The sequence below is a fragment of the Aeromonas sp. ASNIH4 genome, from assembly GCF_002934425.1.
In the GTDB taxonomy this organism is placed as follows: domain Bacteria; phylum Pseudomonadota; class Gammaproteobacteria; order Enterobacterales; family Aeromonadaceae; genus Aeromonas; species Aeromonas hydrophila.
The window spans coordinates 57672-115342 of sequence record NZ_CP026221.1; the positions used below are offsets into that span (position 1 = coordinate 57672).

At 50.1% G+C, this 57671-nt stretch carries 57 protein-coding genes (2 of these 57 cut by a window edge); 44 read left to right on the plus strand and 13 right to left on the minus strand.

Annotated features, from left to right (window positions below; genetic code table 11):
• From C2U40_RS25425 to C2U40_RS25435, 3 genes are all read left to right on the plus strand, one after another.
• A protein-coding gene (locus tag C2U40_RS25425; RefSeq protein WP_103829032.1) for a ParA family protein crosses the window boundary here: on the plus strand, positions 1–627 show its 3' portion. Its footprint begins 603 nt before the window's first position; 627 of the gene's 1230 nt are visible here — the last part of the coding sequence; the start codon falls outside the window, past its left edge; it ends in the stop codon at positions 625–627.
• Entirely contained in the window at positions 627–1625 is a 999-nt protein-coding gene (locus C2U40_RS25430) for a ParB N-terminal domain-containing protein (protein WP_103829031.1), read from the plus strand. The genes C2U40_RS25425 and C2U40_RS25430 overlap by 1 nt, the downstream gene beginning before the upstream one ends.
• Before the next feature lie 135 nt (positions 1626–1760).
• Positions 1761–3115, plus strand: a protein-coding gene (locus C2U40_RS25435; RefSeq protein WP_442778425.1) for an IS3 family transposase whose coding sequence is annotated in 2 segments (ribosomal slippage) — positions 1761–2258 and positions 2261–3115 — 1353 coding nt in all. Because the reading frame shifts where the segments join, the coding sequence is not laid out codon by codon here.
• A gap of 64 nt (positions 3116–3179) precedes the next feature.
• On the opposite strand, the gene C2U40_RS25440 is transcribed toward C2U40_RS25435, so the two are convergent.
• The 8 genes from C2U40_RS25440 to C2U40_RS25470 form a co-directional block, all read right to left on the minus strand.
• Positions 3180–3929 carry a PRTRC system ThiF family protein gene (locus C2U40_RS25440; protein ID WP_103829029.1) on the minus strand — a complete coding sequence of 250 codons (750 nt, stop codon included), beginning with the start codon at positions 3927–3929 and terminating at the stop codon, positions 3180–3182.
• Between the two features lie 46 nt (positions 3930–3975).
• A complete protein-coding gene (locus C2U40_RS25445) occupies positions 3976–4722 on the minus strand; it encodes a hypothetical protein (protein ID WP_103829028.1) in 747 nt (248 codons plus the stop codon).
• A complete protein-coding gene (locus C2U40_RS25450) occupies positions 4703–6076 on the minus strand; it encodes a hypothetical protein (protein WP_233768861.1) in 1374 nt (457 codons plus the stop codon). Before C2U40_RS25450 ends, C2U40_RS25445 begins: the two co-directional genes overlap by 20 nt.
• A complete protein-coding gene (locus tag C2U40_RS26345) occupies positions 6055–6255 on the minus strand; it encodes a hypothetical protein (protein ID WP_128343913.1) in 201 nt (66 codons plus the stop codon). The genes C2U40_RS25450 and C2U40_RS26345 overlap by 22 nt, the downstream gene beginning before the upstream one ends.
• Before the next feature lie 513 nt (positions 6256–6768).
• Positions 6769–7287: a hypothetical protein gene (locus C2U40_RS25455; RefSeq protein ID WP_104467506.1), complete on the minus strand. Its 519-nt coding sequence runs from the start codon at positions 7285–7287 to the stop codon at positions 6769–6771.
• Positions 7288–7412: 125 nt separating this feature from the next.
• Positions 7413–8567 carry a DNA polymerase III subunit beta gene (locus C2U40_RS25460; protein ID WP_103829025.1) on the minus strand — a complete coding sequence of 385 codons (1155 nt, stop codon included), beginning with the start codon at positions 8565–8567 and terminating at the stop codon, positions 7413–7415.
• A 289-nt stretch (positions 8568–8856) separates the two neighbouring features.
• A complete protein-coding gene (locus C2U40_RS25465; protein WP_103829024.1) occupies positions 8857–10617 on the minus strand; it encodes a PRTRC system ParB family protein in 1761 nt (586 codons plus the stop codon).
• A 158-nt stretch (positions 10618–10775) separates the two neighbouring features.
• Positions 10776–14768, minus strand: a complete 3993-nt coding sequence (locus tag C2U40_RS25470) for a helicase-related protein (protein WP_158656469.1) — start codon at positions 14766–14768, stop codon at positions 10776–10778.
• 26 nt (positions 14769–14794) lie between these two features.
• Between C2U40_RS25470 and C2U40_RS25475 the strand changes: the two genes are divergently transcribed.
• On the plus strand, positions 14795–15997 hold the full coding sequence (locus C2U40_RS25475) for an ISL3-like element ISAeme19 family transposase (protein WP_081000878.1): 1203 nt from the start codon (positions 14795–14797) through the stop codon (positions 15995–15997).
• Positions 15998–15999: 2 nt separating this feature from the next.
• Here the strand turns inward: C2U40_RS25475 and C2U40_RS25480 are convergent, their stop codons facing one another.
• Positions 16000–17094: an SAM-dependent DNA methyltransferase gene (locus tag C2U40_RS25480; protein ID WP_103828381.1), complete on the minus strand. Its 1095-nt coding sequence runs from the start codon at positions 17092–17094 to the stop codon at positions 16000–16002.
• 1384 nt (positions 17095–18478) lie between these two features.
• On the opposite strand from C2U40_RS25480, the gene C2U40_RS25485 reads away from it, so the two are divergent.
• The 32 genes from C2U40_RS25485 (at position 18479) to C2U40_RS25620 (ending at position 48474) form a co-directional block, all read left to right on the plus strand.
• Entirely contained in the window at positions 18479–18796 is a 318-nt protein-coding gene (locus tag C2U40_RS25485) for a hypothetical protein (protein ID WP_103828380.1), read from the plus strand.
• Positions 18797–19044: 248 nt separating this feature from the next.
• Complete coding sequence (locus C2U40_RS25490) at positions 19045–19458, plus strand: hypothetical protein (protein ID WP_206618415.1); 414 nt, start codon at positions 19045–19047, stop codon at positions 19456–19458.
• 26 nt (positions 19459–19484) lie between these two features.
• Positions 19485–19862, plus strand: a complete 378-nt coding sequence (locus tag C2U40_RS25495; RefSeq protein ID WP_103828379.1) for a hypothetical protein — start codon at positions 19485–19487, stop codon at positions 19860–19862.
• A gap of 13 nt (positions 19863–19875) precedes the next feature.
• Complete coding sequence (locus tag C2U40_RS25500) at positions 19876–20178, plus strand: hypothetical protein (protein ID WP_103828378.1); 303 nt, start codon at positions 19876–19878, stop codon at positions 20176–20178.
• A gap of 2584 nt (positions 20179–22762) precedes the next feature.
• Positions 22763–23548 (plus strand): hypothetical protein, encoded by a 786-nt coding sequence (locus tag C2U40_RS25510; protein ID WP_103828376.1) that lies wholly within the window; start codon positions 22763–22765, stop codon positions 23546–23548.
• 608 nt (positions 23549–24156) lie between these two features.
• Positions 24157–24558: an H-NS family histone-like protein gene (locus C2U40_RS25515; protein WP_103828375.1), complete on the plus strand. Its 402-nt coding sequence runs from the start codon at positions 24157–24159 to the stop codon at positions 24556–24558.
• A 349-nt stretch (positions 24559–24907) separates the two neighbouring features.
• On the plus strand, positions 24908–25177 hold the full coding sequence (locus C2U40_RS26350) for a hypothetical protein (RefSeq protein WP_128345047.1): 270 nt from the start codon (positions 24908–24910) through the stop codon (positions 25175–25177).
• 38 nt (positions 25178–25215) lie between these two features.
• Complete coding sequence (locus tag C2U40_RS25520) at positions 25216–25479, plus strand: hypothetical protein (protein WP_103828374.1); 264 nt, start codon at positions 25216–25218, stop codon at positions 25477–25479.
• Between the two features lie 11 nt (positions 25480–25490).
• The gene (locus C2U40_RS25525; protein WP_103828373.1) at positions 25491–25811 is read left to right on the plus strand and encodes a hypothetical protein; all 321 of its coding nucleotides are present in this window, start codon (positions 25491–25493) and stop codon (positions 25809–25811) included.
• A 144-nt stretch (positions 25812–25955) separates the two neighbouring features.
• Positions 25956–26525, plus strand: a complete 570-nt coding sequence (locus C2U40_RS25530) for a hypothetical protein (protein WP_128345049.1) — start codon at positions 25956–25958, stop codon at positions 26523–26525.
• A complete protein-coding gene (locus C2U40_RS26355) occupies positions 26516–27418 on the plus strand; it encodes a hypothetical protein (RefSeq protein WP_128345051.1) in 903 nt (300 codons plus the stop codon). Before C2U40_RS25530 ends, C2U40_RS26355 begins: the two co-directional genes overlap by 10 nt.
• A gap of 2 nt (positions 27419–27420) precedes the next feature.
• Entirely contained in the window at positions 27421–28926 is a 1506-nt protein-coding gene (locus C2U40_RS25535; RefSeq protein WP_103828371.1) for a hypothetical protein, read from the plus strand.
• Between the two features lie 4 nt (positions 28927–28930).
• Positions 28931–30055, plus strand: coding sequence for a hypothetical protein (locus C2U40_RS26360; protein ID WP_128345053.1), 1125 nt, complete (start codon positions 28931–28933; stop codon positions 30053–30055).
• Positions 30052–30780 (plus strand): hypothetical protein, encoded by a 729-nt coding sequence (locus C2U40_RS25540; protein WP_128345055.1) that lies wholly within the window; start codon positions 30052–30054, stop codon positions 30778–30780. The genes C2U40_RS26360 and C2U40_RS25540 overlap by 4 nt, the downstream gene beginning before the upstream one ends.
• 16 nt (positions 30781–30796) lie before the next feature.
• A complete protein-coding gene (locus C2U40_RS25545; protein ID WP_103828369.1) occupies positions 30797–32317 on the plus strand; it encodes a GspE/PulE family protein in 1521 nt (506 codons plus the stop codon).
• Positions 32318–32320: 3 nt separating this feature from the next.
• A complete protein-coding gene (locus tag C2U40_RS25550; RefSeq protein WP_103828368.1) occupies positions 32321–33352 on the plus strand; it encodes a type II secretion system F family protein in 1032 nt (343 codons plus the stop codon).
• A gap of 14 nt (positions 33353–33366) precedes the next feature.
• On the plus strand, positions 33367–33885 hold the full coding sequence (locus C2U40_RS25555; RefSeq protein WP_103828367.1) for a prepilin-type N-terminal cleavage/methylation domain-containing protein: 519 nt from the start codon (positions 33367–33369) through the stop codon (positions 33883–33885).
• A gap of 62 nt (positions 33886–33947) precedes the next feature.
• Positions 33948–34454 carry a type II secretion system protein gene (locus C2U40_RS25560; RefSeq protein ID WP_103828366.1) on the plus strand — a complete coding sequence of 169 codons (507 nt, stop codon included), beginning with the start codon at positions 33948–33950 and terminating at the stop codon, positions 34452–34454.
• The gene (locus C2U40_RS26365; protein WP_128345059.1) at positions 34454–35374 is read left to right on the plus strand and encodes a type II secretion system protein; all 921 of its coding nucleotides are present in this window, start codon (positions 34454–34456) and stop codon (positions 35372–35374) included. The genes C2U40_RS25560 and C2U40_RS26365 overlap by 1 nt, the downstream gene beginning before the upstream one ends.
• Before the next feature lie 34 nt (positions 35375–35408).
• Positions 35409–35807: a hypothetical protein gene (locus tag C2U40_RS26370; protein ID WP_158656470.1), complete on the plus strand. Its 399-nt coding sequence runs from the start codon at positions 35409–35411 to the stop codon at positions 35805–35807.
• A 1310-nt stretch (positions 35808–37117) separates the two neighbouring features.
• Positions 37118–38137 (plus strand): trypsin-like serine protease, encoded by a 1020-nt coding sequence (locus C2U40_RS25565; RefSeq protein ID WP_103828364.1) that lies wholly within the window; start codon positions 37118–37120, stop codon positions 38135–38137.
• A gap of 283 nt (positions 38138–38420) precedes the next feature.
• Complete coding sequence (locus tag C2U40_RS25570; RefSeq protein WP_103828363.1) at positions 38421–38798, plus strand: RAQPRD family integrative conjugative element protein; 378 nt, start codon at positions 38421–38423, stop codon at positions 38796–38798.
• Positions 38799–39079: 281 nt separating this feature from the next.
• Complete coding sequence (locus tag C2U40_RS26375) at positions 39080–39454, plus strand: DUF2976 domain-containing protein (protein WP_128345065.1); 375 nt, start codon at positions 39080–39082, stop codon at positions 39452–39454.
• A 55-nt stretch (positions 39455–39509) separates the two neighbouring features.
• Positions 39510–39851, plus strand: coding sequence for a DUF2976 domain-containing protein (locus C2U40_RS25585; protein WP_103828360.1), 342 nt, complete (start codon positions 39510–39512; stop codon positions 39849–39851).
• Positions 39852–39861: 10 nt separating this feature from the next.
• A complete protein-coding gene (locus C2U40_RS27085) occupies positions 39862–40260 on the plus strand; it encodes a DUF3487 family protein (RefSeq protein WP_103828359.1) in 399 nt (132 codons plus the stop codon).
• A gap of 2 nt (positions 40261–40262) precedes the next feature.
• Positions 40263–40916 (plus strand): DUF2895 family protein, encoded by a 654-nt coding sequence (locus C2U40_RS25595; protein WP_103828358.1) that lies wholly within the window; start codon positions 40263–40265, stop codon positions 40914–40916.
• On the plus strand, positions 40916–41848 hold the full coding sequence (locus C2U40_RS25600; protein WP_103828357.1) for a TIGR03749 family integrating conjugative element protein: 933 nt from the start codon (positions 40916–40918) through the stop codon (positions 41846–41848). Before C2U40_RS25595 ends, C2U40_RS25600 begins: the two co-directional genes overlap by 1 nt.
• Positions 41845–43368 carry a TIGR03752 family integrating conjugative element protein gene (locus tag C2U40_RS25605; RefSeq protein ID WP_103828356.1) on the plus strand — a complete coding sequence of 508 codons (1524 nt, stop codon included), beginning with the start codon at positions 41845–41847 and terminating at the stop codon, positions 43366–43368. Before C2U40_RS25600 ends, C2U40_RS25605 begins: the two co-directional genes overlap by 4 nt.
• The gene (locus C2U40_RS26380; protein WP_128343565.1) at positions 43322–43768 is read left to right on the plus strand and encodes a hypothetical protein; all 447 of its coding nucleotides are present in this window, start codon (positions 43322–43324) and stop codon (positions 43766–43768) included. The genes C2U40_RS25605 and C2U40_RS26380 overlap by 47 nt, the downstream gene beginning before the upstream one ends.
• A gap of 9 nt (positions 43769–43777) precedes the next feature.
• Complete coding sequence (locus tag C2U40_RS25610) at positions 43778–46741, plus strand: conjugative transfer ATPase (protein ID WP_103828355.1); 2964 nt, start codon at positions 43778–43780, stop codon at positions 46739–46741.
• 181 nt (positions 46742–46922) lie between these two features.
• Positions 46923–47405, plus strand: a complete 483-nt coding sequence (locus tag C2U40_RS25615; RefSeq protein ID WP_158656471.1) for a DUF1525 domain-containing protein — start codon at positions 46923–46925, stop codon at positions 47403–47405.
• 58 nt (positions 47406–47463) lie between these two features.
• Positions 47464–48474, plus strand: coding sequence for a TIGR03756 family integrating conjugative element protein (locus C2U40_RS25620; RefSeq protein ID WP_158656472.1), 1011 nt, complete (start codon positions 47464–47466; stop codon positions 48472–48474).
• 310 nt (positions 48475–48784) lie between these two features.
• Here the strand turns inward: C2U40_RS25620 and C2U40_RS25625 are convergent, their stop codons facing one another.
• A complete protein-coding gene (locus C2U40_RS25625; RefSeq protein WP_103828352.1) occupies positions 48785–49102 on the minus strand; it encodes a hypothetical protein in 318 nt (105 codons plus the stop codon).
• Between the two features lie 146 nt (positions 49103–49248).
• Between C2U40_RS25625 and C2U40_RS25630 the strand changes: the two genes are divergently transcribed.
• The 4 genes from C2U40_RS25630 to C2U40_RS25645 all read left to right on the plus strand — a co-directional run bounded on the left by C2U40_RS25630 (position 49249) and on the right by C2U40_RS25645 (position 53927).
• Positions 49249–50589 carry a hypothetical protein gene (locus tag C2U40_RS25630; RefSeq protein WP_128343567.1) on the plus strand — a complete coding sequence of 447 codons (1341 nt, stop codon included), beginning with the start codon at positions 49249–49251 and terminating at the stop codon, positions 50587–50589.
• Positions 50590–50650: 61 nt separating this feature from the next.
• Positions 50651–50938 (plus strand): hypothetical protein, encoded by a 288-nt coding sequence (locus C2U40_RS25635; RefSeq protein WP_103828350.1) that lies wholly within the window; start codon positions 50651–50653, stop codon positions 50936–50938.
• Positions 50938–52461, plus strand: a complete 1524-nt coding sequence (locus C2U40_RS25640; protein ID WP_103828349.1) for a conjugal transfer protein TraG N-terminal domain-containing protein — start codon at positions 50938–50940, stop codon at positions 52459–52461. Before C2U40_RS25635 ends, C2U40_RS25640 begins: the two co-directional genes overlap by 1 nt.
• A gap of 47 nt (positions 52462–52508) precedes the next feature.
• Positions 52509–53927, plus strand: coding sequence for a conjugal transfer protein TraG N-terminal domain-containing protein (locus tag C2U40_RS25645; RefSeq protein WP_158656473.1), 1419 nt, complete (start codon positions 52509–52511; stop codon positions 53925–53927).
• A gap of 76 nt (positions 53928–54003) precedes the next feature.
• On the opposite strand, the gene C2U40_RS25650 is transcribed toward C2U40_RS25645, so the two are convergent.
• From C2U40_RS25650 to C2U40_RS25660, 3 genes are read right to left on the minus strand one after another with little or no spacing between them, the layout of a single operon-like run.
• Positions 54004–54612 (minus strand): hypothetical protein, encoded by a 609-nt coding sequence (locus C2U40_RS25650; protein ID WP_103828347.1) that lies wholly within the window; start codon positions 54610–54612, stop codon positions 54004–54006.
• 7 nt (positions 54613–54619) lie between these two features.
• Positions 54620–55120: a CRISPR-associated protein Cas4 gene (locus C2U40_RS25655; RefSeq protein ID WP_103828346.1), complete on the minus strand. Its 501-nt coding sequence runs from the start codon at positions 55118–55120 to the stop codon at positions 54620–54622.
• Positions 55117–55536 carry a CFI-box-CTERM domain-containing protein gene (locus C2U40_RS25660; RefSeq protein WP_103850987.1) on the minus strand — a complete coding sequence of 140 codons (420 nt, stop codon included), beginning with the start codon at positions 55534–55536 and terminating at the stop codon, positions 55117–55119. The genes C2U40_RS25655 and C2U40_RS25660 overlap by 4 nt, the downstream gene beginning before the upstream one ends.
• A 385-nt stretch (positions 55537–55921) precedes the next feature.
• Between C2U40_RS25660 and C2U40_RS26385 the strand changes: the two genes are divergently transcribed.
• From C2U40_RS26385 to C2U40_RS26640, 4 genes are all read left to right on the plus strand, one after another.
• Positions 55922–56062, plus strand: a complete 141-nt coding sequence (locus tag C2U40_RS26385) for a hypothetical protein (RefSeq protein WP_158656474.1) — start codon at positions 55922–55924, stop codon at positions 56060–56062.
• Between the two features lie 236 nt (positions 56063–56298).
• Positions 56299–56748, plus strand: a complete 450-nt coding sequence (locus C2U40_RS25665; RefSeq protein ID WP_103828344.1) for a hypothetical protein — start codon at positions 56299–56301, stop codon at positions 56746–56748.
• 162 nt (positions 56749–56910) lie between these two features.
• A complete protein-coding gene (locus C2U40_RS26390; RefSeq protein ID WP_128343576.1) occupies positions 56911–57495 on the plus strand; it encodes a single-stranded DNA-binding protein in 585 nt (194 codons plus the stop codon).
• 91 nt (positions 57496–57586) lie between these two features.
• A protein-coding gene (locus C2U40_RS26640) for a hypothetical protein (RefSeq protein ID WP_181014872.1) crosses the window boundary here: on the plus strand, positions 57587–57671 show its 5' portion. The gene runs 1046 nt beyond the window's last position; the window shows 85 of its 1131 coding nt (coding positions 1–85); it begins with the start codon at positions 57587–57589; its stop codon lies off the right edge, out of view.

A 57671-nucleotide genomic window follows, 5' to 3' on the forward strand; every position in this document is an offset into this window, starting at 1 on the left:
ACGGTAAGGTCATGGATGCTGCCTACTTCTAGCGATGGGCTATTCGTCATGCCGGCGGGTACAGCTGATGGTTTCTTTTCACTGCAGGCATACCAACACGCTGCAGATACCGGCATCAACATGACCGAATTGCTGACAAAATATGTCATTGATCCGATTCGTGATCACTTCGATCTCATCTTGCTTGATGCGGGTCCTCATCTTGACGCGGCCTTGATTAACACTTTGCAAGCGAGTGACAGCTTGTTTGTTGCTATTGGCCTCGACCCGCTGGAGTTTGACTCGAGCTTGAAATTCCTCGAGTCCATTCATGGGTTGTTGGCGAATATCCCCTCCCCAAACCTGGATCCCGCATCAGTCTGGCTTCTGGGCAGTAAATTTGACGGCACCAATCCACAGCATCTGGATAACTACATGATGCTCAAGAACCTTGAACCAGCGAAGTTGTTTGTCAACAGGATGGAGCAACTGAGGCCATTCTCTTCTGTCACTGAAGATGGCCGAACCGTATTCACCATCCAACCGAAGCATTATGCAGGAGATACCCGGTCACTCCGACGTGCCCAGAACGTTGCGGAGAACGTTGTGGCTGAGTTTTTCTCTAACATTCTTGAGGTATCGAACTGATGAGCAAAAAGCGCACGCCAATGAGCACAGGCCTAGTGGCCCACATGGCTGCATCAGCAGCCGAGCCGTCCATTTCAAGCGGTGTGTTCAGCATACCTGAGGATGTGGCTGGGGGATTTCTGGACGCGGAAGAAGCATTGGCCAGCAAGATTCGATCGACTGGTGCTTTCCGGGTTATACGCCTTAAAAATGGGCGCCTCGTGCGGCTGACGTCAGTCTATATCCCCTCCGCACATGTTGAGGAGCTAACCTATATCCACGAAGCGAATATTCGCTCCAAGTCGGGAGTGACTGAAGAAACTGTAGATGACCTGATCGGCTCAGTTCGGTCTGGTGGCGTCGTGATGGAGGTGTTGGCAGTACGAGGAGCAGATACCAGGTATGGCATATTTGACGGTCAGCGTCGCCGATACTGTGCACTGTTGGCGGATAAAGGCTTACCCATAGCTTACACCGACGAAACAGAGGATCTGAGCATGGCAGAGCTACGCGAGCTCAGTCGACTTGCCAACCTCACTCGACCCAACTCGCTTTATGATAAAGGGCTGCATTATGCCCGGGTGATGAAGGATGAAGGGTTAGATGTACTCCAGGCCGCAGCACTTTTCGGGGTGCATGAGTCAGAAGTCCGCGCCTCACAGTGGGCACTTGAGATCCCGCTGCCACTCTATGAACTGCTACCGGATGGAACTGGTACTGGGCGCCCAACAATACTAAATCTGCGAAGAACCCTAAAGCTACTCACGAAGGGACAAGTTGAAGCCCTGATATTATGGGCCCAAGGTAAAGAGCCATACCCCTCAGCACCGAAAGCACTGGCCGACATTGCCGCACAAGCAACAGAACTTGCGGGTGAAAAGCCGAAAAAGCGCACCAATGTGAATGTGATTGCCGGAATCGAGGTGAAGCAAAAAAAGGGCAATACTTTCGAGTTGACCCTACCAGACGAGATTTCCAGTCAGCAACTGTTCGATCTCCTTGCTATGCTCAAAAAGTGAGGATCAAGCAGGGAGGGCTGGGCATGGGAGCAACAGCATCAATAGGATTCCACCAACCTGCCAGTAAATAAAAACCGCCATCGTGAAGTGAACCCCGAAAGTTGGACACCCAACGAGTAGGGGTTCTTCGTTTCTATGGCAAAGCAAAAATACTCGGCCGACTTCAAACGTCAGGTCGTTCTTCACTATCTCAACGGTCATGACGGTGCCAAAAAGACGGCTGCCCTGTTTGGTGTCGATCATGGCGCCGTTCGCCGCTGGACTGAGCACTGGAAAGCCAGTGGCGAAGCTGGCTTCACCATCACGACCAAGGCTTATTCTGCTGAGTTCAAAGAAGAGGTACTGCACTGGATGCAGGAAAATAATGCCTCTTCTCGCAAGGCGGCCGCAGCATTCAAGATCGCCGCTGCCTGCACCGTCAGTCGGTGGGCGCGGCTTTATCGTGAAGGCGGTATCATGGCCCTTCGTGACAAACGCAGAGAACGCGCCATGACTTCAGGGAAGACGCCACCCGGCAAACCGCTCACCGCCCCCTATCCCATCTTCAACAGTGCCCAGGAAGAGCTCGAATACCTGCGGGCGGAGAACGCCTATCTAAAAAAGCTGCATGCCTTGGCCCGGGAAAAGCAGCAGAGAAAGCAAAAATAGTTTCCGAGCTAAGGCAGAACCATCAGCTGGCAGCGCTGCTGCATATCGCCGGGTTGCCACGCAGCACCTTCTACTGGCAGGTGAAATCAGGTGCCAGCACAGGGACCTATGAGCATGAAGCGCTACGGGTCAAGGCGCTGTTTCATCACCACAAGGGGCGCTATGGTTATCGGCGGATCACCCTGGCGCTGCGCAATGAGGGATGCCCTCTCAACCATAAAACCGTGCGTAAACTCATGCGAAAACAGGACCTTGCCTCTAACCTGCGCCGCAAGAAATATCGGTCGTACAAGGGGGCGTACGGCCATATCGCCCCGAACCTCTTGCAGCGTGATTTTCACGCCGATGCCCCGAACCAGAAATGGGTCACCGATGTGACGGAGTTCAATCTCAAAGGGCAGAAGTTGTACTTGTCGCCGGTGCTGGATCTCTATAACAGCGAGATCATCGCCTGGCAGATGGCAACGCACCAGGGGATGCGGTTGGTGGACAAGATGCTGGATGAGGCCCTGGCGAGATTACAGCCAGGAGACTCGCCGGTGATGCACTCGGATCAAGGCTGGCAATATCAGATGGTCAGCTATCAGACGCGATTATCGTCAAGGGACGTGAAGCAAAGCATGTCACGCAAAGGGAACTGCCTGGACAATGCGGTGGTAGAGAACTTCTTTGGACTGCTGAAGAGCGAATGCTGGTTCAACGAAGAGTACGAAGATACAGAGCAGTTGAAACGCGCGGTGGATGAATACATCCACTACTACAACCATGAGCGGATCAAAGTGAAACTAAACGGCCTGAGCCCGGTACAGTACCGAACTCAGGCCATGTCATCCGCCAACTAACGTGTCCAATAAATGGGGTTCACTTCAATCGGGCGGTTTTTATTTAGGGTTGCGTTCATGGCACTCACTGAGTCTTCGGAGAGTAACCGAACGATGACCACACTTTTTCGTCAATGGGTATGGGGTCAACTGATAACCGGTGTACGTCGAAAAACGCACCGTGGGAATCAAGGCCGCCATGCCGGAACATATTCCACATGAGTTGGCCAACAATCCTGGCTGCCGTAGAGTTAACCCCGAAATCTTGCTTGGCGACGGCCTCCGCTGATGAACAGCTCTTGGATAGGTCATCCACCATCACCTCATACTGCCCCGCAAACAGGTCATAGGCTGTCGGCAATCCCGCCCCCCCTAAGACTACCTGCCCCGTCTTGTTATCGTTGCCTGCGTCAATCCAGAGGCCGTTTCCTTTGCTCAACGTTGCAAACTTCGACCCGAATTGCGCACGAAAACTGGGCTTGTCCACAGCGGTGATATATACGGTTGGACGGCGGCGATTAAAGTGTCCTTGGCCCACATCATAGTCTGCCTTAGCTTCCCAAGCGAATCCGTTATAGCAACGCTCCGCATCGACCAAGGCTTGTGCTTTGGGGAGCCCCAGGTCTGCCGCATGGAACCTCTGGCGACCTAAATTAGCTTCACGAACCGGAGAGCCATCATAGGCGGTCACACTGATGCCGGGATGACCAAGACGGGCCAAGAGATCATGTAACATTGACAGTTCGCCCATGACAAAACTGCCAGTCCCTCCACACCCAATAAGCACAACATCCACTTCCTGAGACAAATACTCAATGGGGGTTTTCCACTTCATCGCCCTGCTCCTTTACTCAACTCAACGTTCGCAATTATCCCCTTCTTTATCGTGATGCAACCTGCTCAATCCAATCTCCGAGATAGCCAATTCTCGTCATTTGGGAGGCTGTTATTGTCGGGATTACGCCGGTCTTTCTCCGCTCTACGTCCATTCCGACCCAAAACGCGGTTGGCGTAGAGCCGTCGGCTAACGCTTGGGAGTTGTTACTGTGTGTTTTCAGCGCCTCGTACATGCAAGCCTCAATCTCCGGCAAGGTCGAGAAATTAATTTCTCGGGGCAACGTTGCACTCCCAAGGCAAAACCCTCCCCCGTGGTAGCAGTTGGGCATCGGAACATCGTAGACATGGTTCTCGGGTGTAGGGCGCTCATCGGTTTCCAGAGCGGCTACAGATAGCCGTGCCGACCCTTTCTGGATATTGAACACAAGTGCTGGCCAACGGATCTGGAAACCGCACCTCTCACCACCTACCTGTAACCATAACATTCCTTCCCGCGAGGGCTGATACCATGTAATGGCGCTTGGGCTACTGAGCAGCACGTTTGAGGGGATGAATTGGTAGTTGCCCTTCGTGTTACCCTGGGAGCGATCCAGCGACCCTGTGAGGTCTGCCAACAGCTCCTGAATCGTCTGCATTGAAAGGGGTTCACCTAGCCCAAGTTTGTCGTCAACGATGGCGTGTCGTGTAATGCCGGTCAGGTCTGCCATCTGCTCACTAGAGCTGGAAAATACGAGCGCAAGGCGGGGTAGACTCTGTTTATTCTGACAGGCGTTATTTCTGACCACTTGCATGACCTGTTTCCTCTTTCATGTTGTTTCCTGCGACGTACACAGCGGCCATAATTGCAATGCTTCGCTGCCACGATTCCATGGCCATCAAAGTATCATCATTGATGTGGACGCAAACGCTAGAGGTACAAAGATCCCCGTTCATGGCAAATTCGTTGTGAGTGTTGTAGGCATCATCAGCAAGCTCCCTGCGCGACAGCACCTTTGTTTCAAAGGGGATTTTAAAGTCAATGGATATGTCAGACTCGTCTTGATAGTCGAAAACCTCTTTCGCTACCCTATTGGTCGCCATTTCCCTTTCAATGATCGTCTGAGCCCCCAACAGGAAGGCACTCAGAGAGGTGTTATCATCCACCTCACTCAGGCGGCCAAATACAGCCGCAAGCCCCCCTTCAGCTGTGATCTCCTTCACTGACTGAGCGATTTCAGTCCAGCCAGCTTTCTGATGGCAATAATCAAAACAGCTCCACATGGCTGAGTATCCATCACCACCGAGTTCATCACTGGCATCTTTGACCTTCATAAGAACAGCAGTTGCCTCTGCTTTGCCACCGACTAGCAGCACGAGTTTATCGAAAAAGTCGGGGGCTTCTGATTCGATGCTGGGAGCAGAGTCTATCTTGGATAATTCACTTTCGGCCTGCTCCAAAACGCCGATGAACTCGTCAATTTGGCTGGCCTCCAAAGTCTCTGGTAACTCAAGATCGTAACACTCAGTCATCCAGTCGAGGGTGTATTCAAAGAAGGCATTACTTGGGATGAACCCAACAAGTGGGAGTTGTGAGAACATGAGGTTTTGAAATGCTGCGAGGTAGTCGCTGGACACTGACGATGGAAAAACCATGAATTCGAGGTCAGAGAACAGCCTAAATCTGAACTGCTCGCTGGCCTGACCGAACTCATTACCATTTCGGTCGTTAACAAGGCCAAAACTAAAATCAAGTATCTGCCTACAAGTTGCGTAGTTATTGTCAAACTCTGTGGCCAACGCTTCCCCACCCACATTTTTTAGGATCTCCCGCAGTTCGCAGGCACATACCTCCCCTGCCCTTTCAGCCCGCTCAGACAGCTCTTGGCATACAACATGCGCAAGATCCTCAAAGCGACTCAGGCGCTCAGCTAGAGTCTGCGCTGCCATCAAATTGGTCAGTTCTGTGGCCCCCCAGCCGTTCTTGTGAGCCAGCGTGACGACAGGCTTCAACAGTGGTGCAATTTCCCCCAGAGAATGAATTGATGAATGGAAACCATCTGTAGCCGCAAACCCCGGTCTTGGTATTACAGCCCCGCGCAGACGCAAGGAGGTGGGTACTTGCAAACGCGCGCTAGCCTGCCCTTTCAGCGAGGCCGGCTCGCCCAACCGGATTGCAAATCCCGCTCGGTTGGTGCTCGCGCTACTCTCTGAGCAAACTGCATCCATTTCACTTTCTCCTTGGCAAATTCTTCTAGGTAGTTTTGATCTGAAACTTGCTCTGTTGGCTGTTCTGGCTCAGCCTCAATTACATCCAGCCATGCGGCTAATTCATCATGAGTCGGCATGTAAGCACCTCCTATGCAGCCAGTATCCCTTAGATTGCTCAGACGCAAGATCAGCTCAAACTCCCAAAAATACAGTGTATTTTTGTTGCTCCCTTGCGCTACCGATAACAAGTTGGAAACACAAATACACTGTATTTTTCTGCTGCCTGTTCACCGACAACATCACCCCATCAGCAGTACTGGGTCACTCAAACCTCCCCTAGGACTGATAGCTGGCGGCTGAATCCACACACACAAAAGATAAAACCGCCTTGCGGCGGTTTTCGATCCCCTCCCCTCCCAACATCTAACCGTTGGTTTTGACTGGGGGTATTAGAAATTCGTATTGCAAGGTATTCCCTACCAGAAGGCCATCGGTCTCGTACAAGGTTGTCCAACGTACCTGTGGGTAGGTGGCTGATAGGATTTGTTGTGCCGTTTCGAGTGGCAGGCCAGGAACAGGGTCATCTACGATAGCAGAGCCAATTTTAAAGGTTCGACGCAGTAAGTTGATGGTTTGCATATGGACTCCCCTTAGATTCCCAAAGAGGACAAAATGTCTTGGTCAAAAAGTGCTTGGGCATCAACTTTCTCCTGAACTGCCCCTGCCCCTGCCCCTGCCCCTGCCCCTGCCCCTGCCCCTGCCCCTGCCCCTGTTGGAATAGCTCCATCAGTCACTGGCTGTGTGGCTTCCCCCTTTTTCTTCTTCGGCTCAACACCCTTGACCGCCGCTTGAGATACAGCCTTCTGCAATTGCTCAGTGATGCTGGGCTGGCGTAATGTATCAGAGAGACCTTGAGCGTACTCGTCAAGGATCTCAGCTAAGCGAGTATCAATGTCACCTAGAGGTGCGGAAACGACAACCGGAGTTGTCAGGGCAGCACGGTAGGCTTGCCCCCTCTCCTGATAGCCTGCCCCCGCAACATTGGCCGCAGGAGCCGAGAGGACGGGGATGATGATCACCTGTGTTAACTCTGCCGAGCCGGACACTTGAAGGTTGAATTGACTCACCCCGAGGCGAGTGGAAAGGCATTCAATCAGGGGCTGGAACATGGAAATTTCTCCGGTCTGTTTCTTTATTCAGTGGACTTAGGTTAACCCGATACCGGATGATGCAAGGGGGCATAGCGATTAGTTTGCCCCCCAATAGAACGACAAAAGCAAGCTGTCAGATAACATCAAGCCTTAACTTGGGCCAACACCTGCAATGCAGTAATGTCAGTTTCAGAACGCATGAGAACCGCACTATTCTGCTCCGAGGTATCGATGGTCAGATTGACTATTGCGCCGGACAATCCGCGCAGAGCATCGACGAGATAACCAACATTGAAGATGGCCGATACCCTCTCTAAGCCTAACGGCATCTTACAGGGGACGATCTCGGTCGCCCCCTCGTCGCTCCCTTCGTTCTTCGAGCTGATAGTGATCTCCCCAGCTTGGACTTGGAAACGCACAGTTTGTTTGCGACCATCAGCCAAAATCTTGGCTCTCTCAAGGCATGAAATGAAATATTCCCGATCTACCCCTAGGTCAGCCCAGCCATGACCAGAGGGATTCGGGATAACACGCTGCCAGTTGGGGTACTTTCCTTCCAGCAGGCTGAATTGTAGTTTCCAACCATGTACCGGACAGATGATGGCAAGGCGTGAAGCATCAAAGAGAACTACCAGCTCACACCCCATCTTTGTCATTGAAATTATTTGCTGCACTTGTTGTTTAGGGATCAACAACTGATGCCCCCGCACATCACCGCTAATACTGCTGATAGGGAACTCCCCTTTAGCCAGCCGCAATCCATCAGATGCCACAACTACGGCCCTCGTATCGTCCAGCTCAACGCAAATGGAATTGAGCGTTGGGCGGCAATCATTAGCCGGAGCCATACGGTTTAGACGGGTCAGGGTGGGAAGCAGATCGCTACTTTGGATGGAAAAGCGAGAGGTGTTATTACAAATCTCTGGCTGAGGGAACTCGTCTGCTGATAAGCACACTAACTGGAATCGGCTACGCCCTGCTTGAACAACGCCTGATAATTTATTGCCGTCAGAGGAAAACTTGACAGTTGCGGTTGCATCAACGGGCATCGAGTGAACGATGGCATTGAATTTTGCCGCATCAACGCAGATAGAGCCCGTGCCGCTGAACGAATCCATTTTCGTCATGCGGGTAGCAAAGAAACCACCATTCGTGGCTTGAACTGACAGAACGCCGTTCTCTGCTATTTGCAGTAGAAGGTATTTATGAATCGGTGCAATGCTCCCTTTTGCATGAGCTGCAACGAAGGTGATTGCGTCGGTAAAAGATGAACTGGATTTAAAGGTAAATTCCATCATAACGGTTGTCTCCTTGGTGCGTGGAGTCAACTTACGCTGTTACTTGATAATGCAAGTGCCCATCAGGTAGGTCACCTTGCAGAAATACTCTGATGGATTGGAGTAAGGGAAGAAAACAAAACCTACAATTGTACCGGACCGGATGAACTGAGCATATTGTCACCCTTGCGAATCCTAGCAGATTACAACCCCGCTAGAGGGCTACCAGGAACAGGACATATAGTGGAATAAGCATAGGGGATCATAAAGGGGTGTTCCCCCGCCTACTAAGCGGGGGAGGGGAGAGGGACTATTCAAACCCCTTAAAGTAAAAGCTGGGGGCGTAGCCTGACCAACTGAACTCAAAGGAGCCAACTGTCTTGATAAGATCGCCTTTGTTCATACCGATAAGCTTTTTCAGTGCCTTGGCATCGTGGGCAGCCTCATAGGCAGTCAAGAAGCCGGACTCCTTCAAGATGAAGGTGATTGTATCTGTCGTGTAACTTTTCAGTCGCTCGGGTGTGGGAACCCATTGGGCTATAGCCTTCTCCTTAGCGTTAGGAGCGTGGGGGAGAGTGGCCATCATAACGTCCACCATCGGGCAGTAGCCGGTGCCGTCCAAACGCTCGACGATAAAGCTCATGGTACTGGCGATCTCGCTTCGCAACGCCTCAATACTTTTGCTGCTATCAGCAATGGTATCCGGCAGGGCGCGTCCAAAGGTTGCTTTGCCAGCAACGGACAAAAGGCTCGACAAAACAACTGATAGTTGGAAACGCTGTGAAGCCTCTGCGTCGCTTCCCCACGCCTCAACGGCTGCGCGTCTTAGCATTATCTTGTGGTCTGCAACCACCGAACTACTCAAAGAGGTAGCGGGATCACTATCGGCAGCCTTTCTTTTGGGCACATTGGGAGCCTGCTTATTCCCGTCATCCAATTGCAAGGGTTGGGCTGCATTGGTGAGAGCGGGATCAATCCCCGCCGCCCAGTTCGCCTGTTCAGTGATTTCTGCAGCTTCCGCCACTGCATCACAGTGCTTCGCAACACACGTTTTGAAGCAATCTGGGTCGGTACAACGATCTTCGAGCACATCACCTGCGGTATCAATGCGGTCATCGAGCAATGCAACACGCTTCGAGCAAGGTAAACAGCCATCAAACATCTGCTCTGCGCCAACGGTGTCATGGCTTACATGGTTAATCGAACCTTGGGACACTTCGGATAGAACAATGATGGTGCCGTAACGCTCGGCGAGTTCGCCCTTGCGGGCCGCAACCATAGCTGCAGTTTTTTGTTTAAAGCACACAAGATTCCGGCAAACAGCCCCGTCAACAACAGCGAACTCATTAAACAGGCTGGATTGTTGCTGGCTGTTGTGAATGCAGGAGGCGCAATCTCCTACATCAAAACGCGCAGAGGAAATCGGTGCCGAGGCTTTACCAAGCAAGGCTTTGAGCGCATCCACGCTAAGGCTTTTCTCAGTAATTGAGGGCAACAGAGCGTTCTGCGCCTCAGCACTGATACCTGCGAGCAAATCGGCATGGCGAAGTGAAACCAATTTGGCTGAGATTGCATCAAGCACTGCCGGAGTGCAGCGAGTAAGATGCAGGCGCTGTTTGAGGCGACCCAGCGACCAACCGAGTTGCTTACGGGCTTCTTCGTAATCACCATTGCATAGAGCTAGTGCCGTTTGTGCTGCGTGGGCTTCATCAACCGGCCCCATGTCTTCCCGCTGCAGGTTCTCCATCATGCCAATAGCAACGCCTTCTGAGTCACTGCAATTGACGACAAGGGCGGGGAGCGGGCAACCCACAATTTTGGCGGCATCCCAACGGCCATATCCTGCTAACAGCTCGAAAACACCTGCCACTTCTGGATGGGGGCGAACCGTCACCGATTGGATGATCCCGCGCAGCCTTACATCAGCGAGAAAATCCGTCCACTTGGTATTGTTGCGGCTGCCGCGACGGACGTTGCCCCAGGGGGCTGCGACTACCTGATCAACAGTGAGCATCACCAAAGAATCATCCGTGTGGTTGGAGGCGCCTTGTTTCAATGCGTTCATGTTCATAACCCCATTCTGGTTTCAATGGGGTTATGATCCCACGGCATCGGTCAATGCAAGGGAGGGCAAATCAATAATCATTAGTTGGGGCTATCAAATAGCAGACGAATATCTTTCGTCAATGAACAACCCCCCTGTCAGCAGGTGGGGGGGTACATCATTCCTCAAGCGGCCATTTGATTTACTGAATGTGTGGCTGAATCTGCCAATTCCTTTTCAAGTTGCCGCAAAAATGGGATCAGTTCATCAAGCTCTGCTTGGGCGCTGAATGGCTTCGCTGCCTCAGTGCGATAGTCGGTAGCGTTCTTTGTCCAAGTAGCCATTTGGGCCGTGGCTATGTTTGGTAAGCGCGGCAAGGTATCGACGAGCACGACAAAGGCGGCCATCACAGCGTTAATGCTATTGCGCTCTAAATTTCTCAGCTCGTAGTGATGACCAGAGGGGCCGCGAACTGTGAACTCGGTGGCGAAGCACAACTTGGCGAAATACGGCTTTTCATAGACCAGAGTAGCCCCCCGGTAAGTAGCCATGTCGTGTTGACTGCCAATATCTGCACGGTAGTTCAGTCTGCCATATTTTGAACCGACAGCCGGGGCGGCGGCGGTTATGTTTAGACGATCTGTAGCCGTCGAATCCACCCCCATTTTTTCATATGTCACACCATCCACAGTGATCAACAACTCATCCGCCGTGGCCGCAATGTTAGCTGCATCGGCTCGAATCATCTGTATTTTGGTCGCCAAGGTTGCGCTTCTTTGCTCAAGGGATTGTGCCTGGTCGTCCAATCTGACGCGATTCCGGAACCAGTTATTCCGGGCTGCCTCAAGCTTTCGCAGCTTTGCTTTGCCTTTGACATGAGCCAGGATTCGCGGGTCATCGGCTACGATGGCGCTTAACTCGGCATAATCAATCGCTTCATTTTGCTCTGTGTAGTGCCGGACTGAGCTATCGAGTTGACGGAAACGGCTGATAAAGCGCTGCTTGGTGTTGAGCAAACCCAGTTGCCAAGCATCAAGACAGCGACGGGTGATTGGCACGACAATATCAATGGTGAACTCGGGGTCATTCGCCCATAACAGATTGCCTTGGCGCTCAATGCGGCCAGCTCGTTGCGCCAAATCACCGGGCCGATATGGGAGATCGAAGTGAACCAACGAAACCAAACGCCGGTTGATATTGAGCCCAGAGCCTGCCAGTTCAGTAGAGCCAAGCAAAATTCGGATCTGCCCCTCATTCATCATGTCACGCAACGCTTCCTTTCTGGTGTCCGTCCGGTAATCGTGGATCACTGCGATCTCGTTGCGGGGGACGCCACCCTCAACCAATTTTTCTACCAGCTCATCGTAGAGGCTGAATGAACTGCAGACCATGGCGGTAAGTTCGAGTTCGTCTAGGCCTTCAATACGCTCTAACGCTTCTTCATCACCCTGCCTAGCAAGGTTGAATATTGCCGCCCACTCTTTCGAAGCTCCGGCACGATGGCGAGCGGGAATGCTGCGATCCATGAAGACCATCTGAGTACCGCGAACGCTAGTTGTCGTTTGATATTTTTCGAGCAGGTAGCGCACTACGGTATTAATTTTGCTGTCCTGGTAGTCCGGTGCGTCTGGGTACACAAGCCGAGCATCGAGAGAGAGCATTCGCCCCCGGTTGAGCAGTTTAAGGGGGTTGTTCTCCCGGTTATCGACTCGAGAATATGCACTGACGATTTCGGCGAAGCCGTTTTCCTGGTGCTCATTGGGTTCAATCACCAGCTCGATGATCTTGCCCCCTGTGAGGGGAGGTATAGCACTGCGGCCATCAGCTAGTTTTGGCAAGACATTAGGCAACTGCTCAGAAGTAACTACATCAGCGAAGCTTGAGTAGATAGCTTGAAGCTCTGTCAAATTTGTGAATGTACTAATTCGAGTTCTCATCTTGTAGCCGCGCCCGGACGCCGCCAATTCATAATCTGTCACTGGCTGGGCGAAAACGGCACTGAATGCGTCAAAGTGGGTCAGCTTTGCTGACTGAGTAAAATCTTCGGCCATCACTCGCAGATGTCGATGTGCTTCCACAACGGAGTTGAGGATTGGTGTTCCGGTAGCCTCAACATATCGCCCACCGGCACGCAGAACAGCACGGCTTTTGATAAATAGATCAAAGGCACGCTTACTGCCTGATGCCTGGCCCATGCCGGCAACGCTTTGCAGGGATGAAGAATAACTTAGGTTCTTACCGAATTGGCTCTCATCAATGATTAGAGTTGTGATCCTTAGGTCAGCAAAGTCGAGCATTTCATCAGTGCGTTTGTTCACCAGTTCTTCGAGTTCTGCTTCTTTGCGCTGGATCCGCGTCTGCATCCGGCGTACAGATAACCGCTCATTTTTCAGCTCCGACAAACACCGGTGAAGATCATCAATCTCTGCTTCCAACATTTCTACTAAGAGATCGTGAGGGGCTGGGATTAGCCCGAACACACTCAGCGGGATGATGCATAGATCGAAGTCTGTCATTGCAAGGCGGGCTAAGGCTGTGCGGCGTGTGGCCGGGGTCATCATCGTTTTATCGAGCACAAAGATGTTCATGCCAGGGAAAATAAATTGTGCAGCGGTGGCATGCTGAGCAACAAGATGATTAGGCGCGACCAGCACTACACGCTCATATTTATTAATGCGTCTTAGTTCGCTTGCCGCGCCAATCATTGTGAACGTTTTTCCGGCGCCGACAGCGTGATCGATCAAAGTGCACGACTCATGAATGACCCGAGCAATGGCGTTTCTCTGTGTGTGATATAGGTCTACTGCACTACCAGCTAAAGGCAGGCGTGAGCCATTATATTTTGGGGCAACAAAGCCGTTGAAATGTGCGTTATAAGCAAGCTCAATTTCGTTGCGGCGTTCGGAATCATCCAGCACCCACGACTCCCAGGCCGCCTTAATTTCCTCTGCTTTGTGTTGGGCGGCCATTGTTTCGTCCGGGTTCGGAACAGTCGTATTAGATATGCTCGGATGTGGATCGCGTACCTCAATCGCGCGATTGTTCAAAAGCGCAATGAGCAAGGTGGTCATATCGCGGCGCTGCGTACCCCATTCAGAGGTTAAGACGGTTTGAGGAAGAGAGCCATGCGAAACATGATACTCGTTGTCGATAAGGGTAACTTGTGCATTCAATTTGGGCTGATCGACCAGATGGCGGATAAAATCGGCGTGGAAATGGTTAGGCAGCCAACGGGAGTTCATCGGTGCAAAAATGTCTACCGCCTTGATGGGGGAGGGCATGACTCGCTGCAGTTTGGCAACATTGATAGCAAACAGAGGGTCGGATTCGGCCGCTCCTTGTGCAGCCTCAATCTTGCTGGGGATGTAACCTGAAAGGTACTTTGCAGCAATGACCAGGTTGCCACTATCTGGTTCGGCAAATGCCAGAGATTGTTCGGCCAACTGATGCAAAAGTTCTTGGTCTGTCCCTTTAAAGCCGACCAGATCCCGAACGTATGAAAGATCGACCTCACCCTTGTAGCTCACGGAAATTAGCACGGCGTCGGCAAGGTTCGCGGCATAGCTGGGAGTGATCAACGGAGTGATTGCGCGGCGGGTGAACAGATCCCCCTTACTCCATTGCTCTTTACGCTCTGCGATGCCCTCCTTTTCGGCAACCGTGGTACTGATCGGTGCGATGTAGTCCAGCTCGAGAGCACGTAAGCGGTAATACCACGGATCTTCCCCAAGTACAGATTTGTTTTTTGAGGCGTGGAACGGACCGAAGTCGGCAGTAAAGCGGTCATAGGTTGCATTAAGATCAGCCCTAATAGCTCGCAAGCTGGTGTCTGGCGCATTGCTTTGCTCTGCGTTGATGAGTGATGCCAAGACCCTCTTAACTCTCAGCATGGCCGATACACGCAGCCTATCCTTGGCTGATTTAAACTCGCACTGTTGGAACGTGGGCACCTTAGCCCCGTTTTCATCAACATGATCTGCCACTCGACGCATCAGCTCGCCCGCCGGAGTTTGGCAAAACTCATATGGCCCAACATCGCTCATACCAGCGGGGGCAGAAATGACGCCTTTCCTTGCAACTGGAACCGTAGACTTACGGTAAAATAAGGTTCTTCGCGGGATCTTGGGGAAGTGGAAGTTGACAGACAGGGTGCTGGTAAACTGGCTGTCTCCAAACACACCACCACCATCACCCTGCTGTCGCCGTGCATCATATTGATATTGCCTCCTTCTGGCCAGGTTATACCGTCATCGCCCAAGCGCTTTCTGCCAACCATCACACCCTGTTTACCCTTGAGCCTCGCGCCGACTTCTTGCCCCGTTGTCGCCGATGCCTGCAACCCACGCCATTGATCCACGACCAACGTATCCGCCGGGTGCGTGAGCGAGACCTATTTGACCGACAAGTCTGGTTACAACTGCCTGTTCGCCGCGTCGACTGTCTGCGCTGTGGTCGCGTCAGTGAACATATCGACTGGCTCCCCTCTGGCTCCCGCCTCACCCGGCGCATGCAGTGCTGGATTGAAGCGCTCGTTCAGTACCTCCCCATCCGCCATGTCAGCCAGCTCACCGGGGTCGGTTGGCACACCATCAAGGAGATCGACAAGCGCCGTTTGCAGACCAGTGTGGGCACCATCGAACTTGGGGAGGTGCGGCGGCTGGTGATGGATGAGTTTGCCCTGCACAAGGGACACCGCTATGCCACCGTGATCATGGATGCCGAGCGAACCCGCGTCCTGTGGGTGGGGCACGGCAACAGCCGGGCCGCTATCCGTCCCTTCTTCGAGCAGCTCGGCGAGCGATGCCAGCAGATTGAAGCGGTGGCGATGGACATGAACACGGCGTTCGACCTGGAGGTGAAGCAACACTGCCCGCAGGCGGAGGTGGTCTACGACCTGTTCCACGTGGTGGCTCGCTATGGCCGAGAGGTGGTGGACCGGGTGCGAGTGGAGCAGGCGAATGCACTGAAAAGCGATAAACCGGCGCGAAAAGTGGTCAAAAGTGCGCGTTGGTTGCTGCTACGTAATCGGGCGAAGTTGAGTGAAAAACAGGATGTGAAGTTGCAGGAGCTGTTGGCGGCGAATCAACCGCTGGCGATGGTGTACGTGCTGAAAGAGGGGTTGAAGGGCATCTGGTATGCGCCGAGCGTGTGGGAAGGATGGCGACGATGGCGGAGCTGGATGCGGCAGGTGAAGGAAAGCGGGCTAGCGCCGCTGCAACGATTTGGTCGAAATTTATCGAAATATATGCGGGGGATCCTGGCGAGTGCAAACTACCCGATGCACACGAGTGTGCTGGAAGGGGTGAACAACAAGATCAAAGTGATAAAGCGTATGGCATATGGATTTAGGGACTCAGAATACTTTTTTCTGAAAATCAAGGCGGCCTTCCCCGGAAAGCCGCGATGAACCTAAAATAAGGGGTTGGAAGTCTGGATATCGAGGATTTCAGTTACAACACTCGCAAGATCACGGCCAGGGTCTGCAACGTTGCAAGACACATTGAAGGTGCTAGGAGCTGAGATTTTGCCGGCGACGAGTTCAGGACGATCCACAAACAAGCGATTCACACGATATGCCGAGCCTGCTTCGTCGTTGACCTCTACGGTGTCGATCCATGAAGGGTTTTCTTCCGGGTGCTGGCAGGCTTGAAAGACCAGAATATCGGTAACAACGTTGGCTCCTTCACCCTTGAACACCGAATTCGGCAGACGACAGGCTGCAACCAAATTTCCCCTGGCCGAGAGAGATAGCCGCGCATCGTTATCTTTCGAGTCCATTACCCAGCTTGATACGACAACAGCCATTAGCCCGCCGTGGTGCAGTTCGCTCAACCCCCTAATCAGAAAGTAGGCATGTAGTGGAAGAGTGCCAAATGCTCTATCCCTGGCAGGAACAGAGCAGTATGGCGGGTTTCCAATAACTAGGGAAAAGTCGCCACTATTCGGGAGCTTTACTTGCTCGAACGGCTGATTGACATAGATCTTGGCTGCAGGGTTCAGCAGGCGGGCGATAGTCCCTGTCAGGCCATCCAGCTCAACAGCAAAGGATTTCATCGCTGAAAGAGTCGCTGGGCGCCCCGCCAAAAATTTACCTGAGCCTGTAGCGAAATCGAGTAATAGACCTTCCTGCACACCCAGGCGTGCCACGGCACGATACATGGCATCAATAATCCATTCGGAGGTGTAATAGGAGGTCAATACAGATGCTTCCAACGCAGCGAATTCTGCTTGAGTGACTAGCGATTTCAATTCGGCATGCTGGGGGTGTTCTGGCTCAAAGAGTCCTGATAGTTGACCCCATCCGGTATACTGAGTAAGGACATCACGCTCGACGTCAGATACAGCCAGCGAGCCATCAGCCAAGCAGCGCTTTACAATTTTGATCGCTTCAATATTGCACCTGATTTTTTGGGACACCGTTTTTGCGATGACGGTTGTTTTGTGCCCTGAAAGGGGAGGGCAGAACAAGTAATCAAGGAAAGCCGTTGCGTTCAAAAAGGACATTTATAGCACCCGTAGACGATTTTTTTGCTTACTTCGATCATCCCCCAGATCTTCGCAATGCAACTGGCGCCATGAGCGCACTGACGGGCAAATCCATTCCGTCAGCAAGTTGCAGGTATTCACTGGCGAGCCCGCCAGTCACAGCCTCCTGAACACACGCCTGATTAGCCCCCAGTTCTGATTGGTGTTGGCCTGCACTATCAATGTGCTCGCGGTACAGCAAGTGGCCCGGAAGATCTCACTCGTGTGCTAGGCCCAGGCTTTTGTCTGTGTGCATGCTGAATTCGGGCCTCTGTGCTACGGCGTCTTTCAAGGCACCCCCTGAGCGGCTAGCGTCGGGGCTGGTGACCTGGTGTGGGATGCCTACTGGTTGATTTCAGGGAAGGGGGCACCAGTGAGCTTGTGCGAAGTGTTCAACGGATCCTGGGTCGGTGCAGGTGTTTAGTGGGGCCTGCAATGGTGGTGGCGGGATCTAGTTGGTGTGCTTGCCGAGTTCTGGACCCAGTACCCTTGAAGGACCAGATGTTACGGACCCCTGGCCACAGTGGATTCGGCGTCCTGGGAGACCTGCACCGGTGCCGGTGAGCGGAGGGGCCTGGGGATGGTTGTGGGCTTTTGTCGGTGTGCATGCCGATCTCGGGACCCAGGGCTCCGGTTTAGCTCGCTTCGGCCGAGAGGAGGGGAGGGATCTGACATGCCTTGGGCCGCTGTGAGCTCAGCGTCCAAGGGGGCACGCCGGTACCACTGAGCTGGTACGTAGGTTCAGAGTGGTTAGGGCTGGTTCCGGAGGTCAGGTGTATAGTTCGGCGCTGCTAGCACTGTAGGTGGAAGCGAGCTGCCGACCGGCTTGATATTTGGGGTCGACACGGCTGGTGACCTGAGGGCCCTTGCCGGGGTGAATGTAGAGTTCGGGAACCTTTATCCGATGGTGCTTACTGCGCCTCCAGAGCGGCCAGCTCTGGTGTCATTGATCTGGTGCACGGAGCTAAGAACGACCTCAACCAGTGATATGGATTAGCATCCAGTGGCTGCAGGTGGCAATGGACCACCGAGCTAATCGATGTTCAGCGTTTACGCTGCCGGTGTGGTAGGGCTGGATCGCCCCGGACCTGTGCCGAGCTGGTTGAGAGATCAAGTCCACAGCGTCCGGCGAAGTCGGCGGCCTGAATACCTGTGTTGAAGGGGCGGCCGCCTTGCATTGGTAAAACCAGTGGGAGAATTAGCACTGAGAAACTGATGGCCATTGTGTGAAAACCACACAATGCCGGCACAAGTAGAGTGTGCATCTTTACAAAGAACCGGCAATGTCGAAGATACGTGAAAGGGGAGACCACCGGCTCCTTACGCGAAAGCAAGCTGATTGGAAAGCAAGGAATCAAAGACCATGGAAATGACATTTACAGCATTGATAGCACTTGGTGTGAGCTGGTCGGCCGGTGCCGTTCTTGAGGTGTCATCACATGACGCGGATGTGCGGAAGATGGTTCTTGATGATATAGCCGAGGATGGCGACAAGCAGTTTATTGAAGCTCTCGGCGCTGGTTTGTCGAAGTCCGGCCTTATCAAGGTTCATGCCGAACTGGTAGGCTGGCCGAGCGAGTATGAGACGAGCGAGTACAGGCTGATCAGCGCCACTACAGTATTGGCTCCCGAGCTGGCTAACGTCATGGCGGCTGATATGCTCGCAGCAACAAGCAACTGATCGAGGGAAAATGGGGTTGAACTTTAAACAATATGGTAAACCAACATCGGTTAGAAATTTAGGCATAAGGTTACATCCGATAGCTGGATTGATAGTTCTTATTGCGATATTTTCTTTGATTGTTTTGGTCGATATATCAATTAGATATGAGAGTTTATGCTTGACCTTTCTATGCGTGTTTTTGGCAGGCGTAGTGATGGGGGTGGTGGCCATTGGAACATCTAGAGCCTGGTGTAAAGAACCCACAAATGACATTGAGTGATGATTACTTGGGAAAAACGATGAATATTCTGCAAGCGGGTAGCAAAGAAGTTGCACTTAAGCTGATTGAAGGTCAGGCCGCCCGCATCGTTGAACTGGATTACGCCGATGGTGCCATAGACCAGTTTGAGCTGGGTCGGTTGGGACGAAAATGCGGAGTAGCCGTGTTGCACCGCGGGCAAGAAGTGATCATTGTTCAAAGCATCCGAGCCTTACGTGATGGGCTCAAATCTGAAAAAGATACGTACCGGCAACGCCATCTCTATTGCATGTTTGACCTCGCAGCTTGCCTACCAGAGGAGGTGAAGTGGGTTGAATCGAGGGCTGCGTTCTTAGGGGACTGCATTCTTCGTGGTGAGCTGCTGGAGACTCCATATAACGCGCAGTCGTGGGCTCATTAAGCCCGTCATATTGAGGTAAAGGAACCGTGAGCGACCGACTCCCTAAAGGACTCTCCTTTAAGGCCGCAACAGGCCAGTGGCAGGCGCAGTACAATGGGCTGCGGGTTACTTACAACACTGCCCGCTATGGAGACATTGCTGAGGGCTTGGCTCGTCGTGCGCTGGAACGGATGCTGGCCGGGAATTTTGACCAAGTAGCAGATGATCTACTTCTCAAGTATTCATGGCGCATGGACGATGCAGCCAAGCAGTTGGGCCTATCGCTTGGCCAGCTTCGACAGTGGATACTGACGGGCACAGTTAACGGTAAGGAAATTCGATCACCCAAACGTGATGTTCAAGGGGTAGATCGGATCAGCGGATATGAGCTAATGATGGCGCAAGAACGTTTGCGGCTTGAGTAAGAGGGAATACGGCATGGCTGAACAGAACTGCGGTTGTTGTGGGGCGAAGCTAGAGCCCCGGAATGGGCCGGATACCCTGAGTGGGGAGACATGGGCGCACCCTGTTGCAGAATGTCCCTGGTCAAATTGGGAGGGGCTGACGATGGCTCAGGTTGTGGCGCTGGGCCGGATTACCACGTTGCAGAATTTGACTTTCAGGCTGGCCGAAGATCTGGATTATCTGGCCGAGAGCACCGAACTAGACGACTCTGATCGCCGCCATATCGAAGAAATGCAGCAGCTGATTTCGGATACCCAAGTCGAAGTTGGTAAGTAAGAGAAAAACACCAATGAAGATCAAGCAAATGGCGCTTGGCTCCGTTGTACTGGCGTCTTGGCCGAGTGCAGAAACCCGGCAGAACGCTTTGCCGACCGAATGGATAACAGTATTTGCCTTGCCCTTACGTAGGCTTATCGACGACTGTTGTAGGCCTTGCAGCAGGCTGGTGAGTCAATGCAGGAGGCAGGTAAGGCCATTGAACCTCAACGCCCTATCGTCACCAACTGCGTCAAGATGCTGCCGGGCACCGCGCTGATCACCACTTATTGAAATTGGAAAAACCTAATCCGCCCCTTGAGGCGGATTTTTATTATCCGTTACTGCGCCCGGCGGGTCTGTGCTGCCGGTGCCATAGGTGGCTGCGGGCCTCCGCGGTCCCGGCGCCGAGGGTGGCCACTGCTGGCGGGGTGGATCCGGTACTGCGTCCGGTGGGTCTGTGCTGCAGGTGGCCCCGGGCCGCTGCGTGCTCCACGCCCTGGGTGGCCACTGCTGGCGGTGGGATCTGGCGCAGTGTCCGGTGTTGCCGGTGCAGCAGGTGGCCCCGGGCTGCTGCGAGCTTGTCGCCCAGGTTGGCCACTGCAGGCGGTGGGATCTGGCGCTGTGTCCGGTGTTGCCGGTGCCGTAGGTGGCTGCGGGCCACCGCGGTCCCGGCGCCGAGGGTGGCCACTGCTGGCAGGGTGGATCCGGTACTGCGTCCGGTGGGTCGGTGCTGCAGGTAGCTCCGTACAGATGCAAGCTCGTCGCCCTGGTTGGCCACTGCTGGCGGTGGGATCTGGCACAGTGTCCGGTGTTGCCGGTGCCGTAGGTGGCTGCGGACCTCCGCGGTCCTGGCGCCGAGGGTGGCCAACGCCGGCGGGGTGGATCCGGCACTGCGTCCGGTGGGTCGGTGCTGCAGGTAGCTCCGTACAGCTGCGAGCCGGCGCCCTGGGTGGCCACTGCTGGCGGGGTGATCAGGTACTGCACCAGTTGGGTCGGTGTAGCCGGTGGCCCCGGGCAGTTGCGAGCCGGCGCCCAGGGTGGCCATCGACCGGGTGGGGGTCGGTGCACCAGGTGGCTGCGGGCCTCCGCGGTCCCGCCGGCGGGGTGTATCAGGTAATGCATCCGGCGGGTCTGTGCTTCCGGTGGCCTCAGGCCACTGCGAGCTCAACGCCCTGGGTGGCCACTGCCGGCTGGGTGATCAGGTGCTGCGCCAGTTGGGTCGGTGTAGCCGGTGGCCCCGGGCAGTTGCGAGCCGGCACCCAGGGGGCCACAGCCGGCGGGTGATCCGGAACTGCATCCGGCGGGTCTGTGCGCCCCGTGTTGCCGGTGCAGCAAGTGGCCCCTGGACGCCGCGGTCTCAGCGCTCAGGTTGGTCACTGCCGGTGGGGTGGTGCCGGTACTGGGTCCGGCGGGTCTGTGCTGCCGGTGGCCTCGGGTCGCTGCGGTTTCGGGCAGAGGTTACCCAGCGGTGGCGGGGTGACCCGGCGCTTCGCCTAGTGGGAAGGAGTAGCAGGTGGCCCTGGGCCGCTGGGAGTCCGACGACCAGGGTGACCACAGCCGGCGTGTGATTCGGTGTTTCGCCCGGTGGGAAGGAGTAACAGGTGGTACTGGGCTACTGCGAGATCGTCACCCAAAGTAGCCGTCGACCGGGTGGGAGGCCGGTGCAGCGTCCTGCGGGCCGCCGAAGTCTCGGTGCCCAGGTTGGCCATTGCCAGCGGGGGATCCTGTACTGCGTCCGGTGGGTTAGTGCTGCAGGTGGCCCTGGGCTGCTGCGAGCTCGTCGCCCAGGTTGGCCATTGCCGGCGGGGGATCCGTTACTGCGTCTGTTGGGTCTGTGCTGCAGGTGGTCCCGGGTCGCTGCGAGCTCGACGCCCAAGGTGGCCAGTGCCGGCAGGGTGATCAGGTGCTGCGCCAGTTGGGCCGCCGAGCTCTCGGTGCCAGGGTGGCGACAGCTGGCGGGGGGATCTGGCGCAGTGTCCGGTGTTGCCGGTGCCGTAGGTGGCTGCGGGCCTCCGCGGTCCCGGCGTCTAGGTTGGCTGTGGATCCGGTACTGCGTCCGGTGGGTCAGTGCTGCAGGTGGCCCCGGGCTGCTGCGAGCTCGTCGCCAAGGTTGGCCACTGCCGGCGGGGTTGTGTCGGTACTGGGTCCGGCGGGTCTGTGCATCAGGCGGCCCCGGGCTGCTGCGAGCTCGTCGCCAAGGTTGGCCACTGCCGGCGGGGTTGTGCCGGTACTGGGTCCGGCGGGTCTGTGCATCAGGTGGCCCCGGGCTGCTGCGAGCTCGGCGCTCAAGTTGGCCAGTACCGGCTGGGTGGTGCCGGTATTGCAAGTGGAACAAGGCCCCCGTGGGATGCTTGGAGCACTAACAGGCCGGTGCCCTGAATAACTCGGTGTTGAGTCGATGACAGCCTTGCATTAGACAAAATAGCGGGAGAATCAGCACTGATAGTTCTGCACCAAGCATACTCGTAGGTCCCCATGAGGATCGGGAGTTTTATTTGTAAGATAGCTCGGATTTTCATGCAGATTATATCGAAGAGAGCATGGACGATAAAAGCGTAGTGCTATCGGTAATTACTTATGTATGAAGGAATGGTAGGGAAATATGAAAAAATTTGAGATTACTTTTTGTATGGTGGTCCTGGGTGCTGTTCTCTGCGGGTGCAAAGACACAGATTATGAGGGAGTGAGACTTGTTGATAAGTACCACAATCAAAGCATGGATAATGCAATCAATTTAACTGTTTATGGAAATGCCTTAATAAAGCATCTTGATGAGCGAAGAATGCTTGATGTTATGGAACCAAACTGTGAACGTTTTTCATCCCGGATTTGTTATGTAACAGAAGAGCGTTTGGAGTGGGTAAAGTTAGCCAAAAATGCATTTCTTTCAGGAATGGAAAAAAATGACGCAAATATTATTGTCAATTTGCCGGCCATGGTTAATCTGGATGAGTTTGAACTGACAAAAACTCAGTCGGAGCAGTTTGTTGAATTTATTAAGTTTAGTTCTGGTGACAAAACTTTATCTCATGAGGGGTTAGCTGCATCATATAGCTACATTGGAAGGTTGGGAGTTGAGAAAGGGGAATACTTTGAAGCATATAAACACTTCGCCGATGCAGTTGCTATTAGTAATTATAAGGGTGTTTATGCTAAGAATGTAATAGCCCTGTTGGACTATTTTGGTTGTAAGCAAGATACACTCGTATGGTCTGAGTTCACAACCGGTAGTAATTTAAATGTAGTTATAAAGTTGAGGGGCGCTCGATACCCTGAGCAGGATATAGATATCGGATTCAATCTTGCGCTTGCAAGATTGGCAATACGTAGAATGGTAGACGTTCCTCAATTACAAAATAGTTGCCCAATCAATCTATACAAAAATTAATTCGGTTGAATGGTTATTAGGGTGAGACCCAGCACTAGGTTGGTCGGCACTTTGGTGGGTAGATTGATGATGTTCTTGAAGATTAACCGCCACCAGAGCAGATTATTCAGTTTGGGTTGTAGGGGAGCTCTTGCAAGTCGCGGCCCATTGTGGCTCAAGGGTGCCGCAAGCATTGCTGTGGAACTAAGCCGTCGCACAAGTGTTTGCGGCGGCCCAGCCAACCAGTGATTCGTCAAGTGTAGGGCTCGAACACCGCAGTTATGTTCTGGTGGCTTGCTCTAAGGCTACCAACCAGTGCGGTATGTCTTCAGTGCTATTGCCAATCGGTTGTTCCGTCTTGGTCGCCGCGGGCCACTGCCGGGGTGGAATCGGATCATATAGCCAAAGTTACCAATCTGGGGGCATGATGGGTGATGTGGGGGTAGAAAAAATACTCAGAGTATCCGAAACATGAAAAATATCATTTTCATTTTTATGAGATCAATATAATCTAAAGCTGATGCGCAGTCGTTTATAGACAACTCTCAGAATGGGGTAAGCGGAGAGTGACAATTATTGAGCATTAATAGTTAGTTTCTTTCCGTTGAATTTTTTAGTAGGGATCACACATGCAAGAATTTTTGAAAATGCTGTTGAATATTCGAAGCCTCCGGGCAGCACTTCGAGATCTGCCCTTTGAACAAGTACAAGAGGCCCACGAAAAATTCGAGTTGGTGTACTTGGAACGTAAGACTCAAGTAGACAAAGAAAAGGCTGCTCAATCAGAACGAATGAGTAAGTTGGCAGAGTTCCAGGAGTTGCTGGCCAAGGCCGGCATCGACCCCAAAGAACTTGTCGGGGATGCTTCAGGCGTAAACTCTAGTGAAAAGAAAAAACGCGCTCCGAGACCGCCCAAGTATCGTTATGTTGTTGATGGAAACGAACAGACTTGGACAGGTCAGGGGCGCACCCCGAAGCACTTGGCTGAGCAGATAGCACAAGGGCGCTCGCTGGACGATTTCCTCATCTGAATGTGATGGCCATGCCATTTATGCATGGCCATCAATTTTTAAATCTGTACCAGATTGCCAGATATTAGTCCGCTAGGTTATTCTGTATAAGTCCTCGGTGCCTACGTGGGGACAGGCCGCCCGGCCTGGCACCAACATCAACTCTACCTGCACTCTGCAGGTACTTCCACCTGTGATCCATCACCCAAGCCCTCGTAGGCTGATTCTGCATGTCCGTTCACCGGTTATTCTCCGGCGTCAGCGTACATGCAGAAACAGCCCAAGGCTGTCTTATGGCACTCGGTCCGCAATGTGTCACTCGTGACCAACACCAACCCGGGATTAAAACCAAATTCAACGAGGCATAATCATGTTCGAAGTAACCAAAACTGGAGAACTTATCTCTACTGGCCAGCTTGTAAGGCTGGGGGAATCCAACGTTTATGCAAGCGTGAACCCAGGCGAAGGATGCAACTTCATAAGAACAGTTGTGAGATCGCCGGCCGCAGACATAGACAAACTTAATTCAACATTCACATCTTGCGTTTTAGATGCTGATCAAGTCATTCAGGCATTGAACAGTGTCGATCCTGCGTGGCCCTTGCTGCTTGCGAACGCGCTTGCAGAGAAGGCGGCTTAACAATTTAAGCCTCCAGGGCACAGAAACAGGAACTACAAATGTTTAATTTAGGAACGTGCGGTGCCACTCCAGTCGCTATGGAAACACTTGAACGCCTGGGCATATCGTCATCAGCTTTGCTTGACGCTCATCGAGAGGGGTTATTGTGGAGCCATGCACAGAGACTTAAGAACCTTGATGCTATCAGCAATGATGAGAGGGTTCTATCCAGCCTGCCGGCTGATAAAGGCCAAGGTAGGATATGGGTTATCACTGAGGCAGACCGCAGCACCACAACAATCATCATGAGTGATGAATACTAAGGAAGGGCACTATGGAAACTATCACAGTGGCCTTGATTTCTGGGTTCTTCGCCGTTATCGCTGTCGCGATCCCATGCATATTTGAAATGCGAAATCGCAAGGCAAAATTGCGAGAAGAACGACAGAAAGCCTTACTCAAAGTTGCTATGAGGGATCTCGAGTTCCTGCACTCTGTTGAGAGTAGATTACTTGAGACGATCCAAGACATGAGCGGTGAGAGCATGAAGATCAGGATACGGCAAGAGGTCACGATAGACACCGGGCTTGTATGGTCTGGTCAGTTCACGCCAAGCCGAATCCATCAGCGACAACGCCAGATGGAAAACACATAAACCCAGAACCCGCCTAAGTAATTGGCGGGTTTTTTTTCCTCCTATCTCGAGACCGTTCAGAAAACCCCCCCCATTTTAGCTGTGCAATTATTTCCGCTTGAGTGCGGTATAACGCCCCCTAGGATTTTCTATACGGTGGCGTCTATGAGAAAAAGTGTTTTGGCATTCAGTGTCGTTGCCCTGCTGGGGATATCGCAGGTGCAGGCTTCACCAGGCGACACACGGCCTGAGAGGAGAACTCCGCCAATGGCGGAGATGGCACGTGATACTTATGGCGACAAAACGCTCATAGAGCTCAACACTGAAATCGAACTGCTACAGAACGACCTGGCCCTTTTGCGTGATGAGTATGCCAAGCATAACGCGCGGATCACCGGGCAGATTACTCGCCTACGTCACATCATCAATGACCGTCAGCAGGCGATCAATTTCATTCGTCGGGACCGAGAACAGCGTTACTTCAGCGTGCATCCTGGATCACTACGTGGACAGCTGGAGAGCCTCCGCTTTGCGTTGGGGTTGCAGGCAATCCGTTGGTCTAAGACCGTACCGGCTCACTGCGATTGGCAGTTTGATGCCGGTTTTGAGGTCGATAAAAAAGAGCCGATAAAGGCTCTTGAAGCGTTCCTGGCTGGATTGCCGCTTCTTCCGCAGATACATGAAAGGGATCGATCCGCGACAATCACAGCGACGGAGATCATCAAGTGCGACTGAAGCTCCTGTCGGTGGCGGTAGCTGCAGCCTTGGTAGGAGGGTGCAGCCCGAACAACGTACTAAAAGACCACAGCGCCCCGCAGATCGTGTCGACGCGCAGCCAGAACGACACCGGCGTATATAACACTGTTGGAGCGGAGCAGAATGACTTGGCTGCAGCTGTTCAACAAAAAGTTGAGCAGGTAACAACTAAGCACCAATGGACCCCTGTTGCGACGGCAAGTAATACCAAGAAGCCGATGCTTGCATCAGCATCGAATCCAATGGCAAGCACGCCCCAAGAGTTGATGAAACCTTTGGCTCCTGTTGTGACGAGTGGGAAGGTGTTCGTTCCAATTAATGAAACAAAGCCGCCTGCCATCACAGTAGAAAAGTTGTCTATGGTTGTTCGAGCTGGTGAATCTTGGGAGCGTGCTTTATCGAGATGGTTTAGAGATAACGGGTATAAAACAGTTCTCTATTATTTCCCAGGGGGAGTGCCTACTGGCTTTTCATCTATACCAAAGAAAACGCACTTTTCTGCGTATGACTTCCAAGGGGTAATATCCGACGCGCAAAGCGCATTTGGCAATGAAACAAATTCAAAATTCATTGTTAGCTACGACGCTATGAGTAAAAGTGCCGTAATACACGTTCCAGGGGTGTTGGTACAGACATTTAATATCACTGCCGGCAGCCTGAAAGAAAATGCAATTCGTCTTACCAAGTCCTATGGGTGGAATACGACAATACAAGATTGGCGTCCTCAGGATTATTACGTATCGTCAAGCTGGCCAATCGTCACGGAAAGAGGGGATATAGCATCAGCACTTAATGCGTTGATCGAATCATACCCAGTCCAACCACAGCTACTGAAGTCAACACAACACGTTTATTTTGTGCAGGGGAACTGATCATGAAATCGCGCAGTGCTATTGCAACAGCAGTTATCATAGCTCTTTCAGGGTGTGGTGCCACGGATCATTTGGAGCAGAAAAATGCTGCTAACGATACACTTGGACAAATTAAGGCGTATGAGGGTAAGCATGAATCCTCTAAAAGTATCTATATCGACAAGCCCCCTTTGGACTTGAATCCGACAATCGGTGAGGGGGCCCCTTGGTGGGTCAGAAAGCCCGCCACCATTCAAGGCCAAAATATACCGCTTAGCTTTGCAGTAAGGAACTTGCTGCAATCGGCCGATCAGAAAATATCAGTTAACTATGGACCTGATGTGGTCCAAGACAAAATTATTTCTGTGGATTATCAGGGGGATGTGAATGGGGCGCTAAATGAGATCGCAGCAAAAGCTGACATTTCCGTTAGTGTTCTTGGGAACAAAATTAATTTTGAACGATATGTCACAAAAGTATTTGAGTTAAATTCACTCTTGGGAAAAAGTTCATTCCTCTTTGGCCGCAAGGCTAACTCAGTAAATAATAGCGGTGAGGGATTAGCAAACCGAACAATTACAAGCTCTCTTGGGAATTCGGATACTTACGCAACCACTGAAGTGGTCGACATAAATCCGTTTGATGACTATTTAGCTGCTATAGAGTCGATTCTGAGGCGTGACGGTGCAAGTAAGGATGATAAGAACCCATTAGAAGGGAATGTAATCGTAACTTCCTCGACTGCTTCTATTCTTGTTAGAACAACCCCGCATCGTATGAGCCTGGTTGAGAGCTATATTTCATCAAGAAAACAGGCAATAGCTCGCCAGGTAATGATTGAAGTAAAGGTTCTCCAATTCAAAGGAGGCAAAGGTTCTGCGTTTGGCATTGATTGGAATGTTATACGAAATCTTTCAGAAGGTAAGCTGCAGTTTGCTGGTCCATCACTGCCAACCCTAGGTGATTCAGGGAATTATGGATTTTCATTTACCTCGACAAATCCAAAATGGGATGGAACAACCATCCTGATGAAGTCACTGCAAACTCAAGGGCATGTTGGTGTAGAATATGAGCCAAGAACTGTTGCTAGAAATAACAGAGTGGCCTCAATAGATAACTCGGAAAAACTGACATATATTGCCAGAGTAACAGTTACACCAAATGAAAATGCCGATGCAAGCGTTGAAGTTGAAGATGCCGTTGTAAGTGATGGCCTTACAATGTCCGTGATGCCAAATATATCAGATGATATGGTAAACCTCCAAATTTCTGGAGTTCTATCAAAAGTTATTAAATGGGATGATACAGAAGTGAGCGGTGTAACAATTCGGGCGCCGCAAGTGCAAGAAATAAAGTTTGATCAAGATATTGGCCTTAAATATGGCGAAACCCTCGTGCTTAATGGATACAAACAGAAGTCAAATAAGTCTGATGAGACATCTGTATTTAAGAATTCATTCTTGGGTGGGAACTCAGGTGAAAGTAGCATGACAGAAACAATTGTTCTGATCACCCCTAAGCGGATATAGAGCCATGGGAACTATCAGAACTACTCTGCCGCATGGTGGTAAGCAAAAAGAAGTCCTGAAGCGGTGGCGGGTGGAGTATCCGGCTAAGTATGAGCGGATATTCGAGAATGGCGAACTGCTAACGCGGGTAGCCTCTGATGAGGCTGATATTGCTTGGGGCGAATGCATTGCTGAGGCACTAATTCACGAAGTGAAAGACACCCCCAGGAAATGGGTGTGCATTATTGCTTCAGACCGCGCCTATCGATGCGTTCTCTGGGACGCTGGAGATATTCGTCGTGATGAAGTCGTCGATGCTACGGAATTGTCTGAGTGGTTGCAGGTACACCCATCTGACCGCATTTTTTCTACAACCGAATTATCTGTTCATGGCATAGAAACAACGATAATTGAGGCTTTAAATTTAAGGCCTGATGACTTCGAGCTCGTTGAGTTTCGTGGTTCTGCATTGGCAAGAATGGTTAAACCATCACTTGTTTGTATATCTGTTATTGCAGCTGTTACCTGGTTTCTATGGCCTGAACCGCCACCACCGCCGCCACCGGAAGTAACGGATCCCTGGTATGCCTATCGCGCAGCATGGACAGATGTGCAACTTGCGGGTGATGCGATCAGTGAGTTTGGTGTGACGTGTGCAAAGTTTGGAACAATTCCCGTTGTCACGGATTTGCCTGCGGGAACCATCGAAATAGGCAGCATCAATATGGTGTTGCCTGAAGTTGTGATCGATAGACAAGTGATAAATGCATGGACTGAAAAAAATAACCTATCTATGTCATTCAGCGGGTCATCACCATTTATTCGAGTAGCTATCCCTCTGAGTTCCTATTGGAGTTCACATCATGCCAATTTCAAGGTTCTTGATGATACAGTCTTTGATTTGTTTTCAAAGCTTTCGTTGATATCAGGTTTGAAAGCAAGCTATGAACCCATAGAAGCTAATGGGGTATGGGCAAGTAGAAAGGCCAGCCTGACCATCGCAAAGGCTAATCCTTGGTTCATTAGCGAGCTTGGTAATGCGATGAAAGGAATGCCAATAAAATTGGAATCAGCAACGTTCAGCATTAGCAAGGAAGGGGATTGCACCCTCAATAATGCGGTAATTCAGTTTGGAGGTGGCTCACAATGAATGAGAACAAAAATAAATATAACACTAAAAAGTTGGTAACATATTTAGGGTTGCTGTCAGTAGCATGTGCCAGTGCGGTTTATTTATATCAGGCTCAAGAAAATAGAAAGGAAAAGCGGAATGAGCGTCTCAATGCTCTTATCGCACAGTCAGAGCAGCGGGCGCCGGCATCAACCGCTGTAGTTGGAGGGGGCGATATGGCAAGCCAAAGTGTGATTGACCCCCCGGCTGCAGTGAAGATGCCGAAGCTGCCAAAAAACATACAAGAGCTGATGAGCCTCGGAGAAAGAAGGGCTAAGGCAGAGGCCTTGCTGGCAACAAACACGGTGGAAGAGCTGATTGAGATTAATGCCGCAAAGAAAAAAGTAGCAGCAGAGAAGCCAGCGGAAAGCACCCCACCTTCTGGGGCATTCTTGCTTCAGGACGAAATGCCTGTAGGCGCAACCGTGTCCTCTAGCAATCCAATGCCGGTAGGAACTGGAATCGCATTTAATGAGCCTAAGGAGATGGACCAGCCTGGTAGCAAACTTGACAGACTCATTCTTCGATATGCGGCCCGTGTAGATGGGAGGCTGACCGCGTATGTTTCTATTGGTGAGTCTGGAAGAATGATTCCTGCTCTGGTAGGTAAGACAATAGATGGTATTAAGATTATCTCCCTGAATGATAGGCAATTGTGCGCAAGATATGGAAAGTCATCTCGCTGCATAAATATGGTCTATTGAGGAACCGGATGTTAATATGAACATGGCAATTAAAAACACTGTGTCATTAATTGATGATGATGAAATCTTAGCACTTTGCCGGGAGGACAAAAGCTGCTTCGTTGATGAGAACTGGGTCGTTTACACATCAGATCCAAAGAGTGATAACTTAAATACAATAATTTCTAAGGTTAAGGTTCAGCTGCATGGTAAGGAGCCGAATATTAATCTTGCTGATAGCGAAGTAGTACTGAATGCTTTGCAGGTCGGTTCAACTCAAAGTGTCGACACAGTCCAACAAAGTGCTAAGAACGCCACTGATGTCGCACCAACACAAGTTGAAGACCGCTTGATGGGATTGCTGTCAAGGTGTATTAGAATGGGGGGATCTGATATACACATTTTGGTGAAAGGAAAGAAAACAATAATAAAATGTCGTATTGATGGTCGTTTGATTGATATCTCTGCACCTCAGACAAAAGAATATGGGGCAGAACTAACAGCTTATGTATTTAATGGTCACAGCGGTTCAGAAGAAAGCTATTCAGCGTTAATTCCAAATGCTGGAAGCTTTAGTAAGATTATCTCTGTAAATAATGTTCAAAAAGCATGGGATTGGCGGACGTCAATGCTACCTGTTAGTAGCAGTAGCGACGATAAAGACTGTACCAAAACCGTACTGCGATTACTGACACCCATTAGGGACGATATTCCTTCGTTCGCAGATATGGGGATGGACGAAGATCACATTGAAATCATTGAGCATGCATTCAAGCAGCCTCAAGGGGCCGTTTTTTTCTCTGGACCCACCGGTTCAGGGAAAACCACAGTAGCTATGGCGGGGCTATCAACTATTGATGATGGCCGCAATATCAATACGCTTGAAGACCCACCTGAATGGAGTTTGGATGGGGTTTCTCAAACGCGAATTGATTATGGCCTGACAAAGAAAGGTAAAGAGCGTGACTTTGCGTATTACGGAAAAGTAATGCTCAGGCAAGATCCTGACGTCATTTATTTTGGTGAGGTGCGTGACCAAAAAAGCGCCGCGGAATTTACTCACCTTTCAGAATCCGGGCACTTGTTAATCGGAACCACACATACTTCAAGTGCAACCGGTCTTGCAACCAAGCTGGTAGAACATTTACGCGTGCCGTCAGTAATCGCCAGTAGCCCTGATGTATTCTCAGTCTTCGCTCATCAGAGGCTAATCAGGGTTCTTTGCCCGTACTGTTCAATTCCGCATGAAAAGGCAACCGAAGAACAGCAGGCTATTTTGCGCAGAGCTCTGGGTGTAGATCTACACCTCGCTCGAGTAAAGAATAGTAATGGTTGCAGCAAATGTGTTGAAGGTGAAAAAGGTAGAACCTTGGTAATGGAGGTCATCGTCTTAACAGATGACGACCGTAAATTCATAGCTAAAGGTGATGCGTTGGCGTGGAAGATCCACTTGTTGGAGAATGGCTGGAAAAATATTAAGCACTATGCACTTAAAAAAGTAAGGGCTGGGATATGCGATATTCACTCTGCTGCTGAACAAATTAAGGAGCTGTTGTGAATCTTGACATCCTTTCGAAGACGTGGCTCCAGTTGGTTTTTTTTTAAAACCGACCAAATTGAATTCCTCGAGGACTTTAAGGAGTTAATCAACTCTGGTATTGATGAGAAAGATATTTGTATTAATTTGGTAGAGTTCGGATCTCCCTCTGCTAAAGCGCTTGCAGGTGATATGCTGATGGCTATCAGAAATGGTAGGCCAGTTACATCTGGCATGCAAGGATGGTTCTCACCAATAATAATTTCTACAATTGCTGCTGGACAAGAAACTGGTGACATAGACATGGGGCTTGATGTTGGTATAAACACCATCAGAGATGCTTCTGGATTGACTTTGGATATTTTGAATGCAGTAAAATATCCTGCAGTAATGATTGTTGCGTTGTTGACTGTAGCGGGTGGTCCGTCATATGAGTATATGCTGGATATGCAAAACAGACTGCCGCTCTACAAATGGGGGGGGATATCACAGGCAGCATGGAGTCTTGCAGAATTCAGTCATAACTGGATGTTTTTTCTTATGTGCTTGGCCATTACTAGCCTCATAAGCTTGATGTGGATGTTACCGAATTTTCCATATAGAGAGTCACTTGATAACTCCATAGTTTTTAAACAATATAGAGACCTCAATGCGATAGCAGTGTTAGCTAGTGTCTCCAGCCTTATGAGAGCCGGGGTCGGGATTAATGATTGTATGAGCATTATTGGCCAGGGTTCAAGTCGTTGGCTTCGAGCAAAAATACAGAAAATAAAGTTGAAAATAGCATCAGGTAAGAAAAACTATGGTGATGTATTTGATGTGGGGTTACTTGGTCAAGTTGAAATTCAAAGAATTAAAATATTAAGTAATAGTGAAGACATTCCATCGGTGCTAATGCAAAGCTCGATAAGACAGCGAAGGAGGCTAAAAAAACAGATAGTTAGTTTGGGGAAATTGGCAAACTTGCTGACGATGATGGCTGCAGGTTGCGGTATGGCTATATTGGCCGGTGGTACATATCTCGTGGTGGCGCAGTCCGCTAGAGTTGCTTATTAATTTTTAAGGGTTGAATGATGAACTACGTAAACCAGAACAATAAAATCATGGCTTCCAAAAAACAAGGCGGCTTCACATTGATCGAGTTTTCCATTGTGGTGGCAATTGCAGCCGTTCTCTTGGTGGTCGTTCTGCAAGTAGCTGAAGGTGTAAAATATCAAACTAAGCAAGAGGCGCTCATAAAGCAGATGCAACAAATCACAACTGCAACGGAGCGTTGGAAAAAAGGGCGCCCGAATAAGAATGGTGTGAGCATGAGCGTGTTGTGTGCGACGGGGTCTAAGCTGCTTGATGCCAGCGTCTGTGGTACTGCCAAAGATGGTAAGGCGGCAAATGCATTTGGTGGTGATATTACCGTTGTAGCAAACACTACCAACCCCAGCCTGGTTGATATCACGATGGCGGGCCTGCCGGCTGACTACATAACCGATCTAGCTGATACCTTAGCCCCCATGACTACAGGGCGTTGTCAGACGGCTACAGGGTGCACAACTATTACCGTCACTGGCAGCAGTGTTAAAGGAACGATGTAAATTATCGTTGTTAAGGAGGCGGCTTAGCCGCCTCCATATTTTAGAACATAGCAGGCATATTTATGAAGAAATGTAGTGGTTACACTTTGATTGAGCTATCGGTGGCTATGGCGGTAATTGCCACTATCTCATTTGGCGTGACTGCTATTGGGTATAATTTAAACATAGCAATGCAATCTATAAAGGCTCATGGAATCGCCTCTGATGTGAATGCTGGAGTTAACTCAGCGCTTCGACTTAAGGTGCCTAATGGTTGCCTGACTGGCATAAGCATTTCTCATGCTGATTTAATTACAGCAGGGGTGCCCAACTCATCGGTATATCCTGCGCCGTGGGCGACAAGTTTCGCTTTTGGGTATCGCGGGGGTGAGCCTGTTCATGTCGTGGTTTCAATAGATGTAAGGAATGCCGCTTTTGCTGGCGAGCTATATACTGATTCTGGCGCAGATTACATGTCAGGTAGTACATTATCATTTCAGTTCCCTATTAAGTCTCCAAGGCTATCTTCGTTTGGAGAAATGTATAGGAGTCCAACAAATTGCTGGGCACATGGCATTGGAGATAAGTAATGCGTAAAAGCCAGAGTGGATTTACACTCATTGAACTTTCTATAGTTCTTCCAGTTTTAATTTTCGTGAGCATGATTGTTTACAATGAAATGAGGCAGCAAAGAATTGATTCTGCTGCGGAACAACAAGGCCTTCGCATTGCTGAGCTTTTTTCAAAAGCAGCGGAAAGGTATCAGTTCACATCTAAGAGCAATAACACAGTTACACCTACTAACTTCCCATCATCGATTCAGGTACTAATTAATGAGGGTTACATTAGGAACTGTACCGTAAGTGATGCGAGTGCGGGTAACTGCCGGCCAATGACTGAAACTCTCTGGGGGGATGCTATTTCTGTAAGGACTTATGGTGTAGCTGGGAACCCAACAATTCCAAGGTTCGAATTGACCATACCACTCGCAAAAGTGCCAGCAGATCAACGAAATGACGTTGCCGCTGGATTATTGTCTTCACTGCCTTTTGCTACCGTATCTGGAACAAATATAGTTGCGGAAATTGGTCGACCAGGCACTGAGGTTGCTCACGACAATTTTTATATGCTTGATGGATCGAGGGCGCTAAAGGGGAACATGAATGCTGCCGGATATGCCATCGAGAACGTAAAAGATCTTTCTATTTCCGGCCTCACAAATCGCACCGTACTTTCTGGGTTGGCTTGGGGTAATGTGCAACAAAATAACCAGATCGTTTCCCTTGTCTCCTGTCCTACTAATCGCGGGACTCGCAAAGTAAACGTGATTCCTCTGTCATACAGCAAAAATGGCTTCCCGTTTAACAAAATGGGGGCTGTTGAGGGCCGGTTTGATGGAACGAGAGCTTACGTCCGGATATGGGAAACTGATCAGAATGGAACCCAGGCATGGTTTATTCCTGCTCCACCAAACGCATCCGTTTTGGTTCAGCAACAATGTAGCAAATAAATTGTTTAAAAATCCCACCAAATAAGAGGTCTGAATGAAACTTTATAGCGATAATGCCCTTTCTCGATTCTCTACCCGTTTGTTAATGGCCGCGTTGCTGACGTGTTGCAGCGGAACAGTAACGGCTGGTGTCGATGATGTGTGGGCTGCCTCTCCGGCGACTTACGATACCCAGTGGGCGCAAGCATATGCAGCAGCAGTCAACCCCTCTTTCTCTGGTTCGGGTGGACGAGTCGATCTGTATAGCGGTTCATCCACTTCAGTCAACATTTCTGTGCCTACCACCGTCAATGTGCTCTATGTGAGCTTTGATCTGGACGGTCGTGGGATCACTCAGTTGATGTTCGACCTTCAGGAGGCCGTCACCAGAGGTGATGTGAGACTGTACAACCGGGGGGGGAGAACGCTGACAGGCCCTATGACGCCCTCATAAAAGTGAGTCGATCGGGTGTTCTGGTAACACTGCGGGGGGAGGGGGTTTGGACTGGTGCTCCAGTAATAAAGCGGGTTGTGGGATACAGCCTATAAGCAGGGCCTGTAGCTCGATACTACAAGCCCATTACCATCATTTGGGGACGAACAAATTGACGCTCACAGAGCCGGTGACTCCCCAAGTTGAGTTTGATGGAACAGGAACCACGCAGGTTTCAGAATTAGTGTTGTTCATGGATGACGAAAAGGACGAGGAGCACAGCTGCACACCATCAACAACAACCGATAGAGAGCGATTGTTAGCAGTAGCTGAGAGTGCGCTAACAAGAATCCCAGCCCCGTATGAGTTAGTTCCACTCGCACTACCTCTAATCCACTTCCCATCAAACATCCCGCCGGTATCTTGGCCGTTGGTCTTCGGATTGACAGGACCTGAATTGGCTTGTGCCCATGTGGTGTCCCGAGTCGCCGGAGCGGCATTCCAGGCATCATCGACGCTCGCCGCTGCGGCCCCACTGCAACAGGCCAGCAACGCAGTCATTAACAAATGGGTAGGGTATCGAGAAAGGGCATTATCAGGCTACTCAAGCGCGCGACAGAGGCGATTGTGCCGAAACCATGATCACCGGGGTAGGTTCAGGTCAGCAGCGTACCTAGCACGACATTATTGAGGGTCAATACCTCGAGAGCCCTCGTGATGGAGCCCTGGGCTCCGCTCGTGAGGCACGAGATCTGGCAGGGCCCTGCAGGATCTCACGGCATGCTAGCGGATGTGCTGTATCAGGTGAGCATTCGGCGGGCAATCCAGTGTTGGTCCCTGCGATGGATGATGGTTTTTGTCTGTCAATCTGCGTGTCGAGTTCGTAAGCCTGGATTCAGGCGAACTGTTTAAGCACTTCGTTCCACTGCCTAGCTGAAAAGCTTGTTATAGAACCTCGGCGCACGGCGGACCGGGTGGGCCAGGCAACCAAATTTGCATTGGCATAACTCATGACATGATGAGTACAGATAAACGGTTCGTCCGTTATCCAATAGCAACATATGATGTCGGCCACTAAGCGGCGTCAGCCAGGACGATTCCCTCGGCGACATCGACGTGTGGGTTAGAGAAATCGGCATGAAAAGAGGGGAAACAGATTGAAAGAAGTAACTTCGCTACCGTAGTCAGACTTGGTATACTTTATGGAAACACACAAATACAAAGAGCTATGAAGTTTGATCAGGTTTCTCAGCAAGATGTCTCACAATTAGAGACGGATGTAATAAATCTGGATAGATTAATGAGAACGTCATTGGCAATGAAACATAAACTTGAAAAAAAGGGATGATATGAGAAAAACTATTGTTGCCGCGCTGCTTTTGTCAGCCATTTCTCCTGCGCATGCTATTTACAATGGCGCTGAAATTAAATCACCTGAGTTTGTTCGGGTTGGGGGAATCTGTTCTGGTACTGTAATTGCTGGTAAATGGGTCGTAACAGCTGCACACTGTGGTGATTTGACAGGGCAGACTGTAAGTAACATCGATGCAAGTGTTGTGAACATTAAACGCACAGTAATTCATCCAATGCATGATGGCAGCGTACCGCGTGTATATGATATTTCATTGCTGGAGCTTGATAAAAAAATGCCAGCGACAGCAAGTGTTATTAACACCGAACCCGCGGTCGGTTCAATTCAATCCATAGCTGGCTGGTCAAGCCTCTCTGGTGGAATACTGAAAGGTGCTTCCAATGAGACTGTAGGCAAAGCAGATGCAAGATGGTCTCCAGATGCTTACGAACTGAAATATGACACCGTAAATGGGATTGGTACCGGTACCTCTCAGCCTGGTGACTCCGGTGGTCCTTGTTATAACGAAGCTGGTGTATGGGGGGTAATTCAAGGATCTGCTGGTCAAGGTGATGGCACTTTCATTCAATCGTGCCAAGCATTTTATAAAGCAGAAACTACTGCATGGATGCTTGAAACAATCGCTGCATGGTCGTATCCGGCCGAGGTGAAGGGCGAGGGGACCGTAACGATCAAGGTGCAGTCATTCCACAAGGACCCGGAAGTTTTTGCACCCTATACCGAAGGGGATCTCACAATTGAATCGAATACCTGCAAAAACGGGACGGCAGCACCTCTTGAGGAGTGCACCGTTGTTGTGAAGGGAAGCGGCAAGCTGTTAATTACAGGTAGCGACACGGTTGAGGTGAATAAAAAGACAACGCCCGTGACCCCGACTCCGGAACCTACAGAAAATGGTGGTGGCGGTGGTTCAACTGGTCCAGTAGGCCTGATAGCGCTGGCACTGGTGGCAATGGCCCGTCGTCTCATAGTTAAGTGAGGCGCCATCAGTTTGGTACCTGTTGGTTAAAAATGTCAGTTTGAAATGAGGGAGGCCAAGGCCTCCTTTTTTATTGATAGCCCCTTAAGAAGTGAAGCATCCAAAGCTCTTGCCGCCCCTGCTAGAAAACCCCCCCAATTTTAAGCGCTCATTTTATCCTGAAGCGCCGAGTTAGAATCCCATTGTGGATAGTTAACTGACAAACATGCCACGCCTCAAAGACCGCACCAACGGGACCTGGCTCTTTACGGTGCCACGGATCCAAGCAAATGGAGAGTGTTGAGTGAGATTGTTTAAGACGGTGATCAGTGTTGGGATGTTGGCGCTTTTTTCAACAGCATCGGTAGCTGATGCGTGGCAAGAACGTGAGATCCTGAGCCGTGTACGTGAGCAGTTGATTCGGGTAAACAAGTTACTCGTCGAAGCTGAGAGCGCGGGCATGAACAACCAAAGCCGGTTGCGAATGGAGTATCGAAGCATTCGTGACGACCTAAACACCGTCGAAGACGGGATCTTGCAATACCTCTCCGCGCCTATGGATCCGGCAGCCATAGTCCCCCTGGATGGTGGCTACACGGACTACCAAAGAGCGCATGCGTTACCCCGGCCGGACGCAAATTTGTCTCGCGAACGCGCATTACCTATGGGGTATAAAAAATGAGCGCATCTTGTTCAGGTGGAAATGTATCTCAATGCATGGCTGCTGTCGGAGCTAATTCCACATTCAGCCAAACATCAATTCTGCTTCAAGGCAGTATGTACGCCGCTGCATTCATATTTATTCTGTTCGTAGCCTATGCCTGTTATCAAGGATTGGGGACAGACAAAGTAACATATTATGGAATGTTTAAGGCAATTATTACCGCCGTAGTATTGAGCGCTTTGATCCTGCTGATTGTTAAGGCAATAGTGCATTAATAAATTTTATTGAGGAGTATAGGGATGCCAATGAAAAAAGTTAGTAATAGATTGAGGGGGGTATGTTTTATGGCTGCTCTCATGGCTGGTGAGGTTCATGCAGTTGGCCTGCCTACAATAAATGCCCCAGGTGGTTCGGCAAGCAATGATCCATTTGCTTTGATAGTAAACCTCTTTAAATGGGGGCTTACGGTCATTGCTTTTTTACTGGTTGCGCTGATGTTTATCACTGTTGTGAAAAACGGTTGGCAAAAATACCACCAACTAGGGGAAGAGAACAGTAAGGTGACTTGGCGTGACTTGGCGAGCAACCTGGTCGCCGGGGCTTTACTGATCTGCCTTGGTGTTGCTATGGCCAACTATGCGGTTGGTGTTTTCGGTGCGAGCGCAATTAGCTAATTCGACATTTTATAATAGGCAGGTATTACCTGCCTATTAAATTGGGAGTATGTAAATGAAAAGGCTTAGTGTGCAGGCTTATAGCCTTGCAGTGATTTCCTTTCCTGCCTTCGCTGTGGGTATACCAACAATAACCCCGCCTAATGGAAATGGCGCCGTTGAACAGCCACATGACCTTGTTATCAGTCTTTTCTTATTGGGCGTGAACCTTTTAGTCATGCTGCTCATCGTAGCTCTGTTGTTAACTGTTGCGAAGAACGCATGGCAAAAGTATCACCAGATCGGCGAGCAAGGTAGCAAGGTTACTTGGCGTGATCTGGTAAGTAATATCGTGGCCGGTGCGCTTTTGGTTGCACTTGGGATATCACTTGGCGTTATAGCGCTTAATATATTTTAAGGCTGTGAAAATGGGGCGAGAGCACACTATACAGACAACCTTAGAGCGGCTTGATAAAAAGCCTGCGCTATGGAAAGGGTTAACGATTGATGAGTTGCTAATTGTCACATGTACGGCAATTGCGATCTGTTGTAGCACAAGTGCAGTTATATTTTCAGTGCTTATTAGCGAGGGGCTAATAGGTTTTGTTATTGGGATGATTGTAAGCCTTGGCGTAATCCCCCTTGTAGCAGGGAAGATTGAGTCAGCCAAAAAGAGGCACGGTCCCTTGATGTGGCTCAAGTTAAAACGGTACACCCAAAAACGCGGCTGGATGAAATTTGACGGGATGATGACAGATAAAATCAAGTGGGACACTCGTCTGTCAAAACGAAAAAACATTAACTACATTGGTCCGGTAAGGAAGTAATAATGAACAATGTGTTTGGTCGTAATAAAGGTAGGGCGAGAAATGCATTGGATAGAAGCGATGCCAGAGTTAAGGACTGGCAGCTTATATCAGGAGTTTTACTATTCATTCTGATAGCGCAGATGGTCATAAGTGCGGTCCGTCAGAATGATATTACCGTTCACATTCCACCTGATTTATCGGCCGGCGCACAGTTTGATAGCAACACAATACCTAAGCCCAATGTATACCTTTTCGCAAGTGAAGTTGTTAGGTCAATAAACTATTGGAAAACGAATGGCGACAAGGAAATGCCAGACAATCTGAACCGGTACGCTTGCTATATATCCGAGAATGTGAAAAGCGAACAGATCGCATTGCACGCTCTCCGTGTTAGCGATGGTCAGTCTGCAAATAGAACTCGCCGCTTAAGCGAAATTACAGATCTAAAGGATGTAGAAGGATCAGTGTCTTCAGTTGGTGCAGGTATTTGGGATGTTGATTTAGACTTGCGTCTAATCGAATCGTTAGAGGGAACTCAGGTAAAAGATCACGCTCTTCGTTATCGCGTTCGTGTTGCCGCTGACAATTCTGGATCTGTCTGCAACCCATTCAACATGCGAATCACAGCTATTAATCAACCTCTTCGGATTGAGTTTGAGGGGGGAGAGCAGTGATGAAAATATGTCTCCTTGCATCTAGCTTAGCGCTAGTTATGTCCTGCTCAGCTTTTGCTGTAGAGCCAATAGAATGGCGTAGCAAGCCGATCAAGATCCCACTGCAAGTTGGGGAGCAACGCCTTATACATTTCCCAGACCATGTTGTGTTCGGGCGCCCTCGCTCGCTCGCCGATAAGCTTGATGCGGACAGTATGCAGGGAACCCTATATTTGACAGCCCAAGAAGAGTTTGCTCCGACACAAGTGAAGGTGAAGTTGAATGATTCTGGTGACATTGTGTTACTCGAGCTCGTTGCAGTGCCACGTGCAGGCGCTCCACTCGATGAAGTGTTGATCTCCGTACCAGGGTCTGAGGCCGGAACCGGTGTTGTAGCAGAGGCCGGCTCAGGAACTGGTGCTGACTCGCAGAAGTCGGCTCCTGTTGTTGAAAACCCCCTCGCTGGTACACCATTCGACACATCTGGTGATGCGGCCATTTCTCCAGAGGAAATGATCCAGTTCGCAGCCAGGGAATTTTATGCCCCGCCTCGTTTACGAACCAATGAACCAAGACTGAATCGTACAGCATTAAATAGTGCGGAAGATATGAGAGATCTATTTATCGATACCTCGTATGGTATTTTCGATGTGACTCCAATCGCAGCTTGGCAAAGCACTTCCGGCCAGTATTTAACCGCTATCAAATTGGTTAACCGCAAGTCAGCACCGGTCAAGGTAAACCCATTCCATTTGAATATGCAATATGCGTATGCGGCGGCACAACATATCCAGCTGAATCAGAATAACGTTCCTGGGGACACTACCATGCTTTATGTAATCTCCGATCGCCCCTTCAGTGACTCCAGGTATGAAAGCCCTGCTCCATGGGCTCCTGTGGCGTCATCACAACCTGCTGTGAATCAGAATGGTCGCCTGGGGAGCAATAGATGAGTGGTGTAATGGTAGGGGAAAACCCAATGCTTAAAATCGGCGCTGGCGTTGTGTTAGTGGGAGCCATCGTAGTTGGATATACGGCCTTCACCGCTCCAGAGAATAACCATGCTGACACCCTTAAAGCGGAGCAAGGCGAGGGTGAGGGTAAGGTTAAAATTGAACGCAGGCACACACGCCTTGGTGCTGAAGCGGATACCCCGGAAACATCTGTTGAGGCTTTGGCTAAAGCTGTAACAGATTTGAGCACTCGCCTAGTACAGGTGGAAGAAGGGAAGTCCAATTCAAGGAACTCAGCTCTTCCTGTTGCACCGCCCGTGGAGGCCGATAGTCCGACGGTTATAGCTCTGAAGCAAAAAATTGAAGAACTTGAGTCGAAGCTGTCACCCAATGAGAATTCAGAGCCACAGCAGCCGGTGGCGACTGAGACTGTCGTGGACCCTTACCCAGAACGAGCCCAACCCGGGAGAGATTTCGGGTTGGGACAAGATGAAGCGCCTGCAGGTAATGTAAGAAAATCTATTGACTTACCAGCAGTACCTAACCTCTTTAATCCGAATGGCAGCGGATCACAATCTGTTGGCTCTACATCACTACCTGCAGATAGTGACGAGGGTGTGGATTGGATTATTCCCTCTGATGCGCAGCGAGCTACTGATGAACAGACTGGGAAAGACGTACTCAAGTACCCAAAATTTAAAGGCTCCGGGTATCGGAATTTGCACACATCAAGGAATGCAAATTCAAACCTTATGGCACTCTCAGATGATGAGAAGAAGAGTAGCTTGGTTCCTATTTATACAATTCCAGAGAACGCAAGTTTTCTCGGTTCTGTAGGCGCCACTGCGTTAATAGGTCGAGTGCCACTCAATAATCAAGTAACCGATCCATTCCCATTCAAAGTTGTCGTAGGTCAAAAAAACTTGGCCACCAACGGTATCAAGATTCCTAACCTTCAAGGGATGGTTGTCTCTGGATTGGCGAGGGGCGACTACACTCTGAAATGTCTATATGGACAGATTAATAGCGTCACCTACACCTTTATTGATGGGACCATTCGCACGGTTGCTAGCAAAGGTAAGGAAGATGGTGGTGGGTTAGGATATTTAGCTGATTACCAGGGTGTTCCTTGCATATCAGGCAAGTACATTACTAACTTACCGTCTTATCTAGCTCAGACAATGGGAATAAACACAATTGCTGGAGCGGCCGAAGCTTTTGCGAATGGGCAAGCGGAGATTACAAAGAATACTGATGGAAGTTCGAGTTCGTCGATTGTCGGCGAAAGTAACAGCATAAACTACATGCTTGGAAAAGGTGTCGGAAAGGGGGTCCAATCTGGTTCGGATGCTCTTGCTGAGCGCCAGCAAGGGGCATATGACGCTGTTTACGTACCTCCTGGAACCAGAGTTGAAATCCATCTGACCAGCCAAATTGACATCGATTACGATAAAAAAGGACGCAAGGTATCCCATGTTCAACCAACGAATCACTACAGTAACAATCGTGGCTTTGATTAACGCCATCCTTGCTGGTTGTGCCAGTAAGGAAGATGTAATTCCTAAATCTGACATCACTGCTGAAATGGTGTTTGATCAGACCATGGGTGGTGGCGCTGGTGCACGTGATTATCGCATTATGACGACACCTCAGATGGCTGGAGTCCAACCTGACATTGATGTGTATGAATTGCACAACTCACCAAAACCACGTTATCAGGTTCTCCCTAACCCAACGCTTTATATTTTTGTTCCTGCTCACCTAACCGGTAAAGGACGCTCTCCGGTCCCTGCATATATTACAGAAACAAAAATGTTTGAACGTGACGAGTATGCTCTACCTGGTGAACTATATCCGTTAATGGATGTTCGGTATGACCAGAGTAAAGTTGCGGCAGATAATCAGCAATATAAAGATTAAGGTGAACTTGTGAGCATATTTCAGGATATTAAAGATATTTTTATTCCACAAGCTAATAAGTCATCTAATAAGAATAGGCTTCAATACGGCAATGAACGACCCGAAGTTGACCATGAATCCAAAGAAGCTGCTTATGTTGATGAGTCTCGTAAGCCATCCTTTGCTAGAAAGCTTGGACCGGTCACACAGAAACTGGTTGAGTCACATTATAGACGTAATCCAAATAGCTTTGCCGATAGGCTTTCAATTACCGAATACCTAGAAGAAAGTAAAACCTTTATGCTTGAAGATTGCTATTCTCAAGCAGTAGTATTTGCTGCATCTCCAATTGCAACTGAGGGGCGTTCCAAAGACCAAATTGCAGAGCTTAGGAATACTCTTCAAGCCGCATTCAAGCAAGCATTTGGGATTGCTCACGGAGGTTCTGACTGGGTTCTTCAAATTTATTCATGGAAGGACGATGACTTGTATAGGTATGTCGATGAGATATATTCCTCTATTCATGAAGAAGTTCGTGACACTCAATTCACAGAACAGTTTCTTGATGTTCTCGAGGAGCACTTTCGTGGTGTTAACCAAGAGGAGGGGATCTTTAAAGATGTTCAGGTCACTGGCAAGCAATGGCGTGGCCAAATGCGGCGCACATATTGCGTTATCTACCGACGCTGTTCGAAGTTAGAAATTGAATCGGCAAGTTTCGATCCAATAAATGACATCAACGAGGTTGCAGATCGTTTTTCTCACTTATTGTCATCTTCTGGCGTAAAGATTCGCCGCTTAGATGGCGAGACTGTTTTTCGGTGGCTAACGGATTGGTTTAACCCCAACCCTCCTATTACCAATGGTGATCGTGAAGCCCTATATCGGCTGGTAGGCTACCCTAAGCGTAAAAATGACAAGCCATACGGATTTAATCTGGCTGAGAGTGTTTTATTTTCTGAGCCTATATCTGACCCTGACAATGGGTGTTGGTGGTTTGATGATATGCCACATACATTCATGCGTTTTAAGGGGCTAACTCAGGCTCCGGATATGGGGCAGTTGACTGGTGAGGTTTCCAAGGGTACGGGTAAAAATCAGCGTTCGAGCTGTCTAATGGATTCTGTCCCGGCCGGGGCAATGCTTGTTCAGACAATTATTTTCGTCAGCCCCACGAAAATTGATTCGCACCTCATGAGCTTGAGTTCGGCCCAAAAAGGTGAGACCCAGGAAGCGCAACGAGCCCAGCAGGCTCTTAATGAAGTCGAACTTCAGCGTCAGAACGATCAGGACGTATTCTATGCCTCGCAGGGCGTATACGTTCGCGGAGAAAATTTGGTTGAGCTGCAGGACCGATGCAAGTCGCTAAAAAACAACCTCCTCTCCAACGGAGTCATGGCGCTAGACGCTTCCACAGACCCATTGATCACGGAATCTTACCCGCTTCACCTGCCTGGTTGCTTCCAGCCTGAGCTGGATACGAAGCGCCAGTACATGCAACTCTACTACTCCCAGCATTTAGCCAACATGTGCCCGATCTTTGGGCGCGAGCAGGGAACTGGGAATCCAGGGCTCGTGGTATGGAATCGAGGGGGGGAGCCCCTTACCTTAGACATGTTTGGCAAAGACCGGGTGCGGGCTGCTCATGGTGTGGTTATCGGACCCCAAGGCTCAGGTAAATCAGCCTCGTTGAACTATATGGCTGCCTCTGTGATGGCAGTGCATCGACCGCGGCTATTCATCTTGGATAAAGGTGGGTCGTTTGAGCTGTTGAGTGAATATTTCGCACAGCACGGCCTGACGGTTAACTACATGCGGATCAACAAATCTGCCAAGTTCTCCCTCTGTCCATTCCTCGATGCCGGCGAAGTTGTGAAGCAAATCGAAGAAGCCAAGGCGAAAGCTAAGGCAGCAGTAATGGCTGCGCAGAATGAGACGCCGGCTGAGGAAGTGGACGAAGATGAAGATGATGCACCACGGGATCCCCTTGGTGAAATGGAGCAGTCTCTCTACATCATGGTGACAGGCGGCAACATGGAAGCATTCGCCCGAATCACTCAGCTGGATAAGGCACTTATGCGAGCAGCCATTCTAGCTGCAGGGATTAAGAGTCTTCGTGATGGCAAAAAAACGCTGACTCAGGATGTTCGAGAGGCAATGCTCGACATCGCGGAACGAGAGGTCAAGCTGGAGCCTGACCAGCGGACCCGGTTAAAGGAACTAGCGGCCTCTCTCGAGATGTACTGCACTGGCGAGCTTGATGCTCGAATGTTCAACACCGTTGGCGAGCCCTGGCCTGATGCCGATGTAACAGTGCTTGATGTTGGAGTTTACGGTTCGGATCGGTATCCAGCTCAGCTTGCTCTTGCTTACATTGGCTACATGCAGAGAGTAATTAACAAGGCGGAAGAGACACAAAGCCAACGCCGTGATGTCGTGAACATCGTGGATGAAGCTCACCTCTACACCGGTAACCCCCTTCTTGGGTATCAAATTGCGTTTGCTGTAAAAGTTGCCCGAAAAATTGGGCTTTGGATGTTGTTGGCCACACAGAACGTCGAGGATTTCTCCAAAGGAGATGACATCAAGAAGGTGCTTGGCCTATTCGAGTGGTGGTTCTTGCTGAATATGGAATACAAAGAGGTGGAAGACCTTAGCAAGTACCGAAATCTAACCCCTGAGCAGAAAGTTATGATCTTGAGCTGCTCTAAGCAGCAGCGGGCCTACACAGAGGGTGTTGTGATGGGTAACCCCAAGACCGTTGGCGAGATGCTGGTTCGCCAGGTGCCGCCATCAATATTCTTGACTCTGGCCATGACAGACCCGAACGAAAAGAACGAACGTCGAGCCCTGATGGAACAGTATGGGTTGTCATCCCAGTACCAAGCTGCAGAGATGATGGCCCAAGAACTAAACCGCAAGCGGGGTTTAAAGACCAGGCCTCGCAGCTCTGACGCTGTATGCCGCTCTCAACGCCTACAGGAGGCTTCCTGATGACGCCGGTAAGATGTCCCGCGACCGTCTGGGATAGAGCCAGGCTGAAGCACACAGCCCCCCTGAACCGAGGCCCCGATGCTAGAAACTCTTATCGGCAACCTGCAATTGTTGAGTTCAGCGAAACGGTCCACCCCTTGATGTGCATGGGGAAGGTTGGAAGGGCATGGAGGCGCGGCAGATGATAAGACGTAGCTTGATGGCTTTCACCTTCCTGATCCCGATTTTGAACTCGCAAGCTAAAGCTACTGAAGTTCAGGTTACTCAAGTAGATGTGTTTACCGTGGATGGCCTTCGATATGACGTGGAAAGTGCTCAACTGGCTAAAAAGTTGATAGTACCAGTGCACATCCGACAGATAGATGAAATCTACAAGCTTGAGATGGAATTGAGTGCCGGGCTTCCAGCCTCTGAAGCGGAGGCTGCTGCAATTGCCACCAAACGGTTCGCGAAGCTAAGTAAAATGAGTGTCCTGGAAAAGTATGCGTCTACTGCAGAGTCTTTGACGTTGGCTCGTTCTCTGAATGTAGAGAAGGTACCAGCAGTTGTTTTTAATAAAAAATGGATAGTGTATGGCCTCGATCCTCTACAGGCCTACTCGATCTTTGAAAAGACGCGCAGCCGCGGAGAGTTGAACGGCTCGACAAGGGGGAATGGTGAATAAATTATCTCTAGGCGCGCGGATTGCTATTTCGTGCTTAATGGTCATAAGTGGAAAGTCGATGGCCATAGATGCCAATAGCACTCTTCCTGATGGTGATAAGAAGGTCGAAATCTTCGATCTAATAGCGGACACAATGGACCTTGCATGTGTCGACTACAAAATCAAAGGGGTGTGCTTCTGGCTTCACTGTGCCGGCCCGTATTGTCGGGTCAGAACATCTAGTGTGGTCAGTCATTACAACCCAGATGTCATAGTAGAGACAGTATCAAATAGGGAGGCCTACCCTCTCACCTGGTTGACGAAACCAATGTCACAAGTTACCGATCCACTGGCAAGGGGTCTGAATCACGGTTTCGATGTTGGGACTGGTGTCCGCGGTTCGCCTACTGGTACTGCAACGAATAAGAACTTCTTCGATACGAATGTTTATGGAAACCCAGCCTTGCTCGGTTTCAGGGACATCGTGGGAAGCATGCTAAGTCTGTCGGGATTCTGTAATAGTGATGTCATGCCGTTCAACCCATACTTCGTTTCAACTCTTGATCCGGAATGGCGGATGGGACTTCTGGAAGCTCCTTTATTAGTGCTTCCATCCAACTTCAATCGAAAGATCTTTGCAAAGAGTGGTGATGCACTGAGCGGGACTGTAGGAAGCGCACTCGGCGGGTATGGAGATATAGTTCAGTCGAGTGAACGTTTCGGGTACATATTCCCCAGAATTGGGTCAATCGTTAATCCGAACAGATATATCAGTTCAACGGTAATCGCCCAACGGGCCGCCGATATTGTCACATCATTGAATGCCCACATCTATCAAAAATTACCTGACACTGCTGGTTCTGCGAAAGTGTGGGCTCCAGTCCCACCCCGTGAAGGAGATGCTGAAACGGCCAAATGGCAAAGAAACTATCCACGCGGGAAGACTGAGTGCAAGGCATTCCCAGCAGATTCGAGCGAGGAATTCAAGTACAGTGAAGATGACTTCTCTCCGACCCATAACTACCTCTACACACTTTGGCGACGGTATGAGTGTTGTGCCAGGAGAGGAACTTTCCTATACCGTATTTAACGAAGAGGGCCCACAAGGGGCCTTCTCAATTATTGGGAACCTGAAATAAAGGAGCCTATCGTTACTTGCCAGTCTTTTGTAGACAGTAGGTCGTAAATGTCGGTCAGCATGCGAGTAGAGGAAGTGTGCCGAATCGACATGAATTTTACGATCAGGGCAACGGCATCGGGTTCATCAACAAAAGGGGTAACACGAGTCACAATCATCTCAAGATTACGCGACGCAAGCACCTCATTGCACCCTCGTAACTTGATGTATGCGCCAATAGCAGAAATGACAGCCTCACGGTCCAAGCTGGGTTCAGGGTTCTTCACTTTTTGAATGCGCCTCTCTGAACATGCCGCTGCTTAGCCTGGCTATCCCCTGGCTGCTTTTGATTGATCAACGCGACCAGTTCCATCATGCAATACATCCCTTCTACCTGTGCAGATGCTTCGGCCGTATCAAGATCTAGAGCCTGCAATTGCCCCTGGATCGCTTTCGCCATCTCTGGGTAGCTCATGTCCCAATTCATCGGCACTTGGTAATGATCGGCCGCCAATACAAGGTAGCTGAACATTTCATGCCCGGTATCGGCATTCTTCAGATCATCGTAGTAGATAGGCTTTGGAAGCTTGATTTGAGCCATAAAACAACTCCTTCAATTAACTGGGTCCACGTTAACACGGTCTCGAACCAATGCAACTTCCGGTGTGGCGGATAATCCACGTCCATTTGCGCACCCCATTTCTCTGAGTCAAGCAAGTTAAAATAGGCTGTTTCATGAACTTGGGGATGATGATGCAAAAACGAATTCTATCAGTGGCCTGTCTACTAGCCTTGTTCAGTGGGCCCACTTGGGCTGCACAGTTTGATGAGCGAGCGGTTATAAATCAGCGGATTGGTGGTGGCCGGCCCATCGATGCACCATCATCGACCGAACCATTCAGCAAAGCTTCTGCCGGCTGGAATGTTGATCTGTCGTGTTCTGCTATGAGCTTGAACAGTGAGATGCTTGGTAGCTTCAACTCCGGCGCCTTCAAACAGCTGCAGTCATCACTGGTAGGCCAACTGATGGCTGCAGTGAATCCCACTAGCCTCATCGGGATGGCTATTCAGAGAGCAAATCCTGATGTCTATGACATGTTGATGTCAGGCAGTATGACGGCCACAGATGCTTTCAATGCCAACGTAATGACTTGCCAGGAGATGCAGCAAGGAGTTTTCGATTCATTGCCTGCTGGGGCTCTCAAGAATCTCACGGTGAGTGAGGAATATGCGGAGGCCATCAAGAAGCACGCAAACGGAAACTATCAGCTAAAGGATCTCGTCTTCAAGGATGGCTCGGCCGGGCGGAGTTATGACGACGGCAAGAAGGGCGTTGACTTCGGTGTCGAGAAGAGAGGGATGATTGGTAAACCGATCAAGGTAACAGAACACACTTCATATGCCGGGTTCAACGCGTTGGCTGGACGTGCTGCGACCGATAGCTCCCCCTTGCCTACATCAGCTACTAACGCTATGGGGATGGGGGCCGTATTCAAGTCACCTCGGGAGGCCAACACCTTCATCTCGGATGTTGTGGGTGAAACCAGGATGTATACCGACAGTGACGCTTCACCTCGTGAAGAGGATAGAGGCATCGGTGCAAAAGCCGCATACGCCAAGGAGTTCGATGCAACCAATTCCAAGTTACTGGATCTTGCAAGGCGCCCTAGTTCTAGCATCACTGCCAAGGATCTCGAAAGCGCATCAACATCAAGCATTAAGGTGACCCGGGATCTGTTGCTTGCGATAAAGCAAATCCACCCGACAGAACAAGCTGCCTATGTGGCGGCGCTAGCGACCGATATCTCTATGGCCAACACATATGAAAAACTTCTTCACTCTGTGCGGATCATGGACGCTGGTTTACGGGATGAAAGCGTGACGAACAACGAAGCTGTTCGATCTGAGGCACTCCACAAGAGGGCCCTGCTTATCCAGGAGATGGATCTACTTGAGCGTGAACTTCGCTTCAAGAAAGAGCTCGCCGGCAGTGCTCAGATAGACATTCTGCGTAGAGCAAATATGGAGAACAAGCCTGGTTCGTACAGAACGCCAACAAATGAATTACCTGTTGGCACTGCAAATTAATATTTCCCAGTAGAAAGCAACGGCATATCCGTTGCTTTCTCTATAAATCCCTGGAGCTGAAATGAAAAAATACCTCCTTTTTGTTATATATATACTTGCAGTGCTGCTTTGTTCGATATTTTTGATTCTTCTCGTGGACACGAAGAGCGAGGCTTGGCAACAGTTTTCCCGTTGGGCCACCGTGGCAAAATGGATAATAGTTCCAAGCCTAATAATTGCGCTCCCAAAAATAATAGAGCGTGCAACAAAAAAGGTGCTGACCAAAGAGGGGAAGAAATTTTTGTGGCAAAGTCAAATCCTAATGGCTGTAGCGTTCACTACGGTTGAAATAATGCATGGGGCACTCTGATGATTGTAAATGAGTGGATAGAACCGTACACGCTTATGATGGGTGTGCACTCAATGGGAGTCATCACTGAAATACTTTGCTCCAGTGGATTGGTTTATGCACCATTTTTTTTTGCGATCGTTAAATCAATTGTTGAGGCAATGACTCAGGGCGTGGATGAGGGTAATGCCGGTGAATTAGCGGTGAAATTTCTCCGCAAAGAACTATTGATCATTTTCCCAGTGTTTATTCTCGCCTTCGTTCCAATGGCGAACAGTCAGATGAGATTTGATGTCAACATAAGCAATTATTCTTGCGATGGAGATCAGCGAATCCAGGCGCCTCCAACAACAAATCAGCAAATGATGATGGGTAATTTTCAAGGCGGTTACACCAAAGTACCCGTTTGGTGGCTCGCGGTTCATGACTATGCTTCAACATTCACAAACACAGTTATTGCCAATACTCCTTGTGCTGCTGATTTGCAGATGGCATCTGTTAATATTCAGGCGGCAAATCTTGAGAATAGTTATGACCAGACCATTGCAGATAGTTGGCAACGTGCATGCCTCAGCCCTGCAGTTGGTGATGCAACCCGTAGAGGAAGTCTTGATGACTCTACCTGGGCGGGCTCCCAGTCAATGCGTGAGTTTTATAAGAAGGAGCAAAATACGGTTCTAATAAGCAGGGAGTCCGCGATCGCAGCAGGCTTGCCGGTTGGGCTATCTGAAGGTGGTGAAGTAAGGCTAAATTGCGATGTCGCTTACCAACACATTGAGGCTGCCGCAGTTTCGGCTGCAAGGAACCAGTCGCAAGGGTCTCTAGAAATATTGATTAACGCTTCACAAGACTCAGATACAGAGAAGAAGTTGGCGATGTCGAAGGTAGCCAAAGTGCAACCACAAACAAGCGCCCAACTTACCAATCTATTCGCAGGCGAAACAGATCATTCTGTTGCTCCAGACAGTGCTTCTGGTTACATGAAAGAGATGATCGGATGGTTAGGGACAGCGGTTGGAAATTTGCTAAAGGCGCCGGGCACGATAGTGTTGAAGAATACAACACCGATTCAGATCTGTGTGATGCAGATGACCCTTATTATGGCCACGCCCATCTTGTTGGTATTCTCTGGTTTCAATATAAAAACTGCCCTTGCAATTAGCGCAACATATTTCGGGCTTGAATTCACGTTGGTTTTTGTAAACCTGGCCACCTGGATGGATAATACCCTCAATTTATTCTTCTATTCAAGCATCAACGGTGGGGTTGGGGCGGGCTCTGCAACATTCGTGTCTGGGCTGCAAGAGAGCATCTTGACCAGGGTTGGTTACACCTCTTATGACTTGTTGCCAAAGCTGTGGATGGCACTCATGGCTTATGTAGGCATTAAGGGTGGCAGCCAGATGATAGGAAGTGCCTCTCAAGGAGTGGAGCAGAGCGTAAGCAATGGGCTCAATACAAGCGTTCGCATCCAGCAACAAGCGGGAAGTATGGCAAACTCCGCCGGCAAGTCATTCATGAAGTCAGGCGGAAAATCATCATGATCGCAAACCATTGGGTTGATCCGTACACCCTCTTGATGGGGGTGCATATGATGGATGTTGTAGTTGAAGCATTATGTATAAGTGGCCTAGTCTATGCCCCATTCTTTGTGGCTATAGTCCAGTCTATAGTTGAAGCCATGACCCAAGGGGATGATGAAGGAAATGCCGGTGAGCTAGCGGTTAAATTTCTAAGGAAGCGATTACTCGGCATTTTTACTGTGTTTATTCTGGCCTTTATTCCAGTGGTGGATGTTACAAGTAATATCGCCACACGTCCTGCAAATTCGTGTGTTGATCCTGGTGCGCCAAATCCAACAAACTCAGTAATTAGCATGGTGGGGAATTTCAATAGCTCGAGTACCAAGGCACCAATGTTTTGGGCAGCAGTGCATGACTTTTCCAGTATCACCACAAACGTGGTTATCTCGACAACACCATGCGCTGAGGACATCGCTGCTATAAATTCAAACGTGAATTCCGCAAATTTCACCAACCCACAAGATCGAGAACTAGCCCAACAGTGGGGCAAGAGTTGTCTCGCACCCGCTTCCGGTAAAGTGTCCCAAGGCTCTAAGTTTGATGGAACCTGGTGGATAGGCCATCCTGATTTTATCGCTCAGTACAAGAAAGAAGGGAGTGTGGTTCTCGTTAATAGTGAGGTTGCCTCCGGCCTGGGCCTGGCTGGTGATAACTCGGGCGGCCAAACAATTCTGGGGTGCAATCAAGCCTTCGTTCATTTGATGGGAAGCAGCTTGCAGCGCCTAAATCAAACCGAGGGCTTTCCTGTCATGCTAAAGCAGATGGCGGAGAAGCATAATCTCTCCGAGCAGGAGATCGCATATCGGCTTGCAGGTGAGATGATTGGTAGCACCAAAAGAGCAATTGGCGATGCCTTCCAATTACCAGGCGGAAAAATTGTTGTTGAAGATAGTATGGGTACCAGAACCAACAATGAGGATAGCGAAGTTGCTCAGATGATCGCAGCATTTACAACATCAGTTGCGAATGCTGTCAACGCTCCAGACGCGATCGTGTTTCGTCAGTCTATCCCGATTCAGATGGCCGTTGTGCAAATGATTCTACTAATGGTTATACCCATCATCTTGGTATTTAGAGGCTTCGACATAAAAGTTACTCTGCTGCTTGCGGGTCTCTATTTCGGGGTTGAGTTCACGACTGCCATCGTGTCATTGGCAACCTGGGTGGGCAGTCTGGTTGATGTCATATTTGCGACCGTATCCACGAATGGAACATACGCTCGTGCAGCAGCTCTTCAGCTTTACACGTATTTGCCATTGGTCTGGTTCTTCATCCTGGGGCTGGTTGGCATACAGGTTGTCATGCCTGGGGTTGGATCCCATGGTGCTGACTTTGGTGGAACATCTGGGAACGTCGGCAAACTGGCGTCCATGGCAAAGGGGGGGGCCGGACTAGCCACGAAAGTGGGAGCCTCTTTCATGAAATAACGTTGAAATACCAGAAATGTTAACGGTATAAAAATGGGGCCTTGCGGCCCCATTGTCGTTTCCGTTGGATAGCGGCTTAGTCATCTACCCCATTTCTATGCCAATCGTATTGGTTTTCAAGTTCGGCCTCTGCTCTGTCTGATTCAGACCTCCCCGCATCATGCTCTGCTGAGAATGTGCTTGAGTTTCTCAAGTAAATGGCCGAGAAAATTCCAACAACAATGGTAACGAACGGTACCTTGAATGCCAAAAACAAAACTGTAAAACAGATACCAAACAACGCTGGGTACAGCATGAATTGATCCCCGCTACTTGTTTGCCAATAGAACAAGGCGTACACCCACCAAGCAACCAGAGCAGGCAGGAGAACTGCAGCTATGGACACCCTGCCGCCGAGCATTGGCCAACGTAAACTACGGCAAAATTTAGCAACAGCCACGATACTAAGCAGCATAATGCAGCCGGCCAAGACACTGAACGATAACCCACCATGGCGACTTGTTACCGTGAACAGCCCTGAGACCAATTGAATTTGATTGACGCTGTAGTTAGGCTCTGTGGACTTTGCGAGTTGGTAGACCACATAGGCAATTGCAAGAGGTCCATTAACAGGCATCAAATTGCCAGATTTTCGTTCAACCCAAGTCAAGGCACTTGTGCATATTTGATTGATCACTTTCATCATCCCCCTATCAACGTTGGCAGCTATTTGCAACCGAACAGGTTCGACACACTCCTGGATGAGAAGAAAAAATCTTGATGATCTCACCTTCTTGAGCTCGTCGAGCCAACAAAACAAATTTTGAGATTTCCCTAAAAATATGTTCGTCGCTCCCCAGCTCTATCTCACGCCGGGTTCCCTTGGTTACGACTACTGCTCGATGGATCGGCATTTCTGAACGAGCCGCTAGGACGGATGCCAACAGTTGGACAATGTCAGACTGGTAAACTCGGCCTGTGCGGCTCTTGTACTCAACCATCATGTTTTCACCGTTCGGGGTGGTGATGATGAAGTCAGGTTTCGCAGTGATTCCGTACTTTCTGTTTATGAACAGCTTCGATTTTCGGCCTTGGTCAGCATATATAATCTTGCCCTTAACCCCGAGAGGTGAACTAGTCCTGTGTGACCTGCGCCCAGCCAGGTACAACAGTGCGACAAAGACCACGAAAGCAATAAGAAATGCCATCATCATGCATCCTCATTTCCTGCCACCATCCGGGCAAACGCCAGGACCAGTGAGCTAGCTGCAGTGCGTGCACCCGGAAGGGGTGATAGCAGCTTGATGGTGAATGGTGACAACGCATAGTAGGTCTTGATGAAAATGCGGCCAAGGTGATGATGGCTCAGATTGTTATCTCGCCAATCCCGAAGTTGCTGTGTTACTGCATGGTTTGGCCCCAGTGCATAACTAGCTACGAAGCAGCGTTGGTCCTGTGCTTGTTGTTCTATTGCCGCAGCGGTCAAACGCTCATGACTTGCTGTGCCATAGTCAGCCTTAGCCTGGCTCTGAGCACTCGCAATGACCCCTTGTTCTTGTAGGCTGCTTCCATGTGGACACCATGCCATCTTGCCGATCTTGCTGGCACTCACCAGTTTCTTGTCGTTCATTCCGGCTACCCTCATCTCATTATCTGCGTAAGGACTTACCGCTCCATATTACCGCAACCTGACAGGGTGCAAGCGCAAGGTGGGCGATTGTTGAGAGATCCCTGGTTGGCGGGGAGCGAGGGCCTCACTGGGTTGGGTTACAGAGAACGACACCTGGACCGCATAGTGAAGGCGCTCGTGGATAGTAGTGAACACGCTGGGGGTTGTAAATTTTCCATCAACGTGCGAGATTATAAAGTAATTGCTGCCCTGCAGTAGTAGGCGACCAAGGGGTTAAACAAGTCGCCCTGTCTGTTGACAGATCCCAACGTCCAATTTCCTGTCGTGGGTACATCAAACTGCTTTCTGAGTGGTTTGATGTACCCACGACGTCACAGGAAAAATCATGGACATAACCTTTGCTGGCGAACTTGCCGTTTTCTCTGCCTGCTGCATCGCCGGGTGGCAGATTTCTAAACCTGTGATTGCTTTATGGCGATCCCTCACTTTATCCCACGCCACGAAATCCAATATTCGTTCTTGGTGATTCGCAAGTCCCCTTACCAGGGGCTTGCACACACCATCCCCTCACACATCAGCATCTAGCAGGTTCCCCTGATTCTACATACCCATACTTGGTCGTATCGGCATGATGAATTTCGGGCAACATGCCTGAATAGCTAGTCCGTGTAACCATCTAGCAGCCATTTGGCATCACGTACAAAAATCCAACCAACAGGTTAACTCTTAACTAGGCTCACGCCAGATTTTAAGGTAGGCATTATGGAAACCATCATAGTTTTGGGATTCTTGGCTATTCTCGTTTTCGCCTTTGCCGGCGGAATGAAGGAACAACTGCTCAAAAGCACTGAGGCTGACCAGCGCGAACTGGATGGCCATCGCAAAAAAGCCATGATGGCGGAAGCCGCCACAATGGCTGCAGACATCATCAAAAAAGAGTTTAGTAATGAGTTGTCGGAAGTTCGTTTTAAAACAGCAGTAGAGACCGCTGTTGAGGAACGTCTTCGTGCAGCAGGGGTCGTCGGTGCAACAGCCAAAACAGAGGCCGCGAGACCTGCGAGACCTGCTCAGGCAGAGGCTAGCTGGCGTGCCCAGGCTGCAGGGATGAAAGTACAATCCCAAAGCTCAGATGAAATTGAAGAGGAACAGCTGGCGTACCAGCCTGTTGAATACTCACGGGAACAAGATTTCCCTCAACCACGTCCAATGTGACAAAGAGGCTGCCCAAGGGCAGCCTCTTATCACATTCAGTCATGTGAATCGGTTCAGGAAAGCAAGCTTTTCCTGAGATGGTTTGCCAACTGGCAAAGAGCGATAGGGGTTTTAAGTCGCAGGCGTAAAGCCACCCAACATCAACCACATAGGATTACGACTATGAGAATGAACAACAAGATAAACGAAGTGAGGCTTGGCGGCTACGTGAGCCATGCCGACATCCGGACTGGTCAATATGGACCGTATGGCCCGGCAACCATCGCAATTGATGACGGTTATCGGGACCCCAAATCTGGACAGTGGGTAGATCGCACCCAGTTCATTCGGGTGGAGCTTTCCGGGGAAAAAACCCCTGCTATCAAGAAGGGGGACTATCTTGAAATTTCAGGGAAGCTTGTCTTTGAATCTTGGGAGCAGGGCGGGGAATCCCGTTCAGGGCTCAAGGTTAAGGTGGCGTGTATCAACGTACACATGCCGGCAGAGGCAATAGCTTGTTTGAAGCAGTCCGGCTTTGCCAATAATCCGCAAGGGCGGCCTCAGCAGAGTAAGCAGCCTCAAAGACCTCAACAAACTTCTCGCCGGCAACAACCTCAACAACCCCAGCAACACTGGGAGGAGCAACCCCAGCAACACTGGGAGGAGCAACCTCAGCAACACTGGGGAAATTCCCAGCAACATCAGGCTAATTCCCAGCAACAGCATGGACACCGGCAGCCGCAATATGACGGTAGTCGTCGCCCCTAACCAACCAGCCTGAAATGGCAACACCAACCAGCCTGAAATGGCAACACCAACCAGCCTCGCATTGTCGAGGCTTTTTTTTTGGAGAAATAACATGGCTATTCAAACCGTAGAGAAAATCCTTGATGTCCAGACCGACGAAGTTAAAGACTCGCTTCGAGACCTGTTGTTCCTGGAAG

What these genes read in the sequence shown, in the direction of transcription:
- C2U40_RS25430 (WP_103829031.1), top strand. Translation starts at nt 627, where the DNA reads ATGAGCAAAAAGCGCACGCCAATGAGCACAGGCCTAGTGGCCCACATG.
- C2U40_RS25440 (WP_103829029.1), bottom strand. Translation starts at nt 3,929, where the DNA reads ATGAAGTGGAAAACCCCCATTGAGTATTTGTCTCAGGAAGTGGATGTT.
- C2U40_RS25445 (WP_103829028.1), bottom strand. Translation starts at nt 4,722, where the DNA reads ATGCAAGTGGTCAGAAATAACGCCTGTCAGAATAAACAGAGTCTACCC.
- C2U40_RS26345 (WP_128343913.1), bottom strand. Translation starts at nt 6,255, where the DNA reads ATGCCGACTCATGATGAATTAGCCGCATGGCTGGATGTAATTGAGGCT.
- C2U40_RS25455 (WP_104467506.1), bottom strand. Translation starts at nt 7,287, where the DNA reads ATGTTCCAGCCCCTGATTGAATGCCTTTCCACTCGCCTCGGGGTGAGT.
- C2U40_RS25460 (WP_103829025.1), bottom strand. Translation starts at nt 8,567, where the DNA reads ATGATGGAATTTACCTTTAAATCCAGTTCATCTTTTACCGACGCAATC.
- C2U40_RS25465 (WP_103829024.1), bottom strand. Translation starts at nt 10,617, where the DNA reads ATGAACATGAACGCATTGAAACAAGGCGCCTCCAACCACACGGATGAT.
- C2U40_RS25480 (WP_103828381.1), bottom strand. Translation starts at nt 17,094, where the DNA reads ATGTCCTTTTTGAACGCAACGGCTTTCCTTGATTACTTGTTCTGCCCT.
- C2U40_RS25485 (WP_103828380.1), top strand. Translation starts at nt 18,479, where the DNA reads ATGGAAATGACATTTACAGCATTGATAGCACTTGGTGTGAGCTGGTCG.
- C2U40_RS25490 (WP_206618415.1), top strand. Translation starts at nt 19,045, where the DNA reads ATGACATTGAGTGATGATTACTTGGGAAAAACGATGAATATTCTGCAA.
- C2U40_RS25500 (WP_103828378.1), top strand. Translation starts at nt 19,876, where the DNA reads ATGGCTGAACAGAACTGCGGTTGTTGTGGGGCGAAGCTAGAGCCCCGG.
- C2U40_RS25510 (WP_103828376.1), top strand. Translation starts at nt 22,763, where the DNA reads ATGAAAAAATTTGAGATTACTTTTTGTATGGTGGTCCTGGGTGCTGTT.
- C2U40_RS25515 (WP_103828375.1), top strand. Translation starts at nt 24,157, where the DNA reads ATGCAAGAATTTTTGAAAATGCTGTTGAATATTCGAAGCCTCCGGGCA.
- C2U40_RS26350 (WP_128345047.1), top strand. Translation starts at nt 24,908, where the DNA reads ATGTTCGAAGTAACCAAAACTGGAGAACTTATCTCTACTGGCCAGCTT.
- C2U40_RS25520 (WP_103828374.1), top strand. Translation starts at nt 25,216, where the DNA reads ATGTTTAATTTAGGAACGTGCGGTGCCACTCCAGTCGCTATGGAAACA.
- C2U40_RS25525 (WP_103828373.1), top strand. Translation starts at nt 25,491, where the DNA reads ATGGAAACTATCACAGTGGCCTTGATTTCTGGGTTCTTCGCCGTTATC.
- C2U40_RS25530 (WP_128345049.1), top strand. Translation starts at nt 25,956, where the DNA reads ATGAGAAAAAGTGTTTTGGCATTCAGTGTCGTTGCCCTGCTGGGGATA.
- C2U40_RS25535 (WP_103828371.1), top strand. Translation starts at nt 27,421, where the DNA reads ATGAAATCGCGCAGTGCTATTGCAACAGCAGTTATCATAGCTCTTTCA.
- C2U40_RS26360 (WP_128345053.1), top strand. Translation starts at nt 28,931, where the DNA reads ATGGGAACTATCAGAACTACTCTGCCGCATGGTGGTAAGCAAAAAGAA.
- C2U40_RS25540 (WP_128345055.1), top strand. Translation starts at nt 30,052, where the DNA reads ATGAATGAGAACAAAAATAAATATAACACTAAAAAGTTGGTAACATAT.
- C2U40_RS25545 (WP_103828369.1), top strand. Translation starts at nt 30,797, where the DNA reads ATGAACATGGCAATTAAAAACACTGTGTCATTAATTGATGATGATGAA.
- C2U40_RS25555 (WP_103828367.1), top strand. Translation starts at nt 33,367, where the DNA reads ATGATGAACTACGTAAACCAGAACAATAAAATCATGGCTTCCAAAAAA.
- C2U40_RS25560 (WP_103828366.1), top strand. Translation starts at nt 33,948, where the DNA reads ATGAAGAAATGTAGTGGTTACACTTTGATTGAGCTATCGGTGGCTATG.
- C2U40_RS26365 (WP_128345059.1), top strand. Translation starts at nt 34,454, where the DNA reads ATGCGTAAAAGCCAGAGTGGATTTACACTCATTGAACTTTCTATAGTT.
- C2U40_RS26370 (WP_158656470.1), top strand. Translation starts at nt 35,409, where the DNA reads ATGAAACTTTATAGCGATAATGCCCTTTCTCGATTCTCTACCCGTTTG.
- C2U40_RS26375 (WP_128345065.1), top strand. Translation starts at nt 39,080, where the DNA reads ATGCCAATGAAAAAAGTTAGTAATAGATTGAGGGGGGTATGTTTTATG.
- C2U40_RS25585 (WP_103828360.1), top strand. Translation starts at nt 39,510, where the DNA reads ATGAAAAGGCTTAGTGTGCAGGCTTATAGCCTTGCAGTGATTTCCTTT.
- C2U40_RS27085 (WP_103828359.1), top strand. Translation starts at nt 39,862, where the DNA reads ATGGGGCGAGAGCACACTATACAGACAACCTTAGAGCGGCTTGATAAA.
- C2U40_RS25595 (WP_103828358.1), top strand. Translation starts at nt 40,263, where the DNA reads ATGAACAATGTGTTTGGTCGTAATAAAGGTAGGGCGAGAAATGCATTG.
- C2U40_RS25600 (WP_103828357.1), top strand. Translation starts at nt 40,916, where the DNA reads ATGAAAATATGTCTCCTTGCATCTAGCTTAGCGCTAGTTATGTCCTGC.
- C2U40_RS25605 (WP_103828356.1), top strand. Translation starts at nt 41,845, where the DNA reads ATGAGTGGTGTAATGGTAGGGGAAAACCCAATGCTTAAAATCGGCGCT.
- C2U40_RS26380 (WP_128343565.1), top strand. Translation starts at nt 43,322, where the DNA reads ATGTTCAACCAACGAATCACTACAGTAACAATCGTGGCTTTGATTAAC.
- C2U40_RS25615 (WP_158656471.1), top strand. Translation starts at nt 46,923, where the DNA reads ATGATAAGACGTAGCTTGATGGCTTTCACCTTCCTGATCCCGATTTTG.
- C2U40_RS25620 (WP_158656472.1), top strand. Translation starts at nt 47,464, where the DNA reads ATGGCCATAGATGCCAATAGCACTCTTCCTGATGGTGATAAGAAGGTC.
- C2U40_RS25625 (WP_103828352.1), bottom strand. Translation starts at nt 49,102, where the DNA reads ATGGCTCAAATCAAGCTTCCAAAGCCTATCTACTACGATGATCTGAAG.
- C2U40_RS25630 (WP_128343567.1), top strand. Translation starts at nt 49,249, where the DNA reads ATGATGATGCAAAAACGAATTCTATCAGTGGCCTGTCTACTAGCCTTG.
- C2U40_RS25635 (WP_103828350.1), top strand. Translation starts at nt 50,651, where the DNA reads ATGAAAAAATACCTCCTTTTTGTTATATATATACTTGCAGTGCTGCTT.
- C2U40_RS25640 (WP_103828349.1), top strand. Translation starts at nt 50,938, where the DNA reads ATGATTGTAAATGAGTGGATAGAACCGTACACGCTTATGATGGGTGTG.
- C2U40_RS25645 (WP_158656473.1), top strand. Translation starts at nt 52,509, where the DNA reads ATGATGGATGTTGTAGTTGAAGCATTATGTATAAGTGGCCTAGTCTAT.
- C2U40_RS25650 (WP_103828347.1), bottom strand. Translation starts at nt 54,612, where the DNA reads ATGATGAAAGTGATCAATCAAATATGCACAAGTGCCTTGACTTGGGTT.
- C2U40_RS25655 (WP_103828346.1), bottom strand. Translation starts at nt 55,120, where the DNA reads ATGATGATGGCATTTCTTATTGCTTTCGTGGTCTTTGTCGCACTGTTG.
- C2U40_RS25660 (WP_103850987.1), bottom strand. Translation starts at nt 55,536, where the DNA reads ATGAACGACAAGAAACTGGTGAGTGCCAGCAAGATCGGCAAGATGGCA.
- C2U40_RS26385 (WP_158656474.1), top strand. Translation starts at nt 55,922, where the DNA reads ATGGACATAACCTTTGCTGGCGAACTTGCCGTTTTCTCTGCCTGCTGC.
- C2U40_RS25665 (WP_103828344.1), top strand. Translation starts at nt 56,299, where the DNA reads ATGGAAACCATCATAGTTTTGGGATTCTTGGCTATTCTCGTTTTCGCC.
- C2U40_RS26390 (WP_128343576.1), top strand. Translation starts at nt 56,911, where the DNA reads ATGAGAATGAACAACAAGATAAACGAAGTGAGGCTTGGCGGCTACGTG.